Source organism: Paenibacillus sp. J31R120, from assembly GCF_056269225.1.
The window spans coordinates 576,714-634,384 of record NZ_JBWDNN010000004.1 but is presented as its reverse complement, the minus strand read 5'-3'; the positions used below and the strand labels follow the sequence as shown (position 1 = coordinate 634,384).

Genomic DNA, 57,671 nt, shown 5'->3' with positions numbered 1-57,671 from the left:
TATAAGAGCCCGCCCGATTCTGGCATTTGTAAGAGATGATAATCATTCGATAAATGAGTAAAAAGTAAAGCAAAAGCAGCAGCGTTGACCCGATAAAGCCAAATTCCTCGCCAATAACGGCGAAGATGGAATCCGCGTAATGATACGGGACATAGCCACCCTGTACGAGACTTCCTTGCATGAAGCCTTTGCCGTACAGTTCACCTGAACCGATCGCCGTCTGTGCATTTTTTACATGCCAGCTATTCTCCGGGTCCAGCGTGGGATCAATGAAAGTCTGTATTCGCTCAAGCTGATGCGGCTTGATCACCTTGGAGAAGAGATCGAATTGCACAAAATATAAGGCTGTTACGCCAGCTGCCACCACCAATAGAGCAGACAATCCGATGACGATCTGCTTCCACTGCATGTTGGCCATCCACAATATACTGACGAGAATACTGATAAAAACAATGGAAGTCCCTAGATCAGGCTGCTTGAAGACCAGGTAAAACGGAATAATAAACAGAACAAACGACGGTACGATGTCTCTCCAGAAGCGTGGAGATTGTCCGTTTAGGTTACCAAAAAAACGAGCCAGCGTCAGAATAAAGGCGATCTTCATCAATTCGGAAGGCTGGAACTGCTGCGAGCCGATCTCGATCCAGCGTGTAGAACCATTCAGATTGACGCCAATGACTAGAACCATGATGAGCAATATCACACCGATTACATAGGAAGGATAAGACAAATAACGAACAATGATCCGATAATCCATCATCGCGACGAGCAGCATTGGAATCACCATAATTGCATACATTTCAATGTTCGCGATATGCAGCCCTTCATAGCGCGTCCCCATCGTAGCACTCTCAATGACCAGTGTGCTAATGAGTGCAAAACAGAATACGATACCGAGAATGACCCCATCCAATCGTTTAGCCTTTTGAAACATCATTTCTAATTAGTCCCTGCTTTCCGATCGAGTGAGATTTCGATCTCGTTAACCGTTCAACCCTATTGTACAAAACTGGAAGTAATCCATTCAATAATTTCAATAAGTTGCTACTGTCGAATCAACTAGCCAAGTCGGGAGCGTCCATGGAGGTCAATTGCTCCATCAACTCTTCCAAACTCTCATCGTCCACCACCACGAACGGACTTTGCCATTGTCCAGGGAATGACAAGCTGTATATTTGGTCCCTATCAATTTTGCCGTAATAGGCTTTCACCATTGAGAGCATCGTGCCTGGTGCCATATCCGTCTTGAGGTTGGAGGTGACGATGTCCACGATCTCGAAGGTTTTCGGAAGACTGTTCCATGAGGTCAGCTTATGTACCAATGCGGTAATGACCTGCTGCTGCCTCAAGCCCCTATCAAAATCATTAGAATGGTAAGCCTCTCCGCGATTATCCTTGCGGAACCGCGCATACTGCAGCGCCTGCTCCCCGTCCAGCACCTGCAGACCTGGATAAAGCCGAATGAACATATTTTCGCTGGGGGCATCATATTCCATACGCCGCTCTACATTGATCTCAATTCCGCCCACCGCGTCCACCATAGATGTTAACGTCTCGAAGGATACGAGAAAGGTATAATCTATATTTATGTTGAAATAACGCTCAATCGTCTCTCTTGTCGTAACCATTCCCGAGCTTATGTATTCCTCAGCGAACGTAAACTGTCCCAGCTTGACTTTCTTGCCGGAGAGCAGCTCCGGATGATCCCGTGCTTCGCGTACCGCATACTGATATCCGCTGGCGAACATGGAATTAACTTTCGCGCCAGTCCCTCGCAAATTGGTGACCCGGAGGTCCCGCGGAATCGATAGAAGCTTCATACTGTTCGATTGCGGAATGACATGCGCAAGCAACAACGTATCCGTATTCATGCCGCTATGGCTGTCGCTATGATCAAGACCGATGACCAGCATATAGAAGTCTTCCTTGACTTCTTCTATACCATCTTCGAATTTCTCATTATCTTCTTGGCCCCGGATCGTCTCCAGCAGCTCTTTATCAAGAATTGAATTATCCAAATTAATAGTCGTTCCTGACATCTGCTTATACACCGCAAAACAACCTGCTGCAAGAACCAGCAACAAGACTAACAATACCATATGCAATCGATTGATCCTCAAACGAACGACCCCTCCTGATGCTGAACGCGACATAGACAAACGTCTTCGCGACGTTGACACTAATATATCGAATTCGTTGACAAATTGTCAACAGACCGATATATTCATTGAAAACCGTAGACTCCATATCGCATAATAGAAGAGCAAGGAGCCATTACGAAGGAAAGGATCGTGCATTCATTATGAGCGAACCGAATCGCCCGAATCCATTAGGGGAACTTATCAAGAGCAAGCTGCAGCAGCGCGGTCTCTCTTTGCGAAAATTCAGTGAGCTCACAGCTGTCGATACGGCTACGATCTCGCGTATTATTAATGGGAAGCGCAAGGCAACACCTGAACATTTGCAGCAATTTGCCGAGTGCCTTCAATTGCCAGTGTCGGAATTGTTTTTCGCCGCAGGTTATTCCGTCGAGCCGCGCTTGACGGATCTGCAATCATCGATTGCCGACATTCAATCTCTTCTAGCGCACTCTAATCTGAGTACACAAACCTATAGCATGACTAACATGGAACAAGAGCTGTCCAAATACGAGTTGTTCTCGCAAACGGATGAAGGAAAGACTATGATCCTGAAAAAATTCGATAAGAAGCTGTCCAAAGCGGGAAGCACTGGACCGTATATACAATTTCTGAAGGATATGTACACCAAGTATCGTCTGAACAAAGGAACCTGGGAGCGGGCGCTTATCGGAAGCGCACTGATTTACTTTATTATCCCGACGGACCTGATACCGGATTATATTTTCCCGCTCGGTTATATTGATGATGCCATCGCTGTGAATCATGTGGCGCAAAAGCTGCATCTGAAGAACCCTACTTTTTTCAGCTAGACGATCATTTATAACTCCTGATTCCTTATCCTCTGTTCATAGCGGCCATTCTAGCATGTTGACAATTTAGCAATGAAATTTACTTTTTTGTCAATCTAGGTTGATCCCCCCTCCAAAATAAGATACGATAGACCAGATTATAGAGGAGGGAATGAAGCACAGTGGAGTGGAGGAATCTTTACCGGGGAGTGCTTATGGGCATTACCGATCTCGTCCCCGGAATAAGCGGCGGCACGATTGCCGTCATGCTAGGCATTTATGAGCGGTTGCTTGCAGCAATCAGCGGGTTTTTCAGCAAAAATTGGAGGCGCCAGATCGGATTCCTGATTCCGCTAGCCGTTGGCATGGGATCAGCCTTGCTTGTTTTCAGCCGTCTCATCAAATATTTATTGGAGCATCACTATGAGCCGACGCAGTTTTTCTTCATCGGACTAGTTATCGGCGTACTGCCGCTTCTGTTGCGTCAATCCGGGGCTAGAAAGAACTTTCGCCCTGGACATGTTATTTTGCTAGTCCTATCGGGCTTGCTTGTCGCATCGCTCGCTTTTTTCAACGCAGACAAATCGGGACTGCCTATTGACGACCGTTCCGCTTTAACTCTGCTAGGCCTGTTCTTCTCGGGCTGGCTCGCCAGCATGGCGATGCTGCTGCCTGGCATTAGCGGCTCCTTCGTGCTATTGATTATCGGCGTATACCCGACTGCCATCAATGCGCTGTCTTCGCTGGACTTTTTGCTCATTGCGGTCATCGGCGCTGGTGTTATGATCGGCTTCGTCGTGAGCAGCAAAGCGATTCGAGCGCTCTTGACCCACCATGCCAATCTGACCTACGCGCTTATGATTGGGATGATCATGGGTTCTGTAGTGGTCATGTATCCTGGGCTGGCGGATGATACAAGCACACTGTTGCTATGCGTGTTGACCTTTGTCCTTGGCATTGCTGCCACGCTGCTATTCAGCTTAAGAAAAAAGGCTTGATATACCTAAAGAGGCTCTGCTTTCGTTCCGTTGAACGAGTGCAGAGCCTCTCTTATCAAGATTAGTCGCTAGTTAATAAGACATAGAAGTCATAGCCTTCAATCCATAAGCCTACAACTGTTTTCCCTTTGGAGTAATAGACGATTTCTCCAGTCGAAGTATCTGCTTCGTAGACATAACCGGCCTTCTCCAGAGCGGTTACATATTTGGTTAGATTGCCATCCGTTGCATCTGTCACATCATACTTATACAGAACGTGGCTCTTGTCCGAGGCTTCAATACGTTTGCCGTCAGAGATACCTACCACCGACGCAAAGTTAGGAACATCCTTCGTATACTCGCCGTATACCTTCTTCTGCGTGTTCACTCCGGATACAACAATTTCAACACGTTTCTTTGCTTCATTCCATTGGTAGTTGACCCCTGTAAGATCCCCCAGGTTAGCTAGCGGCACATACGTGCTGCCCCCGTAGTTCAAGATAGGTTTTTGTTTATCCTCATACTTCGTGCCATTCACAAAGATAGGATAGGAAGCTTCCGTCAATACATACTGCTTCACCGCTGCATAACCCGCCGTTGTCCCCACCATTAATAATGCGCCAATAACTGCGCCTGTTAAAATGTCTCTAACTCTTTTCAAGTTTTTTCCTCCTCTTTATGTTTCATTCTATTATAGCATCCTATTTTTGGACGTTATTAAATATTTCTATAGCAGTATTATTTATCTCAAGTTTTCTACTTTTTTCAACCTATTACCACAAGACATCATACGAGAATACGCCTATTTATGTTTCAATTCCCCTTCTTTCTTTTCATCCCAACAAAAAAACGAGCACTCACGAAGAGCGCCCGGTTGGTAAGACATACTATAAATCTATTTCACCTGTTCCTTGTTGATAAGACCTGAGTTTTGCAGCAATCGTTCGATCATTACGGCTACTTCCGCTCTAGTAATCACTGCTTGCGGCGCCAGGCTTGCATCCATTCTGCCGGATACAATCCCCGAACTTACGGCGTCCGCTACTCCAGTGACAGCCCAGCTAGCGACTTGAGCGCCATCCTTGTACGCTGCTACAATGCTTGTACCGCTGCTGCCATCGGCTATGCCTTTCAAGCCGGTTAACTTCATCGCTTTGGCCAGGATCAGCATGGCTTGCTCCCGCGTAATCGTGTCCTGCGGCCGGAACGTGCCGTCCTGGAAGCCGCTAATTAAACCATAGGTATAGGCAGTCTGCACAACGCTGCTATACCAGGCGCTTTGCTCCACATCCGTAAAGCTGCCTTGTGACGGCTGGAGCTTCAAGCCTAGCGCACGTACGACTATCGCTGCAAACTCTGCACGAGTAATGTTGCGGTCTGGAGCAAATCGTCCATCGCTTACGCCGTTAACAATAAGTCTTGCACCCATGTTATGAATGCTTTTGCTTGCCCAATGTGTGGCTGCATCCTCGTAAGCAACCGTGTTCCACACGACCGAATATACACTGTTCGTCAAACTGTTAATGTGTGCATAATACTGGCCGTCTTTGCTTTCAACTTGAGTAGGAACGTGGCGAATGCTGCCATCCTCCTCAATGACAACTCCTGTTGTCATTTTCACAGGGTCAACGCCTTCAGGAACCATAATCGTACGCTGGACATACGCATTAAAGTTCATAATCTCAATCGTTGCATCCCCGTAGACAGCATAGATCGTAAATTCTAATGGAGCTGCAACCATTGCCAAGCCATTTGCCTTTATTGCATTCTCTACATCTTTAACCGTCTTATCGCTTGGCTCAGCTATTTTGATAAGAAGTTTAACGTCCTTCAAGTTGCTTCCAGCCCCAAGCTTAGCCGCTAATGCTTCTATATCAATCTCCGTCGAAGGCAGCGTGTACGCACCATTTTCGTTGCGAATGACGATTTTAGCTTCATTATCCTCTAATGCCTTCATCAACTGTCCGTTCCATTCACCAATGACAACATCACTGCCTGAAGGGAACGGAATCGTAATGACCGCTTGCTTGCCTTCTGCTGCAAGACGCTCCATGATTTTGGCCTCATCGACAAGGATAGTAGCAACAAGCTTGCCATCGATTGTTTCTTTTTTCAGCGTACCCGCATTCTGAACTTGACCGTTCACGATGACCTCGACCGTATCATCTGCCGGTGTCGTTGGCACACTGATTGGCGTCGATCTAGGTGTCACCGAATAGTAAGGCAGTAGTTCGCTTTTCCCTACACTATTGATCGCTTTTACCGTGAAGGAATAGGTTATGCCATTGGTCAGACTGTTTACTGTAATCGGACTGGCATTTCCAGTTGCTACAACATCGCCTTGCTCATTGATTACTTCATATCCTGTAATCTCGCTGCCGCCGTTGCTGGCTGGTGCTATAAACGTCACTCTAGCCTGTTGATCTCCAGCAAGCACTCGCACATCCCTTGGCACTCCAGGCACAGTCATAGGAGTAACCCGGACTTCATTGGAGTAATCACTCAAGCCCCCAGGATTGCCCGCCTTCACCACAAAAGTATACTCGGTGCCATTCACCAAGCTATTCGCTGTATAACTAGCCGCCGTAACCGTGTCGATCAACGAATATTGATTCTCGCCTGTCACCCGGTAAACCTGGTAGAACGTCGCTCCCTGAACAACATGCCAAGCCATGGTCACTTGAGCATTGCCGCTTGTCGCAGTGACTTGCTGCGGTTTGGCAGGCGGATCAGGCAATACGACTTTCTGTGTAAAAGCAAAGCTCGCATTCGTCATATTCGTCGCCGAAATCGTTACCGTCACCTTATACGTCGCTGCTGCCAAGCCTTCTTTTGCTTGAATGCTAAAGCTGGCAGATGCGCCTGGCTGCAAGCTTGCATCAGGCTGTGTCACAACAAAATGATCCGCATCGCCACCGCTTAGCGTTATCGTCACATTCGTTAAAGCTCCCGTGCCGTTATTTCTGATGACGACCGTTTCAGCTTCGCTTGAAGCATAACCTTGGGTTAGCTCCTTTGCTGGCAGATCAGAAATCGCTTCAATTGTGTACGTATGGCTTACCTTAACTTCAGCCACGCTGCTCGTCGTGCTGGCAGTCTTCGTACCGTTGACGTTATTGTTCGTGTTCGTCACGATCACATAGTAATAGAAGGTTCCTGCTGTATTCGTTGGCACATCATACGTTTCGCTGTTCGCTCCTGCAATAAGCGTGCCGCCTGTCGTGCTATTCGTCGTATTGCGGTACCACTGATAGCTGAGCGTACCTCCGTCTCCAGAAGTTGCTCCTACACTTAGACTCTTGCTGTCGCCTACATGGACCGATTCATCCGCAGGCTGCGTGGTGATGCTTGGCGCTGCTGCATGTGCCAGAACAGTAACCTCGACTGCACGGGTTGCTGCAGTTGCTGTCTTGGTGCCATTGACGTTGTTGTTCGTATTCGTAACCACAACATAGTAGTAGAACGTACCCGCAGTATTCGTTGGCACTTCATAAGCGGCACTATCCTCTCCCGCAATAAGTGTACCGCCTGTGTTGCTGCTCGCCGTATTGCGATACCACTGATAGCTTAGTGTACCTCCGTCTCCGGACATTGCAACTACACTTAGACTCTTGCTATCCCCTACGTTCATAACTTCATCAGATGGTTGTGTCGTGATGCTTGGCGCTGCTGTATGCACGAGTACATTAACCTCTGCTGCGTGGCTTAATGTGCTTGCGGTTTTCGTACCGTTAACATTGTTGTTGATATTAATGACACCTACGTAGTAATAGAAAGTCCCTGCTGCATCAGTCGGCACATCATACGTTACGCTGTTCGCGTCAACAATTGGAATGCCTCCCGTTGTGCTGTTCGTCGTGTTGCGGAACCATTGGTAGTTGAGTGTACCGCTGTCGCTTATGGTTGCCCCGACACTCAGCGTTACGTTAACCCCTTTATCCACTGTTTCGTTAGAAGGCTGAGTTACAATGACAGGTGTAGCTGCATGAACAACGGAAACTACCGTGAAGCTAACCTGGAAGCTATGGCTGATGCCGCCATCTGCTGTAATCGTTACCGTCTCCGTATAGGTTCCTGGCGCCAGACCTGTCCTCGGGAACACTTGGAATACGGTGGATAGCACGCCTGCTCCCAACGAATCCGAAAGCACCGTTCCTGTTGTGAAGCTGCTGCTGGCGCCTCCGCTGAAGCTTACAGCCAGATTGGAAATCGCCCCGCTTCCGACTCTCGTCAGCGTTATGCCTTTTTTGATGCCATTGACCTGTGAAGTCGTATAGCCTTCATTCAAAGAATTGAATGTAACGGTCCCCGTCTCCGATACCGTGAACGTCGTTGGATGAACCGTAAAGCTAACCTGAAGGCTCTCGCTGAGGCCGCCATCAGCGGTGATCGTTACCGTCTCCGTATGCGTTCCAGGCGACAAGCCTGTTACCGGACGAACCGTAAATGATGTTGACTGTACGCCAGCTCCAAGAGCCTCCCCCTGCACAGTCCCTATCGTAAATTTGCTGCCGGCACCGCCGCTTGCACGGACAGCCAAATTCGAGATGGCTCCATTCCCGACTTTCGTTAACGTAATCGTCTCGCTAATCGTATTGGTTTCAGTTGCTGTATAGCCCTCATTTAATGCCTCAAAAGCAATATTGTCTACTGGCGTTACGGTAAAAGTAGAGTTAACAGCTACACTAGCCGCATCGCTCACGGTTGTTGCCGTAGTTGCTCCAGTAGCGCTGGCATTCGTATTCGTTACCACGACATAATAATAGGTCAGGCCGGTTATTCCTGTCGGCGGCGAATAAGTGGCGCTATTCGCTCCGGCAATCAGCGTTCCGCCGCTATTGCTGTTCGTGGTATTGCTAAACCACTGGTAGCTTAATGAGCCGCTATCGCTGACCGATGCTGATACACTAAGCGTCGCAGTTCCATTTATAATGACGTTCTGATTGGCAGGCTGTGTGTCAATGCTTGGCGCCGCTGCATCTACCAAAGGCAGCACAGTCAAGCTCGCGCCATTAGAGGTAGCCGTCGAAGTAGCAGCTCCGCTGACGATGACTCTATACATGTAGCCATCCATCGACAATGGCACATTCGTGATGAACAATGTATCGGTTGTCGCTCCACTATATAGGCCGTCATCCGTAATATTGTTGTAACCCGAACCTGTGTCGACTTGCCACTGATAGGAAGTTGCATCGGTTGCTGTTACAGCAAAGCTTGCATTGCCTCCTGCGCTAATCGTTGAATCAGCAGGATGATCTACAATGGCAACCGGAGTCGCGGGTGGTGAAGCAGAACCTATATCGTATAGATATAGCTGGTTAGTGATCATGTTATAAAATCCAAACCCGGATTCATAACCGGAAAAAATATACGGAGCAAAAGTGTAATAGCCTGCAAAATAATCAATAACGGGATCGGTCCCTCTTTGCGTCCAATCCTTCAGCAGCGTTCCGTCTGAGCTGTAATGCTTGGTATACAGATGAGTAGTGGTTCCCACGGTAGAGGTATCGTAAACAAGAAACCCTCCGTCCTTCACAGGAAGGGCGCCTCCCGCAAGATCATCGTGTACCAGGCCAGAGGCAATGGAAGCTTGAACGGCACCTTGATTATCGATAATATCCATGGATATATTGGAGTTCGTAACGTAAGATATGCCAAACTTTCCGCCAGACAGGCCAATGGCATAGCTCCGTGCATTTGAAGGCTTGGGGGCTAAATAAAAGTGATGAACGCCATTCGTTAGTTTTCTCGTGCCGTCATTGTCATACATGGCGCCAATATAGTTGGGGTTTTGATAAATATCATACGTAATTAAAAACTGCCCTTGATCGTTAGCGGACAGGGAGTGGGTATATGTAGAATTGTGTGCGAAGTTATCTTCTCTCGTGCCGCCTTTTTCTACGGACTCTGGGTTAGTAACCGCATTGCCATTGGCATCAAAGACCCGGTACAAATACTCATCGCCTACGTTTTGCCACATGAACGCGATATCGCCATTGGATAGCTCTGTTGCGCCCGTATAGCAATTATAAGGCGCTGCAACCGTGCTAATATCAGTCGGCCCTTTGACAACGGTGCCATCTTCATCAATGATAGCAAATTGATAAGCTCCGCCGCAGCCGTTGTTCGTACCTTCCCAAGTGATAACGGCCTTGCCATCGGCAATGGCATAAGCGGCGAACGTAGACACATTCGTCGCACGCGCTCCCATTAGCGCGCTGATATCAACATCCGATAGGACTGATCCTGCAGTATTGAACACCTTATACCTTACTTTAAATGTCGTCCAATTATTATCCGTTACGCCATACAGTACGCCTGTATTGCCTTCCGACAAACCAATGACAGACATGACTCCTTCATTAACCGTTGAATTCAAAATATTGTCGATGACAATCGGGGCATCGTCACCCGTCGAGGCATGCAGCGTCACAGGGACGCTCATAAACAGCAATGTTAATAGTAGTAGATACGCTAAACCTTGTCTCATCCTTTTCCGCATCTTCAGTTCTCCTCTTAGTTAGTTAAAAGCGGTAACGATCTAGCAACTCTATTAAATGATTATTTTTGCTGTATTCCCCCTTGAAATGATGTACAAATACATAATTAATACCGACTCGTTGTTAATAATTCCGCAACAACTGATAATAAATGTTTCTTTTTCTAATATTACTTCATCCCACTAAAATCGTATATAAAATTTCGACGCAATAAATTTAATTTTTTGCAATGGAAAAATGGGAGTGGAGAGAGCTGTTATTGAGCGGTTAAATACACTGTAAGGGAAGCAATTAGGGGTTGTAGTCCTACTAAAGTTGTATATGGTTATAGAAGATCGACGCTAATCTAACTCAAAAGAAATAGACCGCCCCTCGGATAGGATCGGTCTACTCTTGTGACTTGATTCGTCATAGCCACCGCTCTTAAAAGCAGCAGGATGTGAATGAGAGCCGTGTTCTAGCATCTACAAATTCCTTCAAATGATAAAACAGAGTGACGCCCCAGTCGGAGGGGCAAGGAGGAGTGAGGCGTCAACCTCAATTACCGCGTTTTATAGTGCCGATACAACCATTGTAGCTGGTTCGATCAAATCTCATCTTCTATACCTTATGGAAGTACCTTAAACTACCGTTGATAATGTTTTTTTAATTGATTCTGTTAAATCAAAGCTAGTATTGGCATACTTTAGAGCTTGCATTAATGTTATATAATTTTTAACGAGAGGACCGATTCGATACAGGGCTCGATATACTAATTCAGAAGTGAAGAAACGGAAGGTGACTATGGAAAATGTATCTAATGCTGATAAGTTCGAATCATTAAAATCGTTGCAATCAACAATCAAAAAACTCGAGAATGCCTTGTCCCAGATGACTCAAAATGGCGCAAATACTACCCTAGTAAAGAAACGTCTCAATGCTGTTTCCATTGGCTCAGCTGTTCTAGAAAAGGCTTGGAATCAAAAACCTCATCCATACACACATGAAGATTTAGTAGAAGCTCGTAATGTACTTTTGGGTTTAACCCCTTCTGTTAAGAGCAGTTATACTAAGTCAAAGGCTGGTAGTCCACAAAGAACCCTTTTAGAAAGAAGACTTAAAGCGTTGGAACTAGTATTTCAAGCGATTGACGAACTATAGTCTAAATAATTTCAAATCGAAGCGACAGGAGATAGCTAAACGGCTATTCTCCCTCTGCTGCTCCAGGTACTCATTGAACTGATAGAGCCATGGTTGAGCCTTACGCAACTCAATTATCCTCCACGAACCTTTCCAACAGTTCCAGATCAATATATGTATTCTGCCTGATATCATCTGCGCTTAGTTCACCTTTCGGTAGTCGTCAAGGAGCACCTGCAGATGACGTTTGGTCATCTCTGAACGTGATATTCGCAAAAAATGTGGCTTTTTCGTGATTTTCCATAAAAAACGAGACCCCTAGAGGTCCCGTTTTCCTTAATATTTGGCCTAATGATTACCGCATGGAGCAGTTTCCAGCTCCATCGGCAATGAAATCTACCGCTTAAGCGCGGTCGCTCATCATCGAATTACTTCGATAATGATTTCATTACATCATGCCGCCCATACCGCCCATGCCGCCCATGTCAGGCATGCCAGCGCCGCCAGCGCCTTTTGGTTCTGGCTTGTCGGCAACAACTGCTTCAGTTGTCAGGAACATAGCCGCTACAGAAGCTGCGTTTTGCAGAGCGGAACGTGTTACTTTAGCAGGGTCAACGATACCCGCTTCGAACATGTTCACCCAAGCGCCAGTAGCTGCGTTGTAGCCTACGCCGATTTTTTCGTTTTTCAGACGCTCAACGATGACGGAGCCTTCTTGGCCAGCGTTCGCTGCGATTGTGCGGATTGGCTCTTCCAGAGCGCGAAGAACGATGTTCACGCCAGTCGCCTCGTCGCCTTCTGCATTTACAGCCGCTACCGCTTTATATACGTTCACAAGAGCTGTGCCGCCGCCGGATACGATGCCTTCTTCCACTGCTGCGCGAGTGGAGTTCAGGGCGTCTTCAATGCGAAGCTTACGCTCTTTCAATTCAGTTTCAGTAGCTGCGCCGACTTTGATTACCGCTACGCCGCCAGCGAGTTTCGCCAGACGCTCTTGCAGCTTCTCTTTGTCGAAATCGGAAGTTGTTTCTTCCAATTGAGCTTTGATTTGATTTACACGAGCCAAGATATCAGCGGAGTTGCCAGCGCCGTCTACCACGATCGTGTTTTCTTTTGTGATGCGGACTTGACGTGCGGAGCCCAGTTGCTCAACAGCAGTCGATTTCAGCTCAAGGCCGAGCTCTTCTGTGATCACTTGGCCGCCAGTCAGAGCAGCGATGTCTTGCAGCATAGCTTTGCGGCGGTCGCCGAAGCCAGGTGCTTTAACCGCTACGCAAGTGAATGTGCCGCGCAGTTTGTTGACGATCAGCGTCGCTTGAGCTTCGCCTTCCACGTCCTCTGCGATGATCAGAAGCTGCTTGCCGGATTGAACCACTTTCTCCAGAACAGGCAGGATCTCTTGAATGTTGGAGATCTTTTTGTCTGTGATCAGGATGTAAGGATTGTCAAGAATCGCTTCCATTTTATCCGTATCCGTGATCATGTAAGGGGACACATAGCCGCGGTCGAACTGCATGCCTTCAACCACTTCAAGCTCCGTATTGAAGCCTTTGGACTCCTCAACGGTAATAACGCCGTCGTTGCCGACTTTCTCCATCGCTTCTGCGATCAGTTGGCCTACTTCTTCGTCAGCGGACGAGATGGAAGCAACTTGTGCGATCGATTGTTTGCCTTCGATTGGCTTGGAGATTGCTTTCAGCTCTTCAACAGCAGCTTTAACAGCTTTCTCGATGCCTTTGCGGATAACCATTGGGTTAGCGCCAGCTGTAACGTTTTTCAGACCTTCGCGAATCATCGCTTGAGCCAGAACAGTCGCCGTAGTCGTACCGTCGCCTGCTACGTCATTTGTTTTTGTTGCAACTTCTTTAACAAGCTGAGCACCCATGTTTTCGAATGCATCTTCCAGCTCGATTTCTTTTGCAATGGAAACACCGTCATTAGTGATGAGCGGGCTGCCGAATTTTTTCTCCAGAACGACGTTGCGTCCTTTTGGTCCAAGCGTAACTTTCACCGCATTTGCCAAAGCGTCAACCCCGCGGAGCATGGAACGGCGAGCGTCTTCGCTAAATTTGATTTCTTTAGCCATGTGCAATTACCTCCCGAAATTTGGATTAAAGATTAAGTATGTGTACGCGAACTTATTCGAAAATCGCGTGAATGTCGCTTTCTTTCATAATCAAATATTCTTTGCCTTCATATTTGATTTCTGTGCCCGCATATTTGGAGAACAGAACGCGGTCGCCTTCTTTTACTTCCAATGCAACGCGAACGCCGTCTTTCAGCGTGCCGCTGCCCACTGCTACTACTTTGCCTTCTTGCGGCTTTTCCTTAGCCGTATCCGGCAGCACGATGCCGCTCGCAGTTGTTTCTTCCTTCGCGATTGGTTCGATCAATACGCGTTCACCCAAAGGTTTGATCATTGAAAATAGCCTCCTTCTAAATTTGTCGCTTATTGTAAATTCGTTAGCACTCATAAGCGTGTAGTGCTAACAACCATTTTTATCATACTCATTTTTGCGATTGATTTCAAGTGCCTGGCTCTATTTTTGCACGATTTTTACACCCGTCTCATCACATGCTTGTCCGGCAAACCTCTAAGCCGCTGCATCATTCCCCGTTATAGCGCAAGCCATGCAGGATAAAGTCCGTCAGATCTTCAGCGAGCGTCTCCACGTCCGGTTTCTTGTCCTCGCGAAGGAGCATCCAATACTCCTGATCCCGATGGAACAGCAAGGTTCCCGTTACCGACATGAATGCCGTATCGAGCGAACGGAATGCAAAATACCCCTGCTTGCGCCCCTCCTCCATCCAATGTCTGAGCATCTGCCACATCGGCATGACATGCTCACGGATCTTTTGGATGCGCGGCGTATTCAGAATGATCTCCTGTTGAATAATACTAATCAGCTGCGGCTCCGAATGCCGGTACAACGTCACTTCGTGTATGACCAGCTTAACCCCTTCAACGGGATGAAAGCTCGGATCGATAGAGGCGATTTTTTGATTCGGAAAAAAATTCTCGAACAGCGCGCCGAATAAATTTTCTTTCCCGCCGAAATGATACGAGACAAGCGCCACATTGGCGCTTGCCTCCTCGCAAATTTGTCTGATTGTCGTACCGTCGAATCCTTGAAGCGCAAACAGCTTTTTGGCTGCAAGCAGAATCCGTTGTTTAATATCATGTTCTTCGGCTAATGTCATAATCAACCTCCGATAATCATTATCGCTTACTTATCTTTGCGCTGACTCGCTATCGCAACTTCCGGCTGGCGAACCGCCTGCCGTCCTTTCGCGAATACGGCAACCGCACTGATTGCAATAGCCGCCAAAGCAATGGCTACGAGCATTCCCGCATCAGAGCTTACGCCCGGACCGCCGAACAATATATTCATCGTCCCGTCAACCGCGTACGTAGCCGGCAGCCACTCGCCGAGTCCGGTATAGAAGTTCGAGAGCAGCTCGCGCGGTACGATTGCACCCGAGGATACGAGCTGTGCCGACAGCAGCATAATGTTGAACAGCATGCCGGCCATGCCGAACAGGAACAGGAACATTTGGGATACGAACATAAAGGTTAGCAGGAACAGACATTGGAATCCCCACAGATACAGGAACCCATGATCGAGCTGGCCTCCCAAAGCTACGAGCAGCGCGGCGCCTACCAAGGAAACGAGAATAGAAGAAACAACATTGATGATCGCTCTTGTGCCGAACCGTCTCCATTTGCTTACACTGGCGGCTGTCGCCATCGACGATTGCTCCAGGTTCATCCCCATAATCATGGCTCCGACATAAGATGCAAGCACCAGCATCATCGGCACCATCTGGTTGTTCATGCCTTCTACAACATTGGATGACTCGACAACACCCTTAACCCGTTCAGCTAGCAGTGGTGCAGTCGATGCCGCCTGATCGTCCGGCATCTGCATGCCGGTCAGCGTCTTCTGAATGCCCATCGTGACGGCTGTGCGATTCACTTCAGCCGTTATTTGAGATGCGGCACTGCTCATCATGCTTTTGATCAGGGCAGGATTGGATTCATTCAAGTAATAGTGCAAATCAGCCTGCTCACCAGGCTTGCCCACTTGCTCGCTGAAGCTTGCTGGAATATGCAGCACCATCTGAACCTCGCGTTCATTTAGATCAGCTCTCGCTTCCTCCAGAGACGTACTCTGAACGATATCGAATGGCAGCTGCTCCGCCAGATTGGCCGCAATCTGCTGCCCCATCGCCGTATCTTCATTCACAACCGCTATTCGGAGCTGATCCACACGATCCGTTACCCCATTATAACCTGTCATCCATATGACTGCGAAAATGATTTGGAACATAAACGCCGTAATAATGCCTACCCATGTCGTAGGCCTCTTCATAAATGCTCGTATTGCTGTTTTCATGCCATCCACTCCTGTATATTTATCTATTAAACATTTGTTTAAAACGTTTGTTTAAATTATGCTCCTCACCTGCAAATCTGTCAAGAACAAAAAAAGACCTGCCGTAATCACGACAGATCTTCTGTAAGCTATGCCGGGCTTCGCCCTATTATTCTTCCTCTTCCCGCCACTTCGCATCCGCAATCTGCTGTTTCTTGTAGATCACGTCAGACATGAACAAGCTAAGCTCGTACAAGGTAATAAGCGGAATCACAACCAGGATATCCGATATAAAGTCCGGAGGCGTCACGACGACTCCAATAACCGCCAAAATAAAATACGCGAGTCTGCGCATCTTGCGGAGCCGCTTCGGATTCAAGATCCGGATCGCAGTAAGGAACATAATCAGAAGAGGCAGCTCGAATAATAGTGAAATCGGGATCAGTATGCCGAACATAAAGGAGAAATATTGAACAATGCCATACGTTTCCTCCAGATTCAAATGTCCCGCGATCGTGCGGGTGAAGTTGAAGGCAAGCGGAAAGACGACAAAATAGGCAAATGCCAATCCAACCAAAAACATAATTAGTGCGAACGGCACATATTTCAACGTAGAACGCTGCTCATGCGGTCTTAATGCTGGCTTCACGTATGACCATAGCTGATAAGCTATGAACGGAAGCGTCACGATTAGCGCGATTACGAACGCAATCTTCATGTACATTCCAATGCCGTCCCATAACGAGAACGTATGTAGACTTAATGTGTTGGCCGGCTTTTGGCTCATCAGGAAGTTATAAGCTGGCTCGGCAATGGCAATTCCCAGCACCAGGCTTAGCGTAAGCACAATCATGACATAGATAAGGCGCTTCCGCAGCTCTCCAAGATGCTCTAGCAGGGGCATCAGCCCTTCTTCGCGTATCAGCTTCCTTCGTGATATCGCAGCCCCATCGGTTCTCTCTTTCGTCATGCCAATTTGCTGCTCCTTTCTACCCGGGCTTAAGCAAGAAAAAAGCGGACCCGTTTAATCCGGAAGCCGCTTATTTTCCTTCTCGTTATGCTCCGACCGATTCGCTTCGGTGCGATTTTTGTCCGAATCTCTGCGATCATTGTCGTCCATAATATCACGAGCGCCGGATTTGAACTCACGAAGCGTCTTGCCGAAAGCACGTCCCAGCTCAGGCAGCTTGTTCGGTCCAAACAGCAATAATGCAATCAACACTAAAAAAATAATCCCTGTAGCGCCAATACCACCCATAGGTTAAACCTCCGCATCTGAAAATTTTATTCTAGTATAGGCTATAAAATAAACTCATTCAACCTTGCCGCCTCTATCAGCGGCCAAGCAATCCGCCGTAGCCCATGCTTACGATATCCTCCCGGACAATCCGGTCTCCTGCCAATAACTTGGGCAGCAGTACGTCGAAGGAGGTATACGGATCATGCATCACACAGCCCGGCAAGCCCATAATCGGCACTTCTCCTATGTAACCTATCAACAGCATCGATCCCGGGAGCATCGGCGTTCCGTAGCTCACAATATCCGCTCCAGCCGCCCCAATGGCGCCCGGCGTACGATCATCGGGATCTACCGACATACCGCCAGTTACCAGTATCATATCATACCCTTGGCTCAGCAAATAGTGTATTTCCTTGACAATTATTTGTCGATCATCCGGCGCGAACCGCTGCTCGGCCACCTCTGAGCCTAGCGCGCTCAGCTTCTCTGCAACAGCCGGACCGAATTTATCCTGTATTCTGCCGTGATAGACTTCTCCGCCCGTCGTGAGCAGACCCGCTCTCAGCTTGCGGAATGGACGAACTTGAAGCGGCGCTTTCCCTTGCTGCTCCCTGTACTCCGCAGCGATCCGTTCGACCTGCTCGACCTTCTCCTTCGCAACAACAAGCGGAATAGCCCGTGTCGCTGCAAGCGGACTGCCCTCCTTCACGACAGCATCCGTCTTCACCGTTGCCAGCGCAATTTCGCCAATTTCATTAATCGCCTCGACCACTTCCTTGGCAATATGCGTGATTCCCACGATTGGCGACTTTATGCTGACCTTCCCTTCATGAGGCTCGGTCAGAAGGAGCGATTCATCCGCAAGCGCCTGCGCCATGCGAATTGCGGCATCATCCTCATGCAGCTCCTCTTCATCCAGCTCCATGATATAGATATGCTCTTTGCCGATATCGAGCAGGCTAGGAATGTCCGTTTCCGTAATGGCATGTCCGCGCTGGAACAGCCTGCCCTTGAACGTCCCCGGGATGATTTGGGTCAGGTCATGCGCTAGCCTAAGTCCAATTGCGTCCTGAACCCGCACTTCCTTCAGTTTTGTTTTCATACCGGAGGCGGTTATATCTGTATCGATAGATTTTTCTGTCTTTTTCATGCGTTATGGTCCCCATGCTGGCCCGATAGAATAGCAAGCGCGTGAGGCAGCTGATCCATGATCGCCATGAGACTCTCATGAACGCCTTTGGGACTGCCTGGTAGATTCACGATCAATGAGCTGCCGCGGATACCGCAGACGCCTCTGGACAGCATCGCTCGCCTCGTCTTATGCAGGGCGCCCATCCTCATCGCTTCAGCGAGGCCGGGAACTTCCCGGTCAATGACCTTAAGCGTCGCTTCCGGCGTAATATCACGCGGCGCCAGCCCCGTCCCTCCCGTGGTCAACACCAGATCGGCCTGATAATATTCCGTCATCTCGATGATTGCCGCCATAATCTCGTCTTGTTCATCCGGCACAATCCGATAATCTACAATCACTCCGCCAAGCTCTTCCTCTACAAGCTCCCGGATAACCTGCGCGCTCGTATCCTCGCGCTCACCCCGCGAGCCTTTGTCGCTCGCCGTCAACAACGCAACCTTCCACTGCATATCCCGTTCCTCCCTCTCTATTTCGTTCAAGGGTATGCCTAGCGTCTATAATCCCCGCTCTTCCCCCCGGACTTTGCCATCAGCTGCGTCGGTCCGATAACCATGTCCTTCTGCAAGGCCTTGCACATATCGTATACCGTAAGCGCCGTAGCGGATACAGCCGTTAAAGCTTCCATCTCTACGCCGGTTTTCCCTTTTGTCTTCACTGTTGCTTCTATGTAAAGTTCATCTGATCCGTTGTCGCTAAAAGCAATATTTACACCCGTTAACGGGAGCGGATGGCACATGGGTATCCAATCCGATGTTTTTTTGGCCGCCATAATTCCAGCTACTTGAGCGACCGCCAGAACGTCGCCTTTGCCGATGCTGCCTTCCTTTATCCGCGCAAGCGTAGTATCCGCCATTCGTATGGTCGTCTGGGCAGTCGCTTCCCGCACCGTGATATCCTTCTCCGATATATCAACCATCTTAGCCCGTCCCTGATCGTTGAAATGGGTCAGCTCCATTCTTATCGCCCTTTCCGCCATATCGTTTGGCTATCGCCTGAATGTCGTCAATTCTCGTTCCGTTACAAGTCCATCCAGCCGCAAATCATGCGAATCGCTTGGTACATGCTCCTTCAACACTTGCGCTTCGAATCCAGCGCCTATCCAGAAGGGCTTAGTACCCGCACCCGATACCGCTTCCGCAAACCGGTCGTAATAACCGCCGCCATAACCCAAACGGCCTCCAGTACGGTCAAAGGCCAGTCCAGGCACAATGACAACATCCGGCACCGTTCCCATCGGTAAGATGGGCGAGCGAGCCGGGCCAGGCTCCATAATGCCGTAGGCTCCCGCTTCGAGCTGATTCCATTCCGTTACGGAATGAAGCTTCATGGAGCGATCGGCTTTCACACAGCGTGGCAGAAGCACTTCGATCTCCTTCTCCCAGCACCATTCTATGAATTCGTTTATATTCAATTCGCTTCTGAACGATACGTAAGCCATGACAGTTCGGCAAGAACGCTTCTCCAGCCACTGTGCCAGATGCCGGCAAGCTAGGCTTGACCACTCTGCCCGGTGTTCTTCCGCCAGTCCATTGCGCATGTTCGAGAGCTTTGATCGGTAAGCTGATTTATCATGCCCCGCGTATTCCGTCGGCATTTGACTTCATCCATTCTTTCCTGTATGAACTAATCTTACATGTAGTGTACCATTGTTATACAACTTTCGCCAATGGTGGCGCCAGTTTGTGGTACACTAAAGGGTAATAATTGATGCCATTTAGGAGTGGAGGATTCATCATGTTGTTGCAAGTTTCCAATATTTCCAAAAGCTACGGCGTAACCGCCATATTATCACATATATCGATGCAAGTTTTGGAGAAGGAACGCATCGGACTTGTTGGCGTCAACGGCGCGGGCAAGTCCACCCTGCTCAAAATCATTGCAGGAGAAATGTCCGCCGATTCCGGCGACATTCATAAGGCGAAGGAACTGCGGCTCGGCTATCTCGCTCAGAATAGCGGCTTGCAGTCTGAACGCACTATTATAGAAGAGATGCGCGCGGTGTTCGCCCATCTGATCGAGGCCGAACAGGAATTGCGCGAGCTTGAAGTCAAAATCGCTGACCCGGATCTTCATAACGATGAAAAAAAATATGCCGACGTGCTAGACCGCTATGCGCGCCGTTCCGACTGGTTTCGCGAGCAGGGAGGCTTCGAGATCAGCACCCGGATCAACAGCGTGCTGCACGGCATGGGGTTTGGAACATTTAACCTCGACACGCCTATATCCACGCTCAGCGGCGGACAGAAGACACGCCTTGCGCTAGCTCGCATCCTGCTGCAAGCACCTGATCTGCTTATGCTTGACGAGCCTACCAACTATCTCGATATCGAGACATTAACATGGTTGGAATCGTATCTTCGCGGATATCCCGGCGCGATTGTTGTCGTCTCTCATGACCGTTATTTCCTGGATGCGCTTGTCGATACCATCATTGAGATCGAACGGCATTCCGCGAAGCGGTATACAGGCAACTACAGCCGCTACCTGGAGTTGAAGACCGCCGAATACGAAATTAATCTCAAACATTTTGAGAAGCAGCAAGAAGAGATCGAGCGAATGGAGCAGTTCATTCAGCGGAATATCGTCAGAGCCTCCACAACCAAGCGTGCCCAGAGCAGGCGCAAAGCGCTGGAGAAGATGGACCGCATGGACAGGCCTGCCGGCGAGCTGAAGAAGGCTCACTTCTCATTCGAGATCGAACGAATGACCGGTAAGGACGTTCTTACCGTCGATAACCTGTCGGTAACCTTCCCTGGTAAGGACGAAGCTCTGTTTCGCAACGTCAGATTCAACCTGACAAGAGGCGAGACGGTTGCCTTAATTGGACCTAACGGAATCGGCAAGTCTACGCTGCTGAAGACACTTGTCGGCCAGCTTGAGCCTTCAACCGGCACCATCCAATTCGGCTCGCATGTCAAGCTAGGCTACTATGATCAGGAACATACAAGACTGAACGGACAAAATACGATTCTGGAAGAAGTATGGGGCTTATATCCACATATGGAAGAAGCTCGGATTCGGACCGTATTAGGCAACTTCCTGTTCAGCGGCGAAGACGTGCTGAAGCGTATATCGTCACTGAGCGGCGGAGAGAAAGCTCGTGTCTCGCTAGCCAAGCTGATGCTGGCTCAAGCCAATGTGCTGGTACTGGACGAGCCGACGAACCACCTGGATCTGTTCAGCAAGGAAGTACTGGAGTCAGCTCTGCTGGATTACGAAGGCACGCTCTTCTTCATTTCCCATGACCGTTATTTCCTGAATAAAATGTCCGACCGCATTGTCGAACTAGGACCGAACGGCGTCGAGCATTTCCTGGGAAATTATGACGAAATGTTGGAGAAGAAACGCGAGCTTGAAGATGCAAGGCTCGAAGCGATCGCAGCCAGAAGCAAAACCCAAAAGTCTGGCGAAGCAGCCGATAGCGCACCGGCAACCTCATATGAAGCGGAGAAACAAGCCAAGCGAGATGAGCGCAACCGTCAGCGCAAGGCAGAGCAGCTGGAAGCCGAGATCGCCACTCTCGAAGAGAAGATTGGTGAATTAGAACAGCAGCTTACCGATCCGGAAGTGTTCAATAATTATATTCGCATTCAAGAACTCCAAGCTGAGATCGACGAGCTGAAGACGAAGCTAGCCGCTGCCTATGAGCAGTGGGAACAATATATGTAGCTGGACCAAAGGCGGCCTCATGATGGATTCATGAGGCCGCCTTCGTATGATCTCTTCTATTAATATTGCTCCATGCTGATCAATCCCAATCGCTTTGCTTCTCTTATCGCCTCTGACCGCGATCGTACATTCAGCTTTTCGAAGATTTTGGTCAACTGGTATTCCACGTTCCGCTGGCTGACATGCAGCATCGCAGCCAGCTCCTTGTTGCTTACGCCAGCCGCGACTTCATGGAGGATCGTCATTTCCTTCTCGTTAATCGACACATCGTCAATGGACAGCTCCGAACGCGAGATCGCAACCTCATGCCTTCTGAGTTGCTTGAGAAGCGGTATCGGAATAACCGCCTCTCCCCGAAGCGCGCACCGAATGGAGTTGTGCAGTTGATCCCTGGATGCCGTCTTCGAGATAAAACCGGACACGCCTGACTCCACCAGAAGGTTGAAGTGCGTTCCGATTTCATAGCCGGAATATATGATGACTTTCCGTTCAGGGTCAATCTGAATCAATCGTTTGGTTAGCTCCAGGCCACTAATACCCGGCATGTTCAAATCGCATAAGATAATGTCAAAAGGTTCGGAATGAACCTTATCCAGTGCTTCCAGCGCCGACAGCGCCACCGTTACTTTCATGTCGCTATCTTGCTCGATCATCGTTTTGGTTCCTTCGCCAACCGATGGATGATCGTCAACTAATAAGATACGAATCACGCGATATACCCCTCTCCGAAAGTCCGCTCGACACAATGATCGGCATCAGAATAATGACCTCGAGGCCTTTACCGCGTTCCGAATAGAAGGAGATGTCTCCTTCAAGGCTAGCCACACGCTCTTTAATCCCAGACAGGCCCATATGCTCAAACGTCTCTACCATATAATTCACATCCAGGCCGACTCCATCATCCTGATAGCGGAAGTAGATCGTACCCTCTCGCAGCTCCAGTTCAAGCTGAACGAGCTTGGCTCCGGCATGCTTGTCCGCATTGCGCAGCAGCTCCTGCACAATCCGGTAGATGGCCGTAATTTGCTCCTCATCCATTTGTTCATGAATCGCCTTGGAGCGGAACTGTACTTCAAAGTTAACCCTCATCTGGGTATGCTCAATAATCGATTCTACCGCTTCAACTACACCCATTTCCTTCAGCAGCGGAGGACGAAGCTCATTGCATGTTTCCCTGATTTGATGAATGACATCAAGCAGCCCTTCCTTGATATCTTCAAGCTCCCGGCCGAGCTTATCCGAGATCGGATGATCCATCATGACAGATTCCAGCTTACGGTACCATAACAGCTGATCCTGCAGCGCCGAATCATGCAAATCCGCTGCAAGCTTCCTTCTCTCATTCTCCGACAGGCAGAAGAGAAGGCGCAGTACCCACGGCGATGTCGTATGCTCCTTGCGCACTTCTGACTCCAGATCCTCAATTAATCCTTCAATTAAATATAGATTCTCAAATACGATGCTGGAGTAATTCGCCATCGTCTTCAGCCATCTAATCTCATCCGAGTTGAACCTGGTGTGGTTAGTCTTCAGACCAATCCATAGGATATGGTACCGGGAACGCTGTCGTCCAATAATAAGGCCCAGCCCGTACGGCAGATCGATCAGCTCGCCTAACTTGAACGTATTCATCACGCTGAGCAGGAAGTCGGCAGTCACTCTCTCCTCATGGTCATCCCCCATCGGGAAGACGGCGTGTTCCGCCTGATCGACAATAAGGAATTTAATGCGGCTTACCGGAAGCAACGAATCAATCTCTTGCTTCAATACCGCCTCCAGATCAGCTTGCTTCATAACGCGGGCAATGCTTCTGGAGAATCGGTCCAGACTGTCCTGATAGCTATACATCGCTTTGAACAGCTTCGGGCGGAAGCGCTGGTCGATCTGTTCCTTCGCATACAGGAACAAGGTTATACCAATAAAGATTACCAAGAAAATTCCGATCCAATTCGTCCAATAAATGTCCGGTTTATCCATTAATACAGCAGCAATCAACAGCGTGATCACAATCGAAGGAATAAGCGAAAGCGCTGTGTAATATTTGAATCGCGTCAAAATAAAATCGATATCGAACAATTGGTTCGAGGTCGACAAGTAGAAGTAGACGACAGGCAATATAAATAAAAACAACGCCGTGAACGCCGGAGGCAGAATTTGACCAGCGCCGAACATTTGCGGCAATAAGTTAAGCGTTGCAAACGGCGTGAACGCTACAAGATGCGACGTTAATGTAATCGTGAACAGAGATTTCAGCTTTGTCTGGCGATGCTTGATAAATTTCCCGATCAGCTTGAGTGCGCATATCAAATTACCCATTAAGACAATGGCACTATAAGTACCTTTAATATACGTAAATACCTCTATCGAAAACAAATTTGTCCATATATAAATTAAGCTAAATAGACTCTGTGCCCCTACAATTGCGTAAAGCACAGCCAGCGTCTTATTCCCGATTAAATAATTCTCAAACCGCTTCAAGTAGATATTCATGAAGCTCATGAATATTAACGGTATATTAGGCAATACGACATAAATGATGGATATCCCTATCGGGTCTCGCAATATCGAGGCGGAGGAGCTGTAATAGGAAAGACCTATAGATAAAAAAAAGAGAATAAGCATGATAACAGCCGGGTCATGCCTTCTTTTCACGTAGAGAAAGACGGAAAACGCACAGAATATAATTAAGGATATTCCAGGTATATAGAGTTGAAGCAATAGTTCTAACGTGGAATGGTCTCCAGACCATGCTTTGGAGAACGTGACAAGCTTCGTCGTATGATCACGATCTACAATGAGGACATTATCGGCGTATTCCAATGAATAATATTTCGTTACATTCTGAAATTCTTCAGCAGGACGGTTATTGACCTCTATAATCCGATCACCAATCTGCAGCCCCGTCATCTTGGCTTGCCCTTCCGGTTCAATGGATTCGATCGTATATCCATTAACCGGATCGTGGGTGAGAACGGCGCGAATAGAAGGCGCTCTTGTAATAACCAAGGTCAGATATAAGAGGAGTCCAATAAATACCGCCAGGAAGAAGGTTGTAGTGATGCGATTCAACAAAGTGGATTTCATACAACCTCTTCCTTTCAGCCAGTTAGTCCTTTAGTTCCAGATGAATGCGTATCCATTTTTTTCTTGTTTGTTGTTCATCTCATTAAGTAGAGCCTTTTGTTCTGCTGCGGAAACACCTGCTAGCTGAAGCTGTCCTCCCATAGCCAGTGACATCTTCTCTGTGCTGTTGACCAGTTGACGAATTGTTTCTTTCAACATTGAACTCCTCCGCCTCTCTACTAAATCTTATAGTATGTAGCTAGTACATTTATACTATAACAAGATTTAATAGGTTAGCCAACGCAAAACTCATTCGTATTTACCGAAATGGGTTTTGCGCGATTGTCGAAAAGTCTTATGCCGTCTGGCCTCCCGCCAGTTTCTGCATGAGCTTGTCCTTCCAAAACGCATCCGCTTGCAGCTCCGCAAGAAGCTCTTGAAACCGATTATAGTGCATACGGCTTACGACAGAACCGTATAATTCAACACCCGATTGCTCGCATGCCTGCAAAAATAATTCTTTTTTCCCGGTTACGTCATGCTTCGTTCCGCTGCCGTTGTAATAGTCCCTTATCCACCCGACTTGTTCATCGGGTCCTTCAAGCAGATACATCGTAAGCAGCGTCTGCTTGCGGTTCAGAAAATCGCTTTTTTCGTCCCACCGCAGCAAATCTCTGCAATCATTCCGAAGCTGGGCGGATATACCCAGCTCGGCCGCATATTCCGCAACCGTCTCATTCCATGGTCGACCGGCAAGCAATACGCCCGCCATACAAGCCATGACGAGAAGCGATGCCGACTTGCCTCTCACCATCTGGAAGTAGCCTTCTTCTGTAAGAGTATCGTTCATCAAGTCCATCATTTGCCCGTTAGCAGACTGGATCAGCTGCGTATTCATCATCACAGCCAATTCACCGCGCAATACCGGATCAGACGTGCTGTGCAGCAGCGCCTGCTGAGATAGCGTAACCAGCGACGTGGCAACGTGCAGAGCAACCGGGAGCGGAGCTTTCATCCATGGCTTCGATGGCGCATCTCCGTCTTCCAGATCATCCAGAATATCGGACGCCAGAATAAAGAGCTCGACCGCAGCGGCAGCCCCGTCAATATCGGCATCCTTGCCCACGAACATATGATAATGAATGACGGCAAGCTCCCCGAACATCATTGTTTCTGCCAGCTTCTCTTCAATAAAGGAATAAGAGAAGTCGAGCAGCGGCTGCGCAGTAAACCACTGGGCGGCATACTGCTTCATCCGAAAGCCGACTTGCTCTTTCACGATTGACACGGTACATCCTCCGATCCATGCAATAATATTCCAATTATACTATGAATGCCGGATCGTTTCATCCTTAATTGACGGCTTCTTAATTCCCCCCTCGCTTCTCTTCATCAGGAGATGTGCAATCATCTCCATTCGTTTCTCCACTAGGCTCTTGCGCTCATTGGCCGGATCGTTGCCGCGTTTGCCGAGATTCGTGGACTTAAACTTCAACACCTCCTGCATTGCTTACGGCGTAATGCATATATACAGCTTCCATGGTCAATCCGCCACCAGGAAGTTCTGCAATCAATTTTGTCGGGCTGTCACAAGCAACTAAACTCCCCTCCCTCATGACACCAACACGGTCGCAATGGTACTGAATCTCGGTCATATCATGCGATACGATGACGATGGTCTTGCCCTGCAATTTAAGTGAAGCCAGTATCGCCCAATATTCCTTCTTCGCCTGTGCATCCAAACCAGTCGTCGGTTCATCCAAAAAGACGATCGAGGGATCATTCACAACGGCGATCGCGAGTGTCGTTCGTTGCCGAAGTCCGCCAGACAACCGCCTTACAACTTTATCCTCATACGGTGTAAGTCCGAATTGCTTTAGAATACCTTCAATGTTCTTCTTCTGATGATAGAACCCCTGAAACATGTCCAAGGCCTCCCGCACAGTAAGGCGATCCACAAGCGAAGTGCTTTGCGAAAATATATTGATATGCTCCTTCAGCTTGTCCCATTCCGTGCTCATATCGATGCCCATCACGTTTAATGCGCCTTCATCGAGAATCTGATTGCCGGATAACAGCTCAAGCAGCGTCGTCTTGCCTGCCCCGTTCTTGCCAATTAAACCGAATAGCTCGCCCTTCTTTACCTGAAAGGATACTTGCTTGATCGCATTATTCGTCCCATAGTGCTTGCTGACTGTGTCCACCTGAATAATCGCTTGCTTATCCATTCGGTCTGCCTCCGTAACTATTTTATTGATTCTACGATAGCGCATTCATAACGTGATTTCACCGAAAATCTCACTCGTAATTTACGCAAAACGATTGCGTTCCGAAATACCCCGAAAAAGTTATGCACAGATCTATCCACAGACGTGAATAAATTGTTAGTTAATTCTGTCGAAATATATAACGAACTGTTATCCGAAAAATGTCGTTTTGGCGCTCCCTTGTTTCTTCGCAATAAAGAACGTGGATCGTTATCCACGTTATACACATTATCCACAGTGTATAAGTGAAAAAACTATCCACGTTTGCATCATTTATTTAGCGATTGTAAACCCGCATTATTGCACATATTTATTAAATTATTCACACTATTCTGTAGGTATGTGGATAACTTTGTGCACAATTCATTCATCCACAGCCTTTTTTGCTCCAAAATATCATTTTCGCCGTCCAATATACAAAAGATGAGTCGAACTGCCAAGCATGGACGGGTCCATCGACCATTCTATAATCAGTTCCATCAGTTGATGATAGGTTTCTTCGCCCTGCCCTCGCCAATATTCGTATGCCTGATGGTCCAATGCGGATGCGAAGCAGTCTGTTCCGACCAGATTCAACGTCTCGAAGCCCTCTCCCTCCATCTGGGGAATGATGTGTTCGATCTGCTCGAAATATACACCGGTGAATCTTCCGGCATCACTATGGTTATATACCCCCGTCCGGGAGAATTCAATCAGCGCATCCATGCGATCATTCGGCTTCCACTGCATGGGATTACGGATCGACTGCTGCAAAAAGGCGATTCGCGGCATAAAAGCCGCACCTACGATGCCGCCCGGCTTGGTTACACGACGCAGCTCCCGAATGGCCTGAATCCTCTCTTCCTGTCCTTGTAGATGATATAGAGGCCCCATCATTATGGCTGCATCAAATGATTCATCTGCAAAACAATCCAGCGTGGTTGCGTTGCTGATGTGAAAGCCCGAGAATTGGCTATCTACCCCTGCCGCACTTGCCTTTTCCTGTGCTTCCGCAACAAAACGCGGAATCAGATCCGTCAGACCTACTCGATACCCCGACTTGGCAAGCTCAATGGCATACTTGCCCGGGCCCGAGCCGATATCGGCAATATGTCCGCCAGCCGGCAGATATCGCCGTAAGTAATGAAGGTTGACATAAAATTCAAGCGGCTCACGATCGAGCCGCCCCCATTCATCAAATGTTTCATAATAGTCCCGTACTGTCGTTCCCATCGGCCTTCAGCCTCCGCTTATTCGTTTGCCGTACGTTTCTCCTTCGCTCTGCCCCGCGCTCCAGCGGTCATAATCGCTTGGTTGCAGGCCGAGATATAGGCTTCTGCCGCCGCCAGAATAATATCCTTGTTCGCAGATGTTCCGCGATACCGTGTCCCATTGTGGATAATGCTTACGACCGCTTCACCATGCGCGTCTTCGCCGGTAGACAGCGAATGCAGCTCCAGATCCTCGAATTCCACCGATACTGGAATTGCCTGACCGATCGCATTAATGACCGCTTCCACAGGGCCCGCGCCCATTGCCATGTAGGATTTCTCCGCATTTTGTTCATTCTCGCGAATCGTAACCGTTGCGCTTCGCGAACGCTGCGTTCCGGCATGTACAAGCAGGTCGACAAGCGCAAATGGATCAGGCTGCGTCTTGGTCATTTCGCCTGCAATTCGGATCAGTTGATCATCCGTGACAATCTTCTGGCCATCCGCAACTTCCTTGAAGCGGCTATAGACGCTTTTGAATTGCTCCTCCGTCACTTCCACGCCGAATTCAGCCAGACGATGCTTAATGGCATGGCTGCCGGAATGCTTGCCCAGAATAATCATGTTGCGGGAGATGCCCATCGCTTCCGGGTCCATGATTTCATACGTATTGCGGTTTTTCAGCAGGCCGTCCTGATGGATGCCCGACTCATGCTGGAAGGCATTACGCCCGACAATTGGTTTGTTGTACGCAATCGGGAAGTTCATCGTACGGCTGACAAGACGCGATGTCTCATAGATCTCGCTGACATCCACATTCGTCTTCGCCTGCACCGCGTCCTTGCGCGTCTCGATCGCCATAACCAGCTCCTCCAGCGAGCAATTGCCTGCCCGCTCGCCGATGCCGTTCACGGTAACCTCGATTTGCGTCGCTCCTCCTTGAATTGCCGCAAGGCTGTTCGCTACGGCCAGACCCAGATCATTATGGCAGTGGGCGCTGTAGCGAACCGTCTCGCCGCCTCTGGCTTCCCGGCGAACGGCTTGGAACAGGTCGATAATCTCATTGGGCAATGCATAGCCAAGCGTATCCGGCAGATTGATAACTGTCGCCCCTTCAGCAATAACGGCTTCCACCAGCTGAATGACGAAGTCGCGTCCCGATCTTGTAGAATCCATCGCCGAGAATTCGATTTCATCGACAAATTGCTTGCCGTAGGCCACCATCTCACGCGCAATCTGAACAACCTCGTCGCGCGACTTGCGCAGCTGATGATTCAAGTGGATGTCCGACGAAGAGATGAACAGATGCAATCTGCGCTTCGCCGCATCTTGAGTCGCCTGCACCGCAGCATCGATATCCGCCTTGACAGCGCGTGCGAAGCCGGCAATCTCCACATTTTGCAATTCTCGGGAAATTTGCTGCACAGCAGCGAACTCACCCGGACTGGATACAGCGAATCCAGGCTCAATCACATCAATGCCCAGCTTAGCCAGCTGTCTGGCAATGATAATCTTCCTCTCCGGCGCAATGGAAGCGCCTGGGGATTGTTCGCCGTCTCTCAGTGTTGTATCGAAAATTTGTACATTCTTCATTGTGTTCGTCATGGGTATATCCTCCTAATGGGTTTTGGATTTTGGGTAACAAAAAAGGCATGCCGTCTCGATGAAGAGACGACATGCCTTCGCATATGCCGTGGTACCACTCTACTTGGCAGCATCGCTACGGAACGCCGCTTGCATAGGATGCATGCTGCATGCGTTCGTGGACAACTGCCCGCTTGGAGCCGAGTGACGACGGCCAGCCGTAACGGAGTAATGGCTTCCTTCACCGTATGCCGGTGAAAGAGCTGTTCCCCCGTTCCGCTCCCAGGCGAGTTTCAAGTCAGGCATTCGGCTGCGTCGCACCATCCCGCAGCTCTCTGCTTGATGCATGGCCTCCTCATCCGAGGCAGCTATGCTTCATATTCCTGCTCTGACTTTACTTGCTCCTGTTCATTGCGTTTCCTGCTATGAAAATGGTTGGTTAATGGTTCATTGCATCTACTTGCATCTTCCAGACAACAAGAAAAGCCTGTCGCCTCTATTCAAGAGACGACAGGCTATAATGACCCGCGCGGTACCACCCTTGTTGACTGTCACACGTTATGAATTCACAACGAGAGACATGCCCACCTTAGTCATAAGACCGGCTCCGGATGCCGATGCTTATGTACCCCGTTACGGAGGTTAACCGTAGCCATGTACGCAAGCTCGCCATCATGCGTTATTCGCACTCCGGCTGCTTCTTTCCATCGCTCCGCTCCCAGGTGAGCTTCGAACCCTTCTTCGGCTGCGTTGCACCATCCCGCAGCTCTCTGATTCCCGATTGGTTCTACTGTTCCTGTTCCCAGCGTTTCATCCATATGTGATTGAAGTATTGTTGCTTATTATATCCATTCCCTAATTATCTGTCAATTCAGAACGGATTATTCCTGCAAAAATAATTCACGCGCCCGCTGAAACAGACCATTCCTCCAGGGAAAGTCCGGGATCGGCCTTCATGTCCAGCTCCGTGAATTGGCCTCTTGTCAGCTTGAGATGCGCGGCTGCTCCGATCATCGCTGCGTTATCCGTACATAGCGATCCAGGAGGAATAAGCAGCTGTATGCCAGCTTCCTCGCACCGCCTGGACAGCTCCGTCCGTAATCCGCGATTGGCGGCAACGCCTCCGCATAACAGCAATTGCTTCGTCTCATATTGAGCCACGGCTCGGAGTGCCTTGGTCACCAGCACATCAATGACGGATTCCTGGAATCCTCTGGCAAGTAGCGCTTCATCCAGCTCTTGCCCTTTCATACGAGCCTGATTAATGACGGACAGTACCGCCGATTTCAGCCCGCTGAAGCTGAAATCGTAGCTACCCGCCTCCAGCCAAGCCCGCGGCAGCGTGATCGCCTCGGAAGCTTCGCCTGCGAGCCTGTCAATATGCGGCCCGCCGGGATACGGCAATTTGAGCGCTCGGGCTACCTTGTCGTAAGCTTCCCCTACCGCATCGTCGCGTGTCCGGCCAATCACGCGGAATTCACCTTCGCTCTCCAACAGGACCAGCTCCGTATGACCTCCCGAGACGACAAGCGCCATGCATGGATATTCCAGCTCATGCACAAGCGCATTGGCATAGATATGGCCCGCAATATGATGTGTGCCAATCAACGGTATATCCAGCGCCAGCGCCAAGCTCTTGGCAGCCACAATTCCGACCAGCAAAGCGCCGACCAACCCAGGACCCTGCGTCACGGCGATTGCTGTCAACTCATCCAGCTTATGACCGGACTTTTGTACCGCTTGCTCCATGATGAGTGTAATCGTCTCCACATGCTTGCGGGACGCAATCTCCGGTACAACCCCGCCGAATCGTTCATGCACATCAATCTGGCTGGAGACGATATTGGACAGGATATGCTTGCCGCCTCGTATGACCGATGCGGATGTCTCGTCACAGCTTGTCTCAATAGCCAGTATGAGCGAGTCGTCATAAGCTGCCGATGCGTGATTATGTTCTTGCTGTATGTTCAATTTGATTCCTCTCCCGTCTTAAGCCGCTCCTCATCAAGCTCCGCCCACATAATTAGCGCGTCTTCGTCGTTATCGGAATAATAACGAGGCCGGACCCCCGCAGGCTGAAACCCGAATTTGCGATACAGATGCTGGGCCGTCTCATTGGATACCCGGACCTCCAGCGTCATGCGCGCCGCTCCATAGAACACCGCCGTTCGCTGGAGCTGCTCCAGCAGCAAGTGGCCGAGCCCCTTGCCACGCAGATCAGAGCGCACCGCAATATTGGTAATATGCGCTTCGTCCATAATGATCCACATGCCGCCATAACCAAGCAATTCACCTCTATACTCCATGATCAGGTATTTGGCGAACATATTATTGGTCAGCTCGTTCATGAAGGCCTCAGCCGTCCAGGGGCTAGTGAAAGCTTCCTGCTCAATGGCGATAATAGCCGGAATATCGGCCATCTCCATCGCCCGATACAGCAGCTTGTCCGGATCCATGCTCATCGCTTGGCCTCTTCCGCTTCCTTCGCCTTCCACTTCACTTCCGCCTCTGTCAGCTGCGTATAATTCGGTGTGAAGCTATGCACATTCTCCAGCAGTCCGCTTCCATAACGCTGCGCGCCGAGATAGGCTAGCGCGCTTCCCCGAAGCACATGGGGCAGCAGCCGCACTTCAATACCCGCAGCCGCGCATCGCTCTAGCAAAGAAGTGGCAGAATCACCGTGCAGCGACAAATCGCCGGTCAGCCAAATCGTCAATGGGCCGGATTTCGCCTCCGCTTCGGCCGCAGCCGTCAATTCATCCGTCCAGTCTCGCATGATCCGAACGCCGTCGTTCAGCCAGCGGCTCCAGCCTTCCTCCGTATCCATCGAGAAGCCCGCACTGTATACTTGTCCGCGCCGGGCATCCATAATCGGCAGCAGCCAATGCTTGCCCTGCATCTCTGTCGGAAGCGCCTCTCCATAAGCCATTCCGAGTCCCGCATGCAGCGCTCCGAAAGCGATCGCCTCCAGACTGGAGATGCCGACAAGCGGCTTCTCCCAAGTCCAAGCCAGCGTCTTCGCTGCCGTCACCGCGATGCGCATCCCCGTGTACGAACCGGGACCATTCCCCACTATAATCGCATCGAGATGCTCCTGTTGCATACAAGTGTCCCTTAGCATATCCTTCAGATGCGTAATGACATGGACGGAATGATTCCGCTCGGCAAGCGATTCAATCTCCGCCAGCACCTCTCCGCCCCGCGTTATGGCGGCTGCCATAGCAGCCGTCGAAGTGTCCAGCGCAAGGAATGTTCCGCGTATCGTCTGTTCCATTAAGTCGTCGCTCCCATCTTGTCCCATTCATCGCACCAATCGGCATAAGGTCCTCCGATGCCCTTCGCGCGAATAAGCCGCTCTTCTCCGCCCGCATGCTCGATATACAGCTCCAGCCGGCTGGCAGGCAGCAGCTCCTCGATTAGATTCGCCCACTCGACCAGTGTTACGCCCGAGCCGAAGAAATAATCGTCCAGTCCAAGCTCGTCAGCTTCCTCCACCGATATTCGATAGACATCCATATGATAGAAGGGCATAGAACCACCCTCGTATTCTTTAATAATGGTAAACGTCGGGCTGTTCACAATGCCCGGCACGCCAATTGCAGCGGCGAACGCCTGAGAGAACGTCGTCTTACCGGCGCCAAGGTCGCCGTCCAAGGCGATGACTGTACCCGGCAGCACCTTCTCTGCCAGCAGGGCCGCAAGCTGCGCCGTTTCCTGCAAGCTGCCAATTCGCCATTCGGCGTAGGTTATTCGTTGCTCCATCTTATTCACCCGTTTATGTTCCAAAATGATTAAAACCTCTCTTCGGCAGCGGCATCCTTGGCCGCCTATCTTCCTTTGCACCAGCGCTGCTTCCATCCCATCCGCGAGAAAGCGGAGTCAGCTCCACTCCCGGACTCCCTGTCTCCGTCCTGCCAATCACATAGAAGGGCAATCCGTGCCGCTGGAATTCCGCCTTTACCGCCGCCTCGCCACGGGCATCCATCGTGCCGACAAGAACATAATCCTCACCGCCATACAGCATCCAATCCAGCGGATTCACGCCAGCTCTTGAAGCATAAGCACTCATACTTCCGCTCTTGGGCAGAGAGTGCTCGTCCAGAACGATCCGCAGTCCCGAGGCCTCCGCTATTTCCCACGCTTCGCTAGCAAGCCCGTCACTCACATCATTGAGCGAATGACATAGCCCCGAGCGAAGCAGCAAGCGGCCGGCCAAGACAGATGGCGCAGGCTGCTGATGGGCAGATAGGAGCGACCGATAAGCCGGATCGTCTACTGCCGCGCGATTCGGCTCCTCCGACACCGCAGCTTGAAGCATATGAAGGCCGGCCGCCGACATGCCGACCGGTCCCGTCACGAAGACGGCATCGCCGGGCAACGCGCCTGACCGCACAATTTCCTTGCCCGCTTCCACCGTCCCCGTCAGCGATACCGAGATGACCAGATGAGCCGGCGACGAGGTCGTATCCCCGCCCACGATCGCTACATCATACTGCTGCGCACAGGCATACAGTCCGTCATAGATTCGCTTCATGCGATCCGGCCCGCAGGATGAAGGCACGCATACCGAGACAACCGCATGCAGCGGCACCCCGCCCATTGCAGCTATATCGCTGACATTGGCCGCCAGCGCTTTATAACCGATATGCTCGTCCTGCATCGTATGGGCAGCAAAGTGTATCTGCTCCACCATCGTATCGGATACGAGCAATTGCCTTCTCTCGCCTATGATGCCGTCCTGCGCGGAGCCAAAATCAAGGACTGCCGCATCGTCTCCGATGCCCAGCGCGACTCCGCGTGCCAGCTGCCAGTCAGCCGACTGCCGCTCCGAGGTCCAATATCGTATGCGTGCGAACTCATCCACGAACGTCCAATCTCCTTCTACGGCCATGCTCTATTTCTCATCATTTTACCTTAATCGCCACTAGAATCAAAGCCATAGGGCATAAGCGACAATCGAGCCTTTCTTGTTGCGGCTGCCCATGTGCCGGAACAAGAAAGGCTCGATTGTTCTACATTTCTTTTATGATCGTAATATGCGGAGTATCCTTCAGTTCAATATCATACGGAGATGCTGGCGGCTTGCCGTCCATCTCCTTAATGACGCGAACGCGCGGACGATGCACCGCCAGTTCGTTGTTTTGCGAGACAACCACCTCTTGCCCCGTGCTTAAGAGCAGCGTCGTCGCCACCGGGTATACCGAGATATGGCTGCAGAACAGCTTGATCAATTCCAGATCAAAGAAGGTCCCGCCAGCAGCGAACAGAAATTCAATTGCTTCGCTTGTCGTATACCGCTTCCGGTGAGGTCGTGGAGACACCAGCGCGTCGTATGTATCAGCCAAACCGACGATTTGCGCATAAATGTGAATTTCGTCTTTCTTTAATCCGCGGGGATAGCCCGAGCCGTTATACCGCTCATGATGTTGAAGGGCGCAATGCGCAGAGACGATGGAGATGTCATGATATTTTCTTAAAATATCGAATCCTTCCATGGGGTGGGTATGGAGAACTTTCAGATCTTCCGCTGTGAAGCGCCCCGTCTGCGTGAGCAGGCTTTGCGGCATCTTCGTCATCCCGATATCGAAGAGCAGTGCCCCGATTCCGAGTTCCTCCAGCTGATTCCGGTTAAACCCTTTTGCGATGCCCATAATTCCGGCCAGCACCGCCACGTTGAATGAATGCTGGAACAGATACGCATCCCTGGAATGTATGCTTGACAGATTCACCAGCATATTCGGCCGTGTAGCCAGGTCTTGCATGATGCTGCCGAATACAGCGCGGAAGTTGCGCCCCATATCCGGAGCGATCGTCCGGCCCCTCGTGACGATTTCTTCCTTGAAGGAATTCATCGTTTTATATATGACATTAACCGCATTCGAACGCGTTTCGTCCCGGATGGTATCCTCCGGCACGATGTCAGTCGTGTTCCCGTCCTCAATATACAAGAAATCAATGCCCAAATTTTCCAAGCGCTGAATATAACGCTCATTCAGCTCTACACCCTCACCAAGAAGAACATTGCCGTTATCTTGGAAGATGGATTTTGCAACCTTGTCTCCAGGCTTGACCATTCCAAGTTGCACTTTTCTCATTGATTTGTTCCCGCCTTTTAAACAAAACTTTGCACTTGCAGCCAGATAAAACTATATTAACAGACTGTGACCTTTCTTACTATGTAAGGAGCAGGTAACTATGATATGGAAACTTTTACCCTGAGCTGAACGCCCTCCGCTACGCAAAAAATCCCGTACATCACGTCGGGACTTTATGCTAATTTGCGCTTAACGATACGGTTGCGTCCACTGTACTTCGCTTCATAGAGCGCAGCATCGGCTTGAGCCATCAGCTCGCGGAGGAAGGCCTTCGGATTATCCAAGTCCGACGAATCAAATTGTTCAATCGAAATCACGCCCATACTGATAGTGACCGCAACCGATGCATCGCCCACCCCGGTAGACACCAGGTTCTTCTCTACTGCGGACTTCACCTGCTCGGCGATGACATCCGCCTGCTCCCGGTTCGTATGCGGGAGGTAGACCGTGAATTCTTCGCCTCCGAACCGGGCCAGCACATCGGTCAGCCGCAAGGCGCTTCGTACCGCATCGACCGTGCTGCAGAGCACCTCATCGCCGATCAGATGGCCGAACCGGTCATTGATTGTTTTGAAATAATCCAGGTCGAAGATGAAAATCGAAAACGGAATGCCGTATCGGATATTGTTGACGACCTCGCCTTCCAGCTGCTGCAGTAAATATCTGCGGTTGTAGCAGCCCGTGAGACCATCCGTAATCGCCATATGCTCCAGCTTCCGGTTCGCCTGGTACAGCTCGTCCTGCATAATCAGAAGCTCGCGGTTCCTCTCCTGGAGCAGCTCGTTCTGATTATTCGTCTCCTCGACCAGCATGCGCAGCTCCGTCACATCATGGAAGGTAAGCACACGCCCTACAATTCGCTTCTTCTGGTTCAGAATCGGCGCCGATTGGACAATGACGTGGCGAATATGGTTCATATCAAGGGACAGCTCGATTTCCAGCCGCTCCATTGGCCGCACACGCTGCGCTTCAAAAAAAGCATGCAGCTGCCGGGCGGTCTCGCTCTTGAACTGCGACGCAAGCGCATCGGGATTGAAACTGTCCCCGATCCGGATACGAAGAATCGGCTTAATTACCTTATTGACCTCAATAATCGTATCGTTCTCGTCCATGACGATAATGCCCATAGACATCGTGTTCATGACGTCCTTCTGGACGATCTGAATGATATCGAACACCTTGTTCCGGCTGATGGCATGAACAATATAGATGGCGGTTACAGTCATCCCTACAGAAATTAGTGGAATGTAGCGCGCAAAATAATCAATATAAGCCACATTGACGAAGAAGTCCGTAATGGAGAAAAACGAAAGCACAAACACGCTGTTCAGTGCGGTTCTGACCATCTTGCGCTGTCTGACGGAATCATCTTTTCTTCCCAGCTTGTACAGCAGAATGACAAGAGAAACCGATAAATACAGCACAAGCTGGATAATCATCACCCAATAAAGCGAGCCGTGCTGAAGCTGTTTAAGCGGTTCCACAGATTGGTTAATGTCAAGGAATCCGCCGTCCGGATTCCATATAACGACAATAACCGACACAAGTGCCGGTATCGATAGCAGAAGTAAGCGACTCTTCCGAATGATGTAGTACTGTCCTGTCAAAAAGAGAATAAAAGCAAACCAGCCAATACCAAGCAACGAAAGACCTATATAAGATGCAGATAGGTAAAAAAGCCTATAGCTGACCATTGTCGTCGTCTGCGAGGCAAATTGAAACAGGGGCCACAGCATGAAGACGATATGCAAGAAAAGATAGATTCGGTGCAGAACCGTGACTGAGCTTGATGAGAATAAATATAAAAAAAGGCCCAGAAGCACCGCAAACGTACTAAAGTCTAACCAAATCATCCATTCCAATACGGTTCACCCATTCATTTGGTAGCCATCTTCTTCCATTGTAACAAATGTTATTCCTATCGACAATTGGCTATTTCGTCGATTTCACGGAATTCTTTTCTGCGTCCGGCCAATGATGGGATAACATGCTCTCTAGTGCTGGAGACAGATGCAGAAAGTCTCTGAAACTTTCATATTGCTTCCACTTTGCTAGCGATAGTTCTTTGTGCGGAGTCGCTACAGCTCGAATAAGCAGGTTTTTCGGGGTATGCTCAGGGTCCACGAATTCCAGCATACTCACCTTATAGCCGAGCACCTCCAGCAGGTTCCCACGGATGGCATCAGTTGCCAGAGCCGAGAAGCGCTCCTTCAGCAGCCCTTGCGACAACAGCGGGGCCATCACATCACTCTCCACTTGACGGAACAGCTCATGCTGGCAGCATGGCACAGACATAATGACAGAGGCTCCCCAGCCTACCGCCTTCGCCAAAGCCGCATCCGTTGCCGTATCGCATGCATGCAAGGTTACCACCATATCGGCTGCTTCAAGACCTTCATATTCCGCAATATCCCCAACGAGAAAATTCAGCCTGTCATACCCAAGCTTATCAGCCAGATTGGAGCAGAAGGCGATTACGTCTTCCTTCAGATCAAGCCCGATAACGGAGATATCGCGTCCCTGCTCTACCGCAAGAAGATGATACAGGGCGAACGTCAGATATGACTTCCCGCAGCCGAAGTCGACAATCTTCAGCTGGCGGTCCCGCGGAAGCGCGTCCAGCACATCCGTCACCATCTCCAGGAAGCGGTTGATCTGGCGGTACTTATCCTGCTTCTTCGCATGCACTCGGCCATCCTCTGTCATAATGCCCAGCTCTACCAGGAAAGGAGCAGGCTTGCCTTCCTCCAGGATACGCTGCTTCTTCCGGTTATGCTCCTGTGCCGCGGGCTTGTCTCTCCCGCTCACTGCCGTCCTTCGTACGGTCGCTTTGCCTTTCTTGCTGAACAGAAGCTGGACGTCCTCATCCTGCGTCTTCACCAAGCCTTGCCGGTACAGAGGGCCGACAATCTCAATCAATCGCGATACCGTCTCATCCTCGTCCAAGTTGTGATGCAGCACTTTATTCGTATAATGAGACTCGAACTGATAACGCAGCCCTTCCTTGAGCCTCACAGGCCGTACGACCGTCCGGGGAGCCGTCGTTTCCCCGCCTCCCCGCGGCGAGCTAAGCGTCGCTTGCAACAGTTGTCCCTTTCTGATCCAGCTTTCGATATCCTGTTGCCATTGTTCCGTCATGCTTGACTGGTCACTCCCTCGTTGCCTTATGCTTTCAATGCCGATTGCAGATCGGCCATGCCTTGACGGATCTCTTCTCTCGGAAGTCCCCCCGCTGCCAAAGCCTCGTCGCTCTGCTCCAGCAGCCTGCGATACGTCTCGGAGGCTTCCTCCGGCGATATCGCGCTCGCTTCAAGCAGCTCATACATGACATTTTCGGTCTGATCGTAACGCCCCTCCGCCTCATGCCATTCCATCAGCAGACGCTTCGCAGAATCGGGCAGCTCATACACGCTAAGCAAATCGAGCAGCTCGTTAATTTGCTCTCTGGGCTCTACAATCGTCGGCTCCGCCCCCATTAGCGATAAGCGTAAGAAGAGCCGGAGTGAACGCACATACATCCCGTAGCACTCCGTCTCCCGTCCGAGCTCCCCGTGAAGCAGCCCCTCTTGCTTCATCAGTATGGCAATGGCCTGAAGATGGTCGGTATCGATCACACCGTTGGTCGTCATCACTTTGATCAGATCCTCATCGGACAAGGATCGGATCAGCTTGCTGCTAAGCCGAAAGTGCTTGTCCAAGAGATCGTCCAGCACAAGCAGCGCTTCCTCCTGCTTCATCTGCTTGCGCAAGCCAAGCACTTGCCCTAACGCTTCTGTCATCTGACTAATCATTCTCATGAAATAATCACGTTGGAACATAGGCCGCGTCCCCCCTCGCCCTTACTTATTCCTATATCGACCTTACGAAAGAAGCCATCTCTTCCGCAAGCTGCGGTGCGCATTCCATCATGCTCATATGGCCCGCCTGCTCCAGCTCGACCTTTCTCGTCTCTCCGTTAACGGCGGAGAAGGTGCTCTCCGCCGGGATTACTCCGTCTTGGGCACCTGCCACCAGCAGCACCGGAAGGCCGGAGCCAGTGATCACCGCGCTGCGGTCCGCTCTTGTCTTCATCCCCTTGGCTGTCGCGATGGCACCGTGCTGTGCTGTGACGTAGCCGATTCCCTTGCACCAGGCTACCTCCGGCCCCATGCCCTCCAGTCGATCCTTGGCGAACAGCTTCGGAATCAGGCCGTCCACGAACGCTTCTACACCGCTCTCCTGAAGCGAAGCGACAGCCTTGTCCCGATTGGCACGGGCAGCCTCGCTATCCGGCAGCGGAGTGGAATGAACCAGTCCAAATGCGGACAGTCTGTCCCCATGCCGTTCCGCGAAAGCGAGCGCAATATAGCCGCCAAGCGAATGGCCCAGCACGATCGCACGGTGAATGGATAATATATCAAGCAGACCGGCCAGATCGTCTGCGAACAGCTCCATCCCGTACACTTCTTCCTCCGGGGCGGAGCTTCGACCATGGCCTCTCGCGTCAGGCGCCACTACCCGGATAGACGCCGCCAGTTCGTCCACAATCTTCGCCCAATAAGCGGAACTGCCGCAATAGCCGTGCAGCAGTACGAGCGCCGTGTCCAGCCCATGCGACTCCTTCGAATCATAGTAAGCCAGCTTGACGCCGTTTTCGATTACTGCCGTTTCCTGCGCGATTGATTGGCTGTGGCCGCCCGTTTTTTCATTCTGTTCCATCTTGATCAAGCCCCCTTATCGGTTTGAATCCCACTACCCGTTATTGGCTTCCGCCAACCATGCTTCACGGATCGCCCTTGCCGCTTGCTTCGCCATGCCCATGACCAGATGCAGCGATGTCGTCTGCAGCATCCCGTACGCCTTCACTCCGTTCAAATTGACAACACCGGCGATGCTGTAATTGCCTACAGCGGGAAGTCTTCGTCCCGTCGCCGCTCCCGGCTGCAACGATCCCTCCCGGGTGATAAAGCCTCCTACCGATTGCGGCTTGCCAAGGCAAGCGTCAACGGCAATCAGCGTCAGCTTGTCGCTGCCTTGCAGAACAGCTGCTCGGCATACAGCCGATTCCACTGCATGAGCGTCGCAGGGTTCCTCCAGCGTGCCGATCACATGCTTCCAGCCTTGCTCCTTCAGCATCGAGCCCAGCAGCGGACCGAAGGCATCTCCGGTCGACCGGTCGGTCCCTATGCAGATAAACAATATTCGGTCAGGATCAGGCTCCCGCCGTGCAATCGAAGCCATAAACTCCGATAACCCGTCTGCATCCCGTATTGCCAGCGTATCGGCTTCCGCTTCCTTGCTCTTCCCTCTCGACCGAGATCTCCTCGCTGGGCCTTTTCCAATCGACTGCTCCGTCATCCGCACCTTACTCTTCACCCGTTTCCGTACTCTTTCCCAATACCGTCTATTGTACCGAATATTGCCCTTGTCTTCAATTTGTGGCGATCCCCTCCCCAGTCGTGATACAATGACGGGAGCCAACACCCAAGGAAAGGGGCGAATCATATGAGCAACCTGGATCAGCACACCCAAGAAAACGTCGAAATCATGATCGAAGCAATCAAGACCAAGCTAAGAATGGCGTCAGGCGCCGCCATGCAAGCCTCCAACTTCAACGTAGACCAATACGAGGATATAAAGGAACTGTACGATATCGTAAATGCGAAGGAAAGATTCAGCATTAGTGAAGTTGAAGCACTGGTATCGGAGCTAGGCAAGCTGCGTAAAAAGTAAACAGATTCAATAGAAGTAATATATCGTATATTTTGCCATTCCAAACCATTAATTATCATTATTCGACAAAAAAGAACCGGGATCGTTCAAGACGATTCCGGTTCTTTCTCCTATTGCTCCATTACTCCTGTGTTTCCGAATCTTCATTCTTCTCCGTCTCCACCGCTTCAATAGACAGCTTGATAGAGATATCCTTGCGTTCGCCCTTCAGGAAGTGCGCCAATCTCTCCAGCTTGTCGGCTAGTTCAGGGCCGGTCAACGTCGTGTTAAGCTGGTAGTCGAATGAATCGGAAGGAAGCTTCGCGCCATAGCTGCCGCCGCGCCAGCCGCGTTCATCAACATGACCCGGGCGCTGGTTCAAGTTTTCTTGCGCAGGGTAGAACTTGTCTGATTTATTCACAACACGCTCATAGATTCTAAGTTTCTTCAACAACATGTAGTATTGCGCGGAATGCTTGAAGTTCCAGGCCTCCCGAATATCTTTCAACGTGTAATCCATCTTCCAGCGCTTCAGCTTCTCCACCTGCTCGTCTGAGCTGAGCTGCAAAAATTCGTCGAGCGGCAGCATTTTTTCTGGCATTTCTATCCCTCCATTATGAGCTAGCTTCATTAAAATTTATTAATTCTAAAAACAATATTTATTATATAAAAAATACCATAATTCATGAAAAAACACAACAAAGAACCTTCCCGTTCATCGCATTGCCGATTTTCAGGAAGGTTTGCTATTCATTTTGGACTTGCTCCCACCGAAGCAAGAAATTGATGGAAGGACGCTCTGCCCTGCTCTGTACGCTTGAATACACCCGCATCCGTCAACACGTTAAGGAATCGTTCTCCGGTTTCATGCTGCATGATCGCCCATGCTTGCGCAACTGAATTTGCGGTACCATGATTCTCCGCCAGTGACGCCAGCCACTCCCCGTGCTTGTGCAGCGGATGACCGGTCTGACCAAGTCTCTCTATATCCTCTACAGCATCCGGCGTCAGATACAAGGACAAGCTTTTCAGTTCTTCGCTCAGCCTGCCCGGAAGCACTGCCAAACCCATAACCTCGATAAGTCCAATGTTTTCCTTCTTGATGTGATGCAGGTTCCGATGAGGATGGAAGATGCCATCCGGATGCTCGGGGCTGGTCCGATTGTTTCGCAGGACCAGATCCAGCTCATATTCGCCGTTATCCCGAAGACGCGCAATTGGCGTTACCGTATTATGTGCCTCACGCCTCCCGCCTTCATACTCTGTCCATGCCAGCACCTCGGCAGCTTCATCACTGTAGCCTCTCCAAGCATCCAGAATCTCATTTGCCGCTTCCAGCACCGCTGATCGGGAAGCCCCGTTCAGACGGATGACCGACATGGGCCACTCTACGATGCCGATCGATACACCAGGACAAGCGGCAGCCGTGAACACGGCCTCTACATTCGCCGTTTCCATCGGGAATTCATGCCGTCCAGCCTGGAAGTGATCATGGCTTAGAATGGAGCCTCCTACGATGGGCAGATCGGCGTTCGAGCCAATAAAGTAGTGAGGGAACTGCTCTACAAAATCAAGCAGCCTCACAAAAGTGTCATGAGAAATCGACATCGGCTCATGCGCCGCTTTCAACACGATGCTGTGCTCGTTGTAATAGACATAGGGGGAATATTGAAAGTACCAGTCCTCGCCACCGAGCTGGAGCGGCAACACTCTCAGATTCTGTCTTGCCGGATGGTCGATTCGCCCGGTGTAACCTACATTATTCGCACATAGAAGGCAGCTCGGATAATGACTCTGAGGCATCGCTCTCAGCTTGGCGATTTCTTGCGGGTCCTTCTCCGGCTTTGACAAATTGATCGTCATCTCCAGGCTTCCGTAAGAAGTGTCGTGCTGCCAGTACAGATTGCGGGCGATGCGATCCATACGTATATAATTGCTCGCAATGTTCATCCGGTAGAAGGCACTCGTCGCACTTGACAGCCCTTCACGCTCCGCTCGCTCACGGAAGCGCGCCGCCGTTTCCGATGGCCTTGGCATTAGCAGCCCCATAATACGCGCATCCAGCAAATCCCGCTGCGTCGTCGTCCAGTCCGGCACCAGCCCGATCGAGCAGCCGTAATCCAGCAGCGGCTCCAGCAGCTCGGAGGCGTTATCCGTCCTCTCATCAGGGACCGCTGCCCCATAGGGTTCGTCAAATCCGAACAAATCGAGCAGGGCATTGCGTCCATAGGATAAATCCAGCTCATGCAGCAACTCCTGTTGCTGCGCGAACGCCAATAATCGTTCGATCAACAGCAACGCTTCTTCGTTAGAAGGCGTCGCTTGCGTGGCGATACTCATGCTGTCCAGCTCCTCTTACGCAGGTGCGGGCAGATGCCTCTTAGCCCTCATAGCCATTCGGGCGCGACACATGCCAGTTCCATGCGCTTGTGATGATATGCTTAAGCTCGCTGCGGCTTGGCTTCCACCCCAGCTCCGTCCGCGCACGCTGCGAAGACGCCACTAATACGGCTGGGTCCCCTGCGCGGCGCGGCTCAATGACCGCCGGAATTTCCTTCCCGGTAACCGTTCGCGCGATTTCAATTACTTCTTTGACGGAGAAGCCTTGACCGTTGCCCAAATTGTACACGGAGCTGTCAGCGCCCGTCCGCAGACGATCGACCGCCAGCACATGGGCATCCGCCAGATCGCTGACATGGATATAATCACGAATGCATGTGCCATCCGCAGTATCGTAATCGTCGCCGAATACGGAGATATGAGGACGCTTGCCGAGCGCTGCTTCCAGTACGATCGGTACCAGATGCGTCTCCGGCCGGTGATCCTCCCCGATCTTGCCGCTTTCATGAGCCCCGGCGGCATTGAAGTAACGCAGGGAGATATATTTGATCTCATGAGCCGTATCGAACCATTTCATCATTTTCTCCATCGCCAGCTTGGTCTCTCCGTAAGCATTCGTCGGCAATGTCCGGTCATACTCGTCAATCGGGACTTGCTCCGGCTCTCCGTATGTTGCTGCTGTCGACGAGAATACAATCTTCTTAACGCTGTATTCATTCATCTTCTCAAGCAGACATAAGGTTCCGTACACATTATTGTGATAATACTTCCCCGGCTGCTTCATGCTCTCCCCGACCAGTGAGTTAGCGGCAAAATGAATGACCGCATCGATCTCGTTTTCTGTGAAAACCCGATCCAGCACCTCTGCATCACGCAAGTCGCCGACGTAGAGCTTGCCGCCAAGCAGCGCCTCCTTATGCCCTTGCTGCAAATTATCGAGCACAACGATGTCCTCACCGCGTTCGAGCAGCGCGGCGACCGTATGGGAGCCGATATACCCTGCTCCTCCCGTTACTAATACTGCCATCTCACCAACTCCTTGTTCATATTGACGACAAGCGAATCAAGCTTCCAACCGCTCGACACCATTGCCGATGCTGCATACATAGAACTCCGCCTTGAGGCCGGTAGCCTCCGTATATAGACGGCCGACTTCTTCCTGGAACAGGGCCGCGCTATCCTCTTGAACAAGCGAGACGGTACAGCCGCCGAAGCCCGCTCCGGTCATACGGGACCCGACTACGCCCGGCACTTCGCGAGCGGCATCTACAAGCGCGTCGAGCTCAGAGCCTGTCACCTCGTACAAATCGCGCAAGGACTGATGAGAGGCATACATGAGCTGGCCGAAGCGCTCCAGATCCCCATCATTCAGCGCCTTCACCGACTGAAGCACGCGCTCGTTCTCCTCCACCACATGCTGCGCACGTCTTCTGACGGTCTCGTCTTGAATCAGATGCTTGCTGGCATTGAATTGCTCCGTGCTTAGCTGGCCGAGCAGTTCCAGACCTGCATGCACCGCACGAAGCTCCTCCACTGCCCGCTCGCACTCGGCGCGCCGTTCATTATATTTGGAATCAGCGAGGCCTCTGCGCTTGTTTGTATTGGCGATAATCAGACAGTAGCCCTCCGTGCGGAAAGGCACCTGTTCTACCTTTAACGTATCGCACATCAGTAGCATCGCATGGTCGCGCAGCCCGTTCGCGACAGCGAACTGATCCATGATGCCGCATTTGACGCCATTGAACTCATTCTCCGATTTTTGGGACAATAATGCAATTTTTGTTTTGTTCAGAGGCAAGCCTTCCATGGACAGCAGCGCATACGCCGTTACCACTTCAATAGATGCGGAGGAGGACAAGCCTGATCCGTTAGGAATCTCGCCGTGATAGAGCAGATCATACCCTTGGCTGAACACGATGCCTTGGCTGAGCAGCTCATGGACAATTCCCTTCGGGTAGTTCATCCATTCATCCGCTTGGTCATAACTGACGGAGTCAATGGAAAGCCGCTTCGATAACGGGAAGTTGGTCGAAGCCAGACCCAGGCTCCGGTCCCCTCTGCCCCGGATTAATAATGTCGTGCCAAAGGTAAGCGCCGCCGGGAACACGTAGCCTCCATTATAGTCCGTATGCTCGCCGATCAGATTGACTCTCCCGGGCGCATGGAAAACTTCAATATCCGACGGTTGTCCGCCATAGTGTTCGATGAATTGGGTTTTAAGAGCTTCTATATTAGCCATTCGCTTCACGTTCCTTTGCTGGTGGAATGAATCCTCTACTCTCATTAGCCTTAGTATAGTGGAAGTGCGCTGGAAGGGAAATGGCGGAATGGTTGCAACATATGGATTTATGTGACTTTCCCGCCACCAATGAAGCATGATAAGATGAAAAAAACGACCTCGGATTACAGCATCCCGGAAAGGGGTAATACCTTATGAAGCCGGAAACCTATCGCGTCGCATCCAACCCGGCCATTGAGAATAGCGGTGAACCGTCCGCCCTGCGCGTTTTGTTCTCAGGAGAGAGCCAGACAGCGCCCGGCCATTTGCTTGGGCCGAAGGTGTATGACTTTTATTTGATGCATCTAGTCTTATCTGGCCGAGGCATCTTCGAGCTGAACGGCAAGAGCTACGAGTTGGAATCAGGCCATACCTTCCTCATCAAGCCCGGTCAGCTCATACGCTACGAATCGGACGATGCGGACCCCTGGCACTACAGATGGATTGCATTCAAAGGGACGGAAGCGACTGCGTTAGCAGCAATAGCTGGATTGGATACCGGAGACATACAGCATAATCGCCTATCCGACATACGCCGGGCATCCACACTATATCGATGCGTCTTTCATGCATTAAGCGGAGAAGGGAACTCAGCCGACCTGGAGGCCGCTGGATATCTCCAGCTTCTCATGGCTGCATACCGCAAGGCGGCCATTGCCGCCAGCCGGTATCCAGAAGAAGCAGAAAGTCACGGCGAACAGCTCCATCAAAGGGTTGTCCGCTTCTTGTCCGCTCAATATACGCATGCCGTGTCCATTGAAGCGATGGCCGATTCTCTGGGCTACAACCGAGCCTACCTGTCGCGCGTCTTCAAGAAGAAGACCGGTCTCTCCCCTGTCTCCTTCCTGCTCAGGCTTAGACTGGATCGGGCGAAGCTGATGCTTCGCGAACGGCCGGAATTGACTGTGGGGCAGGTTGCAGCATCCGTCGGCATGCAAGACGCTTTGTACTTCTCCAAGCAGTTCAAGAAGCAGCATGGCTTGTCTCCGATTGCCTACAGGCAGGACATATTGGGACAACAGGGGGATTCCTGATATACGGCGGTGGATATACTACGGATAGAGCTTTCCAGGGAAGGGTGTATCTATGAAGGAACTTCACACAGGTCAGCTGTATTGGCCGACTACACGGCCGGATTCGAGGCCTTATCCCACACTGAAGGAAGCGGCCACAGCCCAAGTTGCCATTATTGGGGGCGGCATGTCCGGCATTAACTGCGCCTACGCTTTCGCCACAGCCGGTCTGGATACCCTGCTGGTCGAGCGGGGAGAGATTGCGGAAGGAAGCACCTCAGCCAATACAGGCATGCTGCAATATTGCAACGATACGATGTTATGCGCTCTGGTCGACCAGATTGGCAAGACGAATGCACAGCTATTCTATAAGAGATGCTTGCAAGCGGTCGATGAATTGGAGCAGGCAGCGGCAAGCCTGCCTGTTTCTGTCGGCTTCAAGAGACGGAGCAGCCTCTACTTCGCATCCACGGAACAAGATCTCCCCAAGCTGAGAAAAGAGTACGAAGCGCTAAGCGAAGCTGGATTACATGTGGAATTCTGGACAGCCGATGAGATTGCGAAGCACTTCCCGTTCAAGAAACCCGGAGCTATCGTCACACACGGTGACGCTGAGGTGAATCCGTTCCAATTCGTGAATACACTAGCGGATGCAGCAGCCAAGGCCAGTGCACGGCTGCATGAGCATACCGACATCGTGCGGCACGAGAAGCTTCCGGACGGGAGGCACAGGCTGCATACTTCAAGCGGCCATACGATTGATGCCGACTACATCGTCTGCGCGGTCGGCTATGAGCCGGAAGAATTGCGCAGTAAGCTGGTGCAGTCTAGCATGAACCGCTCTTATTCGATCGTCACACAACCTATGCCGGAGCCACTGCTTAAGCAGTGGCATCAACAATGGCTGATTTGGGAGACCGCCAGACCCTATCTCTATATGAGGACAACTGAGGAGGGTCGCATAATAGCCGGCGGGCTCGATGAAGGGATCGAGCAGCCTGTTCACAGCGAAGAGATCCTCAGAAAAAGAGGCGAGCAGCTTCTGGATAAAATACAATCCTTATTCCCCGATTGGCCGCTTACCATTGAATATAGATGGAATGCCACTTTCGGAGAGTCGCAAGACAATCTTCCCTTTATCGGAGAGGACCCTGCCCTTCCTGGCGTATATTACAATCTGGGTTACGGCGGCAATGGCACCGTCTACTCCATGATTGGCGCGCGGACGATATTAGGTTTGCTGCAAGGCGAATATGCCTCACATCCTCTTCCCTTTATCGGCATACGTACATCGGCTACCTCATAAAGTAAAGCTGCCTCCTCGGCATTATACCGAGGAGGCAGCTTTCTTCTTACTTATTACAATAGAGAATTAAGCCGCCGCCTTTTTCCTCTTGCCCTTTCCTTTTCCGGGCTTGATTCCGAACAGGGCAACCACGGAGCATATCAACGCTACACCCGCTAACAGATAAAACAACCATTCCTCATGACTCATGAGAGCGGAAGCTGTTAGAGGTCCGACGGCCACACCAATAAATCTCATGCTGCTATATAGGGATGTAATGGTACCCCGCTGCTCCTTCTCGACGCCTTCTGTTATGAGTGCATCCAAGCTTGGCAGTGATAATCCGATTCCAACGCCTCCGGCGAACATGACCGATATGAGAAATATGATGCTCTTCGTATTCACAAGCCCGCATGTCAGCATACTCGCTGTCAGAAGGACCGCCCCGATGACAGAGAACCACTTCATCTTCGGCTTGTTCTCTCCAACCAGCCTGCCGGCAATGAAAGAGGATAAGCAGATGGCACAAAGCGGTATCGCCAGCACGAGCCCCTTCCATATTCCGTCTATATGATAATGCTCTTCCAATATGGATGATAAGTAATAAAGGAACCCGAACATCACAAACATCAAGATGCCGCCAATTGCGAATATGCCATAGAGCCAGCGATTTTGCGCCAGAATATCCTTCGTATTTTTTACAAATTCCCCTAACCCTTGCGGACTGTCCTTCTTCTGCTTCTTCGGCTTGGGCACCTTAACAAAATAGGCGACCGCTATTATGGATATCGCAGAGAACAGTGGAATAACAGCAAGCGGCATAAACCAGACAATCAACGCTAAAGCCGATCCAAGAATAGGGCTTAGCACTTTGCCGAATGTGTTGGATGTCTCAATCATGCCGAGTCCGCTGCTGATCTGTTGTTGACTGCGGAACATATCTCCGACCAAAGGAAGTACAATCGGGAATGCTCCCGCTGCTCCTAAACCCTGTACCAGCCGCCCGCCCAAGATAACATAATAAGCCCCTTGCTCCTGCAACAGCCATGCGCCTAATCCTGATATGATACCTCCGATTGCCGCAATCGTTAAACCGATCAGAATAATGAGCTTTCTGCCAAAACGATCCGACAGGTAGCCCGCAATCGGGATGCATATAATGGAGACCGCGGCGTACACCGTAATAATCAGGCTGGATTGAATGGCCGTTATGTTCAGCTTCTTCTGCATCAGAGGCAGAACAGGGATTAACATGGAATTGGCGAGCGTCATTATGAGGGGAATGGAGGCTAGTGCCGCCAGATCCCATTTCTTCTTATCGCTCACGAATACTCCCCATTCTATATTGGGATAACAACGATTGGATGAACGAAAGCGCCGCACCGCAGCCCTCAGAGGTCTACACCGATTAATTTGTACGGTTAGGCCCAATATAATTCCGTTCCCATGCTGTCAGAATATGAATAAGACAAGGTTTCCTACCCATAGGCTAATGAAGGGAGGGATCGTACATATGGATGAACAAGCTTGGTTCGAGCACCGATTCTGGCTGCAAATTTTGGGCGATCATGCCAGATTCATTTATAACGCGTTATCGCCCGTAGAATTAAAGGATATCCAGACCGCCTCACGATTCATTCATCATTTCGATCAGTTGCTGACGCAAGCAAGGGAACAATCGCTTCCCCTGGCCGAGCTGAATGCGGCAGCTGACAACCTGACCGGGCAGCTTCGTTCCTTCAAGCTGGAGCTGTTGGATCGATCCCTGCAGGGCAAGGTCAAGATTGGCTTGACGCCCACTTTCCTGAATCATATGGTGAATGAACTGGAAGAGTATGCGAGAATTCTAGCCTCCTTGCTGGAGGGAAAAGGAGTCCCTCAGTTCCCTTCTCTTCATCATGATCTGCTCTGGCTGCAGGACGCCTCGGGACATGCTGCAGCAATCGCCATGGATCTGGATGCGGTCGAGAAGCGGCTAATCAAGAAAAGTCAGAAGTTCGAAAAGCACTTTACCCAGTATTATATGAAAGCGATCGAGCTGGTCGGTTACTTCCGCACGATGCGAGAACGCTATCCCGTATTGGGTAAATTCCATAACGACGTCAATATGGAGATGAAGGTGTTCATGTCCTTTCTGAAAGAACTGGAAGAGCTGGAGCTAGGCGAAGAGCTGCTCAGCCGTATTGATCCGCTTATGCCCAATCACATGTACCGGGAAGAATGCTATTATCTGCTTAAGCTGTCCCAAAGCGGAGATATTGCACAACCCCAATGTGATCCGGCAGAACCTAGAATCTGACAGGAGGTTGTCCTTATGAATCAGCAGCATTATGCCCAGCGTCCGACAGGCCATCATGAACAGCTTGCAGCCGCTTACCCGGCCTCGCCCATGGCAAGAGTCGTCTCCCATCTGGCTCCCATCGTGCAGCCTGCTTACGTAGGCGGCATGCCTGCTGCCGGAACACCCATTCAGCCCGCTGCCGCTATCCCGCAAGCGATGCAATACGTAACCAGCCTTGATCCCGTATTTGTGGATCATCTCGGGCGGCATAAAAGCCTGGCTGTATCCATTATGACAACTGCCGGCTTGTTATCCGGTGTGTTGTCCGGTATAGCGGTTGATCATATCCAGCTCACCCTTGAGAACAATCGGGCCGTACATATACGCATTGCGCAAATGGTTTATTTTGAAGGCCATCCCATTACATACGCTTAGCGCACCAAAGCATACAGCAGAGGCCTGCGTTAGTGGACATATTTCCCTTGGCGAGGGACGGCAATTTCGGCAAAGCGATCCACAAGCCGGGTCAATTGAGCTGCAAGCTCGTCATCCTTCATCGGCATGCCGTGTCCGGTAATGACAGAACGCGGCTTCAGCGCCTCCAGCTTGCGGACAGATTGATGGGCAAGCTCCCAATCGGTTGTCAGGTATTTAGGCGGGCCGCTGATCTCTTTTTCTTGTGTGAATACCTTATACAGCGATTCTTGTTTAACGGTGACAAAAGCATCTCCGGCAATCAATACATGATCTTGCTCCCGAAATAGCGATATATGCCCTGGCGTATGTCCAGGGGTATGCAGCCATTTCCACTCGGGCAGATGCGGGATCGTCCCATCATCGGGCAGCGGGTGAATATATTCGCCTAATTGAATCGGACGAGTCGGGAACAAAGGTGACAGCTTGGCAACCAGCCCGCTATCGACACTTGCATCAGGCTCAGGATAGCTCTGTCGTTCGGTCAAATACGGAATCTCAAAAGGATGAGCGTACACAGGCATACGCCAATGTCTGATTAGCTCAATAATCGCGCCAACATGGTCGAAGTGGCCATGCGTCAGAATGATCGCTTGCGGCCCTTTGCCACTCCCGAATCGCCGCTCTGCTGCAGCGATGATACCATCTGCCGAGCCCGGCATTCCAGCATCGATCAGTACCCATTCCGCTTGCTCCGGCTTTCCGATGAAACAGATGTTCACGATTTGAACCGTATATCCCGCAACATCCGGCGCCACTTCATGAATGTCACCGCTCTCCAGCGATGTTACCGGAAGGTAATGATAGTCACTGCCGTAAGATAAGGAATCGTTAGGCGTCTCCTTCATCTTCTCTCCCACCTTCTTAGCTTCCGTCTGCAATCCGGTACGCGCCGCAGCGGCGGAAAGCCGCTTCTGCAATACCGAGCTTCGAGAGATCAGGGCCGCCATCCTTGTCGAGCAACGACTTGCTTTCATCCGTCTCCACAATAAAAGCAATCGCCCCCGCTCTTACGGCTTCCGAGCAAAGCTGCGACTCCTTGCTGTCAAGCCCGAGAGCCTGATAAGCGCGGGTACTGCTATTATCGATAAAACCAAGGGGCGCTCCAGTGGAATAGTTGGCATTCCATCCGCCGCCTGCCGAACCCAGGAATGAAGTCATTCCGTATCCGCCCGCCACATTGGGATAGCCATTGCTTGGATTGATTACTAGGCCCATATAGCTTAGCTCTCCTCCCCTTGTACCTGTTTCCTCCAGCTCACGCATTTCCTCCACATGGGTATCGGTCTCCGTCTCGATTCGTCTGGAATGCTCCCAGTCCTTGGTTAGAATAAGCATCTCGCCCGGTGTGAAGCCCGCTTGTTCAAGCTCCCCGATTGCCGCTATGACATCCTGCTGCCTTTCGAATAATCCAATTTTTTTGGCCATGAAGATCGTCCGCTTCCCTTCTTTTGAAGTGATTGTCCCTAAAGATGGTATGCCCAATGCGGTTAGGAATCAGTCGAATATGTCGTTTGAGGCAGAAATTTGACAAATAGCGTCAGATCGGGAATGACAGGTTGTGCGGTTAGCCAAATTCGGGGTATGATGTTGAGTAGATATGGGAGAAAACGGAGAAGGGGGATGGAAGAATGATTCATCGGATGCTTCGTTATCCCGCGGGCTGGGAATGGCATGTCGTTCAGCAAGCCAGATACGAGTCCCTGGATCAGCAGCCGCTCCCGAGCAGGAAGGCCGCCGCAAGAGGCGAAGTCTCTCCTGAACTGAAACGTGCGAAACCAAAGCCTTCGATGTCCGAGACGCAGACACAAGCTGAAGAGCATATTGCCGAATTGAAAGGCGAGTTTCCGGAATGTGCCATTTGGCTGGATGAATGCCAGGGCAGACGAACCAATCATATCTATGTGGACGATCAACCGGATATTGGCCCGCTTATATGCGGCACCTTAATGATTCAAGTAACGGAAGATCAATCCGATGTGCAGCCATTCCACTTCTGGTTATCCCGAAGTCGGCTCATTACGATGCATGAGGATATGCGCATCCCGCTCAGGCTGCAATCCGGCAGCTATACGCTGAAATATGACGAGTGCCAGATTGCGCCGGAAGCTTTTTTCATTATGATGGGCGTGCTGCTGGAGACTTTCCACAATGGACTAGACGGATTCGAGCGAAGACTCGGCGAGCTGGAGAAGACGATGAGACAGCGTAATCAGACCGGCTTACTCGATGTCATCTTCGAGAGACGTTACGATCTTCTGCATTGGAGCCATCTGTTCATTCCGCTTCGCGAGGTGTACGGCGCAGCCAAAGAATCATTCACGGATACGCTGGAGGAGAAAGAAGCTTTCATCCGGATTACGCATAAGCTGGAGCGCATCGAGTCGCTGCTGAAGCATTATGCGCTGGAGATTGATACGCTCATCTCCATGGATGACGCCATATCCAGCTTCCGGGGCAATGACATTATGAAGACACTGACGATTTTCACCGTGCTGTTCCTGCCTGCTACCATTGCAGGTTCGCTTATGGGAAGCAACTTCGACAAGCTCCCCTTCAAGAATCATCCTTGGGGATTCGCAGCCATGGTAATCAGTATATTCGCGATTACAATCGGTATCTACATCTGGTTATATAAGAAAGGCTGGACCGGCGATCTGCTGAACAAAAAAGGCGGGCCTCCCCTTCTGACGGATTCCGATTCTGCTTCCGATGCGCAGGAAGGGCGCTCGCGCCTCCATGGCAAACGAAAGAAGCCGTCCAAACGCTCTCATACGGCAGCTCCTTCAGACTCTTCTCATACCAACACTCAGCGTTCCCGTAAAAATCGCGTGTAATCGTGATTTATTCGGGAACGTTTTTCATTGGGACTCCGCTGGTACCTATCCTGGGCTCTCGACATACACTATCTCATCAGTCGGTTGTGACGGAGGGATAACGATGATGTCAGAGTCTGAGCATGCTCGTGGGATTGAGCCGGAGCTGGGTAGCGCGCTATTTATGGCTGCAATTTGCGGACAGACTTACGTACAATTCAACAACAAGGAAGACGGCTTGTTCCTAGTCCCCCGCACATACAGTCTGGTAGGGGAATTTTCAGCCGCAAACGCCTATGATCAGCGCCAGGAACGATTCGGCTTTTTGATTGTATCCGAACAATGCGCCATATTAGCCTTCCGGGGCACCGGCTCCGCTGTCGATTGGGTATCCGATTTCATTGCCCATCAAACTGTATATCGTCCAGTCCGCAATGCCGGGCTGACGCATAAAGGGTTTACCGATATTTATATGTCTGCGCGTGACCAAGTGCATGCTCTGCTTGGGCAGCTTCCTTATGATAAACCTCTTTTCATTACGGGCCATAGTCTAGGAGGCGCCTTGGCTACGCTGGCCGCGCTGGATATTGCTACGAACACACCGTTTTCCGCTCCTATGGTCTACACTTTTGGCGCCCCGCGAGTCGGCGATCCGAAGTTCGTTCAAGCCTACAATTACATCGTACCCGTACACTTCCGTTTCCAGAATGAATTCGATATCGTCCCTCATTTGCCTCCGCTCGTCTATCAGTCGCCCAGAACCAAAGGCACATATTTTTATTTGCATGTGAAAGGCGAGGTGCAGCGCTCCTTCCGTATGGGCTCCGTCTCCGCCAATCATATCTTATCCGGCTATTTCGCCGATCTGGCCAAAGAAAAGCCCGCAGACGCAGCACTGATGTGTGCCGAGCCTCCGGGCTGGTGTCCAGCTGTTGAGGTTGAATAAGAGATGTGTTTATGCCGGCAGTACGTAGAGCAGAATCGCAAAGAAGTGAACAATCGATCCCGCCAGTACGAACAGATGCCATACCGCATGATGATAGGGAAAGCTGCGCCACATATAGAAGATGGTCCCTGCCGTATACAGAATGCCGCCAGTTATGAGCAATTGAAGTCCGCCTGGCGCCAGATGCGTAGTTAACGGCTTCCATGCGAATACGATAATCCAGCCCATCGCGATATACAGAATCGTCGAGGTGAACAGATATCTGGACGGAAAAATCGACTTGAATACCGTTCCGACGATGGCAATCCCCCATACGATGCCGAACAAGACCCAGCCAAGCGCGCCTTGAACGATATGGAACAGAATAGGCGTATAAGTGCCCGCAATAAAGACATAGATGAATGAATGGTCAAGCGACTCGAATACACGCTTGGCCTTTCCCACGGGAAAGCTATGGACAAGGGTCGAAGCCAAATAAAGCAGCAGCATGGCGGAGCCATAGATCGTGAAGCTGACGACATGCATAGCCGTACCCTTCAGCGATGCAAAGACGATAAGCAGCACGAGTGCCGCTATGCTGAGCAGCGCTCCAATCCCATGTGTGATTGCATTAGCAATCTCCTCGCCCTTGGAGAACGTATGTGTATTAGCCATAAGATAACCACCTCTTCCAACCAACTGCCGAAGCAATCGTTTCTGGTAATGATGCTTATCTTCCAGTCTAATGGATTACAACCATTCTTTCAACCACGCCCGCACCCGTCCGATCGTCTTATCCAGATTGCATACCGCCTCCATGTCCATGAACGGCTCCGTATTGCGGAAGTAATCGGCATGACCGCCTACAGTCGGAATGCCTTCAACATACCCTGGTGCATACTTGTGCCTATTCCAGGTGGGCATCGTTCGTCCTGACCTTGTCCAGCCGCCCCAGCTGCCAATTCGGCTGATGGGATCATTCAGCTTGCCCAAGCTGTCAATGGAGTGAAAATAACTTACGCGTTCCCTCAAAGTTGGGTGAATCGGCGTGCGAGGCGATCCCACCTGTACAACACGGAAATCCCGTACCGTTCCTTCCTCTTCCAGCATTCGAGCGGCCTGATAGGCTGCGGCGCCGCCTCCGCTGTGACCGATGAACAGCGCCTTCTCACCTTTGACGGTATCCTTGATCTGCTGCCATACATATTTGCCGCCGATTCGGCCTGCCCGCATCCGGTTGGACAAATCCGTCTTGACCTCGAGCAGTTGTCTCATCAAGCTTCGGCTGGCATCTCCATAGGGAAACAGCACTTGGATCGTATGCTCGATTCCCTCAGAGTGCAGCTGCTCAGTAAGCCTGGCTTGGCATTCGTTAAAGGCGCAAGGGGTTGTCTTTACTCCGGCAAGCAGATAGACGCGGAGCGACGATGTATTGGCTGCCATAGAGAATCCCTCCAGTGAATAATCGATGTGAATCGTTATCCTCATTATGCGGGGACTCCGGGATAATCATTCTTGAAATTCGCTGTCAGTTCCGACCACACCTGTAACCCGGCTATACGTCCCAATATCGTTATTACCCATGCGTGTATGCCATTGATAGCGTTCACACGACAGATTAGGCTATATCCTATTCACCCATTCGGCGAGATGCGAATCCGCGAATATAAAAAGAACGCCATCCGCATACGCGGCTGACGTCCCGTTCAGGTGATATTGCGTGTTATACGCCCATTTTTTTGCGCTGGTTGTTAACCTTTTTGGTGTTCTGGCTCTTCAGTTCCTGAGTCCCCGTAGATAGGTGTTTCTGGCCTGGCTTGCCGCCAGATGCAGCTTGTTTCTTCTGAGCCAGCAATTGCTTGGCACGCTCGGCCTGACTTAGCGCCTTGGATGGCTGAGCTTCGTTTTGTTCATTCGTAGACATAGGGTTCACCTCGCTTTATGCTCCAATCCATTCTATTCTACTACACTTACATATCGTGTAAAAGAGCCTTTCGTCAGCCTTACCTGATTCCTTAACCGGAAATTCGCTTTTTTGAAACGCTCCGTTATGTCTTCCGTGGTGACGATTACCGCCAGACCTGCTATTCTGCGCACCGCGCGCAGCATATCCAGCGACTCCTCCTCCGGCAAGACGGAGCATAGATTATAAGGCATGTCCACGATTGCCGCGTCATAGCGCTTCGTCTCATCCCGCATATCACCCAGCCTTACCGTATTCGGATAGCCGAAGTGGGACAGGTTCAACCTCGCTCCCCGCACTGCAAGCGGATTCCGGTCAATGCCATCGATTGCGATGCCCATCGACATCGCTTCGATCAGTACTGTTCCCATGCCGCAGCATGGATCGATCATGTGCAGGGACTG

The 57,671-nt window shown here is 50.7% G+C and carries 56 protein-coding genes (2 of these 56 cut by a window edge); 11 read left to right on the top strand and 45 right to left on the bottom strand.

Features of this window, described 5'->3' with window-relative positions; translation table 11 throughout:
- A protein-coding gene (rodA, locus tag AC0YNW_RS18325) for a rod shape-determining protein RodA (protein ID WP_475833148.1) crosses the window boundary here: on the bottom strand, window positions 1–937 show its 5' portion. Its footprint begins 194 nt before the window's first position; the window shows 937 of its 1,131 coding nt (coding positions 1–937); its start codon is at window positions 935–937; its stop codon lies beyond the left edge, outside the window.
- Between the two features lie 118 nt (window positions 938–1,055).
- Window positions 1,056–2,120, bottom strand: a complete 1,065-nt coding sequence (locus tag AC0YNW_RS18320) for an LCP family protein (protein ID WP_475833147.1) — start codon at window positions 2,118–2,120, stop codon at window positions 1,056–1,058.
- A gap of 182 nt (window positions 2,121–2,302) precedes the next feature.
- Here AC0YNW_RS18320 and AC0YNW_RS18315 point away from each other — a divergent pair, with 182 nt between their 5' ends.
- Together AC0YNW_RS18315 and AC0YNW_RS18310 are read left to right on the top strand one after the other, a co-directional pair.
- Entirely contained in the window at window positions 2,303–2,950 is a 648-nt protein-coding gene (locus AC0YNW_RS18315; RefSeq protein ID WP_475833146.1) for a DUF1232 domain-containing protein, read from the top strand.
- Window positions 2,951–3,111: 161 nt separating this feature from the next.
- On the top strand, window positions 3,112–3,927 hold the full coding sequence (locus tag AC0YNW_RS18310) for a DUF368 domain-containing protein (RefSeq protein ID WP_387471601.1): 816 nt from the start codon (window positions 3,112–3,114) through the stop codon (window positions 3,925–3,927).
- Between the two features lie 61 nt (window positions 3,928–3,988).
- Here the strand turns inward: AC0YNW_RS18310 and AC0YNW_RS18305 are convergent, their stop codons facing one another.
- Complete coding sequence (locus AC0YNW_RS18305; RefSeq protein WP_475833145.1) at window positions 3,989–4,567, bottom strand: stalk domain-containing protein; 579 nt, start codon at window positions 4,565–4,567, stop codon at window positions 3,989–3,991.
- A gap of 234 nt (window positions 4,568–4,801) precedes the next feature.
- Complete coding sequence (locus tag AC0YNW_RS18300; protein WP_475833144.1) at window positions 4,802–10,408, bottom strand: S-layer homology domain-containing protein; 5,607 nt, start codon at window positions 10,406–10,408, stop codon at window positions 4,802–4,804.
- A gap of 781 nt (window positions 10,409–11,189) precedes the next feature.
- Between AC0YNW_RS18300 and AC0YNW_RS18295 the strand changes: the two genes are divergently transcribed.
- A complete protein-coding gene (locus AC0YNW_RS18295) occupies window positions 11,190–11,546 on the top strand; it encodes a hypothetical protein (protein ID WP_475833143.1) in 357 nt (118 codons plus the stop codon).
- 427 nt (window positions 11,547–11,973) lie between these two features.
- Here the strand turns inward: AC0YNW_RS18295 and groL are convergent, their stop codons facing one another.
- From groL to AC0YNW_RS18245, 10 genes are all read right to left on the bottom strand, one after another.
- Window positions 11,974–13,611, bottom strand: a complete 1,638-nt coding sequence (groL, locus tag AC0YNW_RS18290; protein WP_387471595.1) for a chaperonin GroEL — start codon at window positions 13,609–13,611, stop codon at window positions 11,974–11,976.
- Between the two features lie 52 nt (window positions 13,612–13,663).
- A complete protein-coding gene (gene groES / locus AC0YNW_RS18285; RefSeq protein WP_116048730.1) occupies window positions 13,664–13,945 on the bottom strand; it encodes a co-chaperone GroES in 282 nt (93 codons plus the stop codon).
- A gap of 187 nt (window positions 13,946–14,132) precedes the next feature.
- Complete coding sequence (locus tag AC0YNW_RS18280) at window positions 14,133–14,726, bottom strand: TetR family transcriptional regulator (RefSeq protein ID WP_475833142.1); 594 nt, start codon at window positions 14,724–14,726, stop codon at window positions 14,133–14,135.
- Window positions 14,727–14,752: 26 nt separating this feature from the next.
- Window positions 14,753–15,922, bottom strand: coding sequence for a YhgE/Pip domain-containing protein (locus AC0YNW_RS18275; protein WP_475833141.1), 1,170 nt, complete (start codon window positions 15,920–15,922; stop codon window positions 14,753–14,755).
- 148 nt (window positions 15,923–16,070) lie between these two features.
- Window positions 16,071–16,871, bottom strand: a complete 801-nt coding sequence (gene tatC / locus AC0YNW_RS18270; protein ID WP_475833140.1) for a twin-arginine translocase subunit TatC — start codon at window positions 16,869–16,871, stop codon at window positions 16,071–16,073.
- A gap of 54 nt (window positions 16,872–16,925) precedes the next feature.
- Window positions 16,926–17,159, bottom strand: coding sequence for a twin-arginine translocase TatA/TatE family subunit (locus tag AC0YNW_RS18265; RefSeq protein WP_475833139.1), 234 nt, complete (start codon window positions 17,157–17,159; stop codon window positions 16,926–16,928).
- Window positions 17,160–17,235: 76 nt separating this feature from the next.
- Window positions 17,236–18,291 (bottom strand): molybdopterin-binding protein, encoded by a 1,056-nt coding sequence (locus AC0YNW_RS18260; RefSeq protein ID WP_475833138.1) that lies wholly within the window; start codon window positions 18,289–18,291, stop codon window positions 17,236–17,238.
- Window positions 18,288–18,782, bottom strand: coding sequence for a MogA/MoaB family molybdenum cofactor biosynthesis protein (locus tag AC0YNW_RS18255; RefSeq protein ID WP_119801088.1), 495 nt, complete (start codon window positions 18,780–18,782; stop codon window positions 18,288–18,290). The genes AC0YNW_RS18260 and AC0YNW_RS18255 overlap by 4 nt, the downstream gene beginning before the upstream one ends.
- A 38-nt stretch (window positions 18,783–18,820) precedes the next feature.
- Window positions 18,821–19,288, bottom strand: coding sequence for a cyclic pyranopterin monophosphate synthase MoaC (gene moaC, locus AC0YNW_RS18250; RefSeq protein WP_387471582.1), 468 nt, complete (start codon window positions 19,286–19,288; stop codon window positions 18,821–18,823).
- Window positions 19,289–19,318: 30 nt separating this feature from the next.
- Window positions 19,319–19,927, bottom strand: a complete 609-nt coding sequence (locus tag AC0YNW_RS18245) for a 5-formyltetrahydrofolate cyclo-ligase (RefSeq protein ID WP_475833137.1) — start codon at window positions 19,925–19,927, stop codon at window positions 19,319–19,321.
- Between the two features lie 140 nt (window positions 19,928–20,067).
- Here AC0YNW_RS18245 and abc-f point away from each other — a divergent pair, with 140 nt between their 5' ends.
- Window positions 20,068–22,002, top strand: coding sequence for a ribosomal protection-like ABC-F family protein (gene abc-f / locus AC0YNW_RS18240; RefSeq protein ID WP_475833136.1), 1,935 nt, complete (start codon window positions 20,068–20,070; stop codon window positions 22,000–22,002).
- A 59-nt stretch (window positions 22,003–22,061) separates the two neighbouring features.
- Here abc-f and AC0YNW_RS18235 read toward each other — a convergent pair whose 3' ends face one another.
- The 20 genes from AC0YNW_RS18235 to yyaC form a co-directional block, all read right to left on the bottom strand.
- Window positions 22,062–22,712 (bottom strand): response regulator transcription factor, encoded by a 651-nt coding sequence (locus tag AC0YNW_RS18235; protein ID WP_387471576.1) that lies wholly within the window; start codon window positions 22,710–22,712, stop codon window positions 22,062–22,064.
- Window positions 22,690–25,086, bottom strand: a complete 2,397-nt coding sequence (locus tag AC0YNW_RS18230) for an ATP-binding protein (protein WP_475833135.1) — start codon at window positions 25,084–25,086, stop codon at window positions 22,690–22,692. The genes AC0YNW_RS18235 and AC0YNW_RS18230 overlap by 23 nt, the downstream gene beginning before the upstream one ends.
- 30 nt (window positions 25,087–25,116) lie before the next feature.
- A complete protein-coding gene (comX, locus tag AC0YNW_RS18225) occupies window positions 25,117–25,284 on the bottom strand; it encodes a competence pheromone ComX (RefSeq protein ID WP_387471572.1) in 168 nt (55 codons plus the stop codon).
- A 136-nt stretch (window positions 25,285–25,420) separates the two neighbouring features.
- Window positions 25,421–26,353 carry a polyprenyl synthetase family protein gene (locus AC0YNW_RS18220; protein ID WP_475833134.1) on the bottom strand — a complete coding sequence of 311 codons (933 nt, stop codon included), beginning with the start codon at window positions 26,351–26,353 and terminating at the stop codon, window positions 25,421–25,423.
- Window positions 26,354–26,392: 39 nt separating this feature from the next.
- Entirely contained in the window at window positions 26,393–26,560 is a 168-nt protein-coding gene (locus AC0YNW_RS18215) for a hypothetical protein (protein WP_387471568.1), read from the bottom strand.
- Complete coding sequence (locus AC0YNW_RS18210) at window positions 26,550–27,293, bottom strand: ABC transporter ATP-binding protein (protein WP_475833133.1); 744 nt, start codon at window positions 27,291–27,293, stop codon at window positions 26,550–26,552. The genes AC0YNW_RS18215 and AC0YNW_RS18210 overlap by 11 nt, the downstream gene beginning before the upstream one ends.
- Before the next feature lie 435 nt (window positions 27,294–27,728).
- The gene (locus tag AC0YNW_RS18205; protein WP_475833132.1) at window positions 27,729–28,544 is read right to left on the bottom strand and encodes a class I SAM-dependent methyltransferase; all 816 of its coding nucleotides are present in this window, start codon (window positions 28,542–28,544) and stop codon (window positions 27,729–27,731) included.
- 17 nt (window positions 28,545–28,561) lie between these two features.
- On the bottom strand, window positions 28,562–30,127 hold the full coding sequence (locus AC0YNW_RS18200) for a 2-isopropylmalate synthase (RefSeq protein WP_475833131.1): 1,566 nt from the start codon (window positions 30,125–30,127) through the stop codon (window positions 28,562–28,564).
- A gap of 99 nt (window positions 30,128–30,226) precedes the next feature.
- A complete protein-coding gene (locus AC0YNW_RS18195; RefSeq protein ID WP_475833130.1) occupies window positions 30,227–30,454 on the bottom strand; it encodes a hypothetical protein in 228 nt (75 codons plus the stop codon).
- Between the two features lie 552 nt (window positions 30,455–31,006).
- Window positions 31,007–32,077 carry a tRNA (adenosine(37)-N6)-threonylcarbamoyltransferase complex transferase subunit TsaD gene (gene tsaD / locus AC0YNW_RS18190; RefSeq protein WP_475833129.1) on the bottom strand — a complete coding sequence of 357 codons (1,071 nt, stop codon included), beginning with the start codon at window positions 32,075–32,077 and terminating at the stop codon, window positions 31,007–31,009.
- The gene (gene rimI, locus AC0YNW_RS18185) at window positions 32,074–32,568 is read right to left on the bottom strand and encodes a ribosomal protein S18-alanine N-acetyltransferase (protein WP_475833128.1); all 495 of its coding nucleotides are present in this window, start codon (window positions 32,566–32,568) and stop codon (window positions 32,074–32,076) included. Before rimI ends, tsaD begins: the two co-directional genes overlap by 4 nt.
- Window positions 32,565–33,380 (bottom strand): tRNA (adenosine(37)-N6)-threonylcarbamoyltransferase complex dimerization subunit type 1 TsaB, encoded by an 816-nt coding sequence (tsaB, locus tag AC0YNW_RS18180; protein ID WP_475833127.1) that lies wholly within the window; start codon window positions 33,378–33,380, stop codon window positions 32,565–32,567. The genes rimI and tsaB overlap by 4 nt, the downstream gene beginning before the upstream one ends.
- Entirely contained in the window at window positions 33,380–33,868 is a 489-nt protein-coding gene (gene tsaE, locus AC0YNW_RS18175; RefSeq protein ID WP_475833126.1) for a tRNA (adenosine(37)-N6)-threonylcarbamoyltransferase complex ATPase subunit type 1 TsaE, read from the bottom strand. The genes tsaB and tsaE overlap by 1 nt, the downstream gene beginning before the upstream one ends.
- A gap of 13 nt (window positions 33,869–33,881) precedes the next feature.
- Window positions 33,882–34,997: a thiamine-phosphate kinase gene (thiL, locus tag AC0YNW_RS18170; RefSeq protein WP_475833125.1), complete on the bottom strand. Its 1,116-nt coding sequence runs from the start codon at window positions 34,995–34,997 to the stop codon at window positions 33,882–33,884.
- Window positions 34,998–35,118: 121 nt separating this feature from the next.
- Window positions 35,119–36,201, bottom strand: coding sequence for an HD-GYP domain-containing protein (locus tag AC0YNW_RS18165; protein ID WP_475833124.1), 1,083 nt, complete (start codon window positions 36,199–36,201; stop codon window positions 35,119–35,121).
- 173 nt (window positions 36,202–36,374) lie between these two features.
- Complete coding sequence (locus AC0YNW_RS18160; protein WP_475833178.1) at window positions 36,375–38,054, bottom strand: histidine kinase N-terminal 7TM domain-containing diguanylate cyclase; 1,680 nt, start codon at window positions 38,052–38,054, stop codon at window positions 36,375–36,377.
- A 79-nt stretch (window positions 38,055–38,133) separates the two neighbouring features.
- Complete coding sequence (locus tag AC0YNW_RS18155; protein WP_475833123.1) at window positions 38,134–39,339, bottom strand: class I SAM-dependent methyltransferase; 1,206 nt, start codon at window positions 39,337–39,339, stop codon at window positions 38,134–38,136.
- Between the two features lie 26 nt (window positions 39,340–39,365).
- Window positions 39,366–40,019 (bottom strand): DUF6483 family protein, encoded by a 654-nt coding sequence (locus tag AC0YNW_RS18150; protein ID WP_475833122.1) that lies wholly within the window; start codon window positions 40,017–40,019, stop codon window positions 39,366–39,368.
- Between the two features lie 31 nt (window positions 40,020–40,050).
- The gene (locus tag AC0YNW_RS18145) at window positions 40,051–40,899 is read right to left on the bottom strand and encodes an alpha/beta fold hydrolase (protein ID WP_475833121.1); all 849 of its coding nucleotides are present in this window, start codon (window positions 40,897–40,899) and stop codon (window positions 40,051–40,053) included.
- Window positions 40,900–40,932: 33 nt separating this feature from the next.
- Window positions 40,933–41,556, bottom strand: a complete 624-nt coding sequence (yyaC, locus tag AC0YNW_RS18140) for a spore protease YyaC (RefSeq protein WP_475833120.1) — start codon at window positions 41,554–41,556, stop codon at window positions 40,933–40,935.
- A gap of 129 nt (window positions 41,557–41,685) precedes the next feature.
- Here yyaC and AC0YNW_RS18135 point away from each other — a divergent pair, with 129 nt between their 5' ends.
- Window positions 41,686–41,913: a DUF1128 domain-containing protein gene (locus AC0YNW_RS18135; RefSeq protein WP_387471535.1), complete on the top strand. Its 228-nt coding sequence runs from the start codon at window positions 41,686–41,688 to the stop codon at window positions 41,911–41,913.
- Window positions 41,914–42,034: 121 nt separating this feature from the next.
- On the opposite strand, the gene AC0YNW_RS18130 is transcribed toward AC0YNW_RS18135, so the two are convergent.
- The 4 genes from AC0YNW_RS18130 to AC0YNW_RS18115 form a co-directional block, all read right to left on the bottom strand.
- The gene (locus AC0YNW_RS18130; RefSeq protein ID WP_475833119.1) at window positions 42,035–42,493 is read right to left on the bottom strand and encodes a hypothetical protein; all 459 of its coding nucleotides are present in this window, start codon (window positions 42,491–42,493) and stop codon (window positions 42,035–42,037) included.
- A 149-nt stretch (window positions 42,494–42,642) separates the two neighbouring features.
- The gene (locus AC0YNW_RS18125; protein ID WP_475833118.1) at window positions 42,643–44,232 is read right to left on the bottom strand and encodes a UDP-glucose--hexose-1-phosphate uridylyltransferase; all 1,590 of its coding nucleotides are present in this window, start codon (window positions 44,230–44,232) and stop codon (window positions 42,643–42,645) included.
- 40 nt (window positions 44,233–44,272) lie between these two features.
- Window positions 44,273–45,259 (bottom strand): UDP-glucose 4-epimerase GalE, encoded by a 987-nt coding sequence (gene galE, locus AC0YNW_RS18120; RefSeq protein ID WP_475833117.1) that lies wholly within the window; start codon window positions 45,257–45,259, stop codon window positions 44,273–44,275.
- A gap of 36 nt (window positions 45,260–45,295) precedes the next feature.
- Complete coding sequence (locus AC0YNW_RS18115) at window positions 45,296–46,471, bottom strand: galactokinase (RefSeq protein ID WP_475833116.1); 1,176 nt, start codon at window positions 46,469–46,471, stop codon at window positions 45,296–45,298.
- 194 nt (window positions 46,472–46,665) lie between these two features.
- Between AC0YNW_RS18115 and AC0YNW_RS18110 the strand changes: the two genes are divergently transcribed.
- The gene (locus tag AC0YNW_RS18110; RefSeq protein ID WP_475833115.1) at window positions 46,666–47,544 is read left to right on the top strand and encodes an AraC family ligand binding domain-containing protein; all 879 of its coding nucleotides are present in this window, start codon (window positions 46,666–46,668) and stop codon (window positions 47,542–47,544) included.
- Between the two features lie 52 nt (window positions 47,545–47,596).
- Window positions 47,597–48,829 carry an NAD(P)/FAD-dependent oxidoreductase gene (locus AC0YNW_RS18105; RefSeq protein WP_475833114.1) on the top strand — a complete coding sequence of 411 codons (1,233 nt, stop codon included), beginning with the start codon at window positions 47,597–47,599 and terminating at the stop codon, window positions 48,827–48,829.
- A gap of 66 nt (window positions 48,830–48,895) precedes the next feature.
- Here the strand turns inward: AC0YNW_RS18105 and AC0YNW_RS18100 are convergent, their stop codons facing one another.
- Window positions 48,896–50,134, bottom strand: coding sequence for an MFS transporter (locus AC0YNW_RS18100; RefSeq protein WP_475833113.1), 1,239 nt, complete (start codon window positions 50,132–50,134; stop codon window positions 48,896–48,898).
- Window positions 50,135–50,321: 187 nt separating this feature from the next.
- On the opposite strand from AC0YNW_RS18100, the gene AC0YNW_RS18095 reads away from it, so the two are divergent.
- Together AC0YNW_RS18095 and AC0YNW_RS18090 are read left to right on the top strand one after the other, a co-directional pair.
- Window positions 50,322–51,107, top strand: a complete 786-nt coding sequence (locus tag AC0YNW_RS18095) for a DUF2935 domain-containing protein (protein WP_475833112.1) — start codon at window positions 50,322–50,324, stop codon at window positions 51,105–51,107.
- A gap of 15 nt (window positions 51,108–51,122) precedes the next feature.
- Entirely contained in the window at window positions 51,123–51,524 is a 402-nt protein-coding gene (locus tag AC0YNW_RS18090; protein ID WP_475833111.1) for a DUF2642 domain-containing protein, read from the top strand.
- Window positions 51,525–51,553: 29 nt separating this feature from the next.
- Here the strand turns inward: AC0YNW_RS18090 and AC0YNW_RS18085 are convergent, their stop codons facing one another.
- Both AC0YNW_RS18085 and AC0YNW_RS18080 read right to left on the bottom strand, forming a co-directional pair.
- The gene (locus AC0YNW_RS18085) at window positions 51,554–52,411 is read right to left on the bottom strand and encodes an MBL fold metallo-hydrolase (protein ID WP_475833177.1); all 858 of its coding nucleotides are present in this window, start codon (window positions 52,409–52,411) and stop codon (window positions 51,554–51,556) included.
- Between the two features lie 16 nt (window positions 52,412–52,427).
- A complete protein-coding gene (locus AC0YNW_RS18080; protein ID WP_475833110.1) occupies window positions 52,428–52,991 on the bottom strand; it encodes a hypothetical protein in 564 nt (187 codons plus the stop codon).
- Window positions 52,992–53,194: 203 nt separating this feature from the next.
- Here AC0YNW_RS18080 and AC0YNW_RS18075 point away from each other — a divergent pair, with 203 nt between their 5' ends.
- Together AC0YNW_RS18075 and AC0YNW_RS18070 are read left to right on the top strand one after the other, a co-directional pair.
- On the top strand, window positions 53,195–54,400 hold the full coding sequence (locus tag AC0YNW_RS18075) for a magnesium transporter CorA family protein (RefSeq protein WP_475833109.1): 1,206 nt from the start codon (window positions 53,195–53,197) through the stop codon (window positions 54,398–54,400).
- Window positions 54,401–54,503: 103 nt separating this feature from the next.
- Window positions 54,504–55,325 carry a lipase family protein gene (locus tag AC0YNW_RS18070; RefSeq protein ID WP_475833108.1) on the top strand — a complete coding sequence of 274 codons (822 nt, stop codon included), beginning with the start codon at window positions 54,504–54,506 and terminating at the stop codon, window positions 55,323–55,325.
- A gap of 9 nt (window positions 55,326–55,334) precedes the next feature.
- On the opposite strand, the gene trhA is transcribed toward AC0YNW_RS18070, so the two are convergent.
- From trhA to AC0YNW_RS18050, 4 genes are all read right to left on the bottom strand, one after another.
- On the bottom strand, window positions 55,335–55,979 hold the full coding sequence (trhA, locus tag AC0YNW_RS18065; RefSeq protein WP_387471507.1) for a PAQR family membrane homeostasis protein TrhA: 645 nt from the start codon (window positions 55,977–55,979) through the stop codon (window positions 55,335–55,337).
- A 75-nt stretch (window positions 55,980–56,054) separates the two neighbouring features.
- A complete protein-coding gene (locus tag AC0YNW_RS18060) occupies window positions 56,055–56,747 on the bottom strand; it encodes a hypothetical protein (RefSeq protein ID WP_475833107.1) in 693 nt (230 codons plus the stop codon).
- 280 nt (window positions 56,748–57,027) lie between these two features.
- Window positions 57,028–57,228, bottom strand: a complete 201-nt coding sequence (locus tag AC0YNW_RS18055) for a hypothetical protein (RefSeq protein ID WP_387471503.1) — start codon at window positions 57,226–57,228, stop codon at window positions 57,028–57,030.
- 32 nt (window positions 57,229–57,260) lie between these two features.
- On the bottom strand, window positions 57,261–57,671 hold the end of the coding sequence (locus AC0YNW_RS18050) for a TRM11 family SAM-dependent methyltransferase (protein ID WP_475833106.1). 525 nt of this gene lie beyond the right edge of the window; 411 of the gene's 936 nt are visible here — the last part of the coding sequence; the start codon falls outside the window, past its right edge; the stop codon is at window positions 57,261–57,263.

Bases quoted from the DNA above. Each gene is read 5' to 3' on its own strand.
- AC0YNW_RS18260 (WP_475833138.1), bottom strand. From the start codon at position 18,291: ATGAAAAAGACAGAAAAATCTATCGATACAGATATAACCGCCTCCGGT.
- AC0YNW_RS18300 (WP_475833144.1), bottom strand. From the start codon at position 10,408: ATGCGGAAAAGGATGAGACAAGGTTTAGCGTATCTACTACTATTAACA.
- AC0YNW_RS18315 (WP_475833146.1), top strand. From the start codon at position 2,303: ATGAGCGAACCGAATCGCCCGAATCCATTAGGGGAACTTATCAAGAGC.
- AC0YNW_RS18105 (WP_475833114.1), top strand. From the start codon at position 47,597: ATGAAGGAACTTCACACAGGTCAGCTGTATTGGCCGACTACACGGCCG.
- AC0YNW_RS18255 (WP_119801088.1), bottom strand. From the start codon at position 18,782: ATGCAGTGGAAGGTTGCGTTGTTGACGGCGAGCGACAAAGGCTCGCGG.
- AC0YNW_RS18090 (WP_475833111.1), top strand. From the start codon at position 51,123: ATGAATCAGCAGCATTATGCCCAGCGTCCGACAGGCCATCATGAACAG.
- AC0YNW_RS18060 (WP_475833107.1), bottom strand. From the start codon at position 56,747: ATGGCAGCCAATACATCGTCGCTCCGCGTCTATCTGCTTGCCGGAGTA.
- AC0YNW_RS18205 (WP_475833132.1), bottom strand. From the start codon at position 28,544: ATGGGAACGACAGTACGGGACTATTATGAAACATTTGATGAATGGGGG.
- AC0YNW_RS18150 (WP_475833122.1), bottom strand. From the start codon at position 40,019: ATGTTCCAACGTGATTATTTCATGAGAATGATTAGTCAGATGACAGAA.
- AC0YNW_RS18200 (WP_475833131.1), bottom strand. From the start codon at position 30,127: ATGACGAACACAATGAAGAATGTACAAATTTTCGATACAACACTGAGA.
- AC0YNW_RS18265 (WP_475833139.1), bottom strand. From the start codon at position 17,159: ATGGGTGGTATTGGCGCTACAGGGATTATTTTTTTAGTGTTGATTGCA.
- AC0YNW_RS18165 (WP_475833124.1), bottom strand. From the start codon at position 36,201: ATGAGAAAAGTGCAACTTGGAATGGTCAAGCCTGGAGACAAGGTTGCA.
- AC0YNW_RS18085 (WP_475833177.1), bottom strand. From the start codon at position 52,411: ATGAAGGAGACGCCTAACGATTCCTTATCTTACGGCAGTGACTATCAT.
- AC0YNW_RS18130 (WP_475833119.1), bottom strand. From the start codon at position 42,493: ATGCCAGAAAAAATGCTGCCGCTCGACGAATTTTTGCAGCTCAGCTCA.
- AC0YNW_RS18075 (WP_475833109.1), top strand. From the start codon at position 53,195: ATGATTCATCGGATGCTTCGTTATCCCGCGGGCTGGGAATGGCATGTC.
- AC0YNW_RS18080 (WP_475833110.1), bottom strand. From the start codon at position 52,991: ATGGCCAAAAAAATTGGATTATTCGAAAGGCAGCAGGATGTCATAGCG.
- AC0YNW_RS18245 (WP_475833137.1), bottom strand. From the start codon at position 19,927: ATGCCGACGGAATACGCGGGGCATGATAAATCAGCTTACCGATCAAAG.
- tatC (WP_475833140.1), bottom strand. From the start codon at position 16,871: ATGACGAAAGAGAGAACCGATGGGGCTGCGATATCACGAAGGAAGCTG.
- AC0YNW_RS18115 (WP_475833116.1), bottom strand. From the start codon at position 46,471: ATGGCTAATATAGAAGCTCTTAAAACCCAATTCATCGAACACTATGGC.
- moaC (WP_387471582.1), bottom strand. From the start codon at position 19,288: ATGGAGCTGACCCATTTCAACGATCAGGGACGGGCTAAGATGGTTGAT.
- AC0YNW_RS18110 (WP_475833115.1), top strand. From the start codon at position 46,666: ATGAAGCCGGAAACCTATCGCGTCGCATCCAACCCGGCCATTGAGAAT.
- AC0YNW_RS18125 (WP_475833118.1), bottom strand. From the start codon at position 44,232: ATGAGTATCGCCACGCAAGCGACGCCTTCTAACGAAGAAGCGTTGCTG.
- AC0YNW_RS18195 (WP_475833130.1), bottom strand. From the start codon at position 30,454: ATGCATCAAGCAGAGAGCTGCGGGATGGTGCGACGCAGCCGAATGCCT.
- AC0YNW_RS18295 (WP_475833143.1), top strand. From the start codon at position 11,190: ATGGAAAATGTATCTAATGCTGATAAGTTCGAATCATTAAAATCGTTG.
- thiL (WP_475833125.1), bottom strand. From the start codon at position 34,997: ATGGCCGTAGAAGGAGATTGGACGTTCGTGGATGAGTTCGCACGCATA.
- groL (WP_387471595.1), bottom strand. From the start codon at position 13,611: ATGGCTAAAGAAATCAAATTTAGCGAAGACGCTCGCCGTTCCATGCTC.
- AC0YNW_RS18210 (WP_475833133.1), bottom strand. From the start codon at position 27,293: ATGGATAAGCAAGCGATTATTCAGGTGGACACAGTCAGCAAGCACTAT.
- AC0YNW_RS18280 (WP_475833142.1), bottom strand. From the start codon at position 14,726: ATGACATTAGCCGAAGAACATGATATTAAACAACGGATTCTGCTTGCA.
- AC0YNW_RS18230 (WP_475833135.1), bottom strand. From the start codon at position 25,086: ATGAAATCCACTTTGTTGAATCGCATCACTACAACCTTCTTCCTGGCG.
- rimI (WP_475833128.1), bottom strand. From the start codon at position 32,568: ATGAGCATGGATCCGGACAAGCTGCTGTATCGGGCGATGGAGATGGCC.
- AC0YNW_RS18055 (WP_387471503.1), bottom strand. From the start codon at position 57,228: ATGTCTACGAATGAACAAAACGAAGCTCAGCCATCCAAGGCGCTAAGT.
- AC0YNW_RS18135 (WP_387471535.1), top strand. From the start codon at position 41,686: ATGAGCAACCTGGATCAGCACACCCAAGAAAACGTCGAAATCATGATC.
- AC0YNW_RS18070 (WP_475833108.1), top strand. From the start codon at position 54,504: ATGATGTCAGAGTCTGAGCATGCTCGTGGGATTGAGCCGGAGCTGGGT.
- abc-f (WP_475833136.1), top strand. From the start codon at position 20,068: ATGTTGTTGCAAGTTTCCAATATTTCCAAAAGCTACGGCGTAACCGCC.
- AC0YNW_RS18155 (WP_475833123.1), bottom strand. From the start codon at position 39,339: ATGACGGAACAATGGCAACAGGATATCGAAAGCTGGATCAGAAAGGGA.
- AC0YNW_RS18275 (WP_475833141.1), bottom strand. From the start codon at position 15,922: ATGAAAACAGCAATACGAGCATTTATGAAGAGGCCTACGACATGGGTA.
- AC0YNW_RS18095 (WP_475833112.1), top strand. From the start codon at position 50,322: ATGGATGAACAAGCTTGGTTCGAGCACCGATTCTGGCTGCAAATTTTG.
- AC0YNW_RS18145 (WP_475833121.1), bottom strand. From the start codon at position 40,899: ATGGAACAGAATGAAAAAACGGGCGGCCACAGCCAATCAATCGCGCAG.
- comX (WP_387471572.1), bottom strand. From the start codon at position 25,284: ATGTTGAAAGAAACAATTCGTCAACTGGTCAACAGCACAGAGAAGATG.
- AC0YNW_RS18160 (WP_475833178.1), bottom strand. From the start codon at position 38,054: ATGATTTGGTTAGACTTTAGTACGTTTGCGGTGCTTCTGGGCCTTTTT.
- galE (WP_475833117.1), bottom strand. From the start codon at position 45,259: ATGGCAGTATTAGTAACGGGAGGAGCAGGGTATATCGGCTCCCATACG.
- tsaB (WP_475833127.1), bottom strand. From the start codon at position 33,380: ATGGAACAGACGATACGCGGAACATTCCTTGCGCTGGACACTTCGACG.
- groES (WP_116048730.1), bottom strand. From the start codon at position 13,945: ATGATCAAACCTTTGGGTGAACGCGTATTGATCGAACCAATCGCGAAG.
- tsaE (WP_475833126.1), bottom strand. From the start codon at position 33,868: ATGGAGCAACGAATAACCTACGCCGAATGGCGAATTGGCAGCTTGCAG.
- trhA (WP_387471507.1), bottom strand. From the start codon at position 55,979: ATGGCTAATACACATACGTTCTCCAAGGGCGAGGAGATTGCTAATGCA.